We start from the raw sequence: 56,839 nt of genomic DNA on the forward strand, positions 1-56,839 counted from the left end.
TCCGATGCCAGAGGTCTGGCATCGGATTTTCTAGGAAGCCCGGCTTTGACTCAAATGCTTAAGTGAACAGCATTACGCGAAGTGCGGGCTTTTTTTCGCCTGGAGAAAAGAATGCGCGCCTCACCCAAGGCCAGTGGGACGCCCTGATGAGTTTCACCTGCAACCTGGGCGCGGCAAACCTTGGGTCGTCCAATCTGATGCGTCGACCGGTTGGGTCGACAGCCTAGCGTTTCAAGTTGAGCGGATGTCACTGCCACCTGATGCAAATGGCACGCTATGACAGTGCATCCGTTTTTGGACGAGACGTTAAATGATGAAGTCCCGGTTCGCCGCTGGAACGTTGTACTGAAGCGTCAGACGGTCGTCCCATCCATTGCCAGCCCGGAAAACTCCTGCATTGCATCCAGCAACGCCTCTCGGAAATACGCCTTCGACGCCCGATCGCAGAGGATGTGCAAGCTTGCCTGCTGCGCCGTACTTGAGTTGATCACGATCACGTTGATCCGCGCCGCTGAGGTTTGCGCCACCGTACCCGGGCCGAACGCCTGCGGGCTCAAGTCGACGCCGCAGAGTTTGGCCATCACCTCGCTCAGGTGTTCGCCCGTCAGTTGAAAGCAGGCGTGGCTGTCCTGACGCGGCAGCAGATAGTTGGCCTGGTGGTCCAGTTCCCACCGGGCTTCTTCGTCGGCGATGCGTTGGCCCTGATCTTCGGGACTGCCCAGCAGTAGGTACTCGGTCTGGGACAGGCGCGCTACCTGGCTGCCATCGGCTTGAATCACCGCGCGGTTGGGCGCATCTGGCAGGACGAAGCGGCGGCTGCGCAGGTACTCGGCACTGTGGGCGCCGCGGAAACCGACCCGGGGCAGGTCGGTCAAGTCGGCCAGGCGGCACCCCGGCAACGGTGTCAGGGCTTGCCGGGTGATGCTGTGTTGTTCTCTCAGACTGGTCATGACTCAAAGCTCCTGGCGTTGGTTGTCGGGATCGAAGAAGGGTAACTGCACCACCTCGGCCTGGACCACGATGCCACCCTCGACGCGGATTGGAATGCGCTGCCCCGGCGTGCTTTGGTCGATGCCGGCGTAAGCCAGGCCGATGATCTTGCCCAGGCTTGCGGAATATTCGCAGGAGGTGACGTTGCCGCTGATCTCCGGGCCGTTAAGCACCAGATGGCCTTCCAGCGGTTGCAGGCTGTCTTTGGGCAGGCTGAAACCCACCAGTTTGCGTTTCAGTGGTTGGGCTTCGAGGATATCCACCGAGCGCCGGCCGACGAAAAATGGCTTGTTGCGACTGACTGCCCAGCCCATGTCGATTTCTGCCGGATGGGTCATGCCATCGGTGTCCTGGCTGATGATCACATGGCCTTTTTCCAGGCGCAGCAGACGTTGGGTTTCGACGCCGAAGGGACGTATATCGTGTGCTTTCCCGGCCTCGATCAGCGCGTCCCAGAGTTTCAGCCCGTGGCGCGCGGGTACATGGATTTCATAACCCAGTTCACCGACGAACCCGACCCGCAATAACCTGGCCTTGATGCCGGCAACCGTACCCAGGCGGACGCCCAGATAAGGGAACGCTTCAGCGCTCAGATCCAGATCGGTACAGACTTTCTCCAGCACCCGGCGTGAATCCGGACCGGCAACATTGACCGCGCAAATGGCCGCGGTGACGTTGGCGACGTCCACGTCCAGGCGCCATTGTGCGTTCCACTTGAGCATTTGCTGATAGATACGGTCGACGCCGCTGGTGGTGGCGGTGACGTAGAAATGGTTCTCGGCGAAACGAGCGCACACACCGTCATCGATCACGACCCCATGTTCATTGGTCATCAGCGCATAGCGCGAGCGGCCGACCGGCTGCTTGAGGAAGGCAAAGGTGTACATGCGGTTGAGCAGTTCGGCGGCATCCGGGCCTCGCACGTCGAGACCGCCCAGCGTCGACACATCGATAATCCCGACCTTGTTGCGCACATGCAGTGCTTCGGCCTGCATACAGGCGTCGCGATCCCTGGCAGTGCCATAGTAGGCCGGCCGCTGCCAGATCCCGGCGGGCATCATCTTCGCCCCGGCTTGTACATGCCGGGCATGCATCGGTGTTTGCCGGTACGGATCGAACGCTCGACCGGCCACGTGCGCCAGCTTTTCCGCCACAAACGGTGGGCGTGCCGTGGTAACTCCGGTTTCGCTGATGTTGCGCTGCGTTGCCCAGGCGACCAACCGCGCGGTTGGCAGCGCCGAGTGACGTCCCTGGGAGGGGCCCATGCCCACGGTGGAGTAACGCTTGACCAGTTGCACATCGCGATAGCCAATCCGGGTGGCATTGACGATGTCCGCCACTTGCAGGTCCTCGTCGAAGTCGACGAAGTCCTTGCCCTTGGGGTGGGGGAAGATCGGCCAGTTGAAGTTGACCCGAACCTCGCTGCCCAATGGTGCGCGTTGTGCGCTGACTGCCAGCCCTAGCGCGAGCGCGGCATCAGCGCCGGCATTCATGCCATCGGCGATCACGTTGTCGAGGCTGTGACGACCATTGACCGAGCCTGCGACCGCGAGGTTTTGCGGCAGGCCACTGAGGGTGAATTCGGCGCGCTGATCGTCGTAGGCGAGTTTGCCGCCCGCCTGACAGAGCAATTGATAGACCGGCATGTAACCGGCGGACATGCACAGCAAGTCGCAATCCAGGCGTTGTCCGCTTTCTGCGACCTGACCCTGGGCGGTGATCTTGCGCACCACGACGCCGTTGATATGACGCATGCCTTTCTCGTGCAGCGCTTCATACACGGTGCTGTTGCGCTGGCAAGGGATCTTGCGCTGAGCCAGTGCCTGCAGCATGGACTCATCGCCGGGACCATGACGCAAGTCCACCACGGCGGCGACTTCCACGCCCTGATCGTACAGATCCAGAGCGGCGAGGTAACCGTCATCATTACCCGTCAGCACCACCGCGCGTTTGCCCGGCTTGACCGCATACAACTTCATCAAGCGTTGCGCAGCGCTGGTCAGCATCACACCCGGCAAATCGTTGTTGCGAAACACCACCGGTTGGTCGAACGCGCCGCTGCACACCAGGCATTGGCGGGCACGCACCTTGTACATGCGCTTGCCCTGGATGACCGGCAGGTAGTTGTCGGTGAACCAGGCATTGCAGGTCGCGTCGGTCAGGATCCGGATATTGGCGTGTTGCTCCACCGCAGACAGCAGCTCGCGGCGCAGGTCTGTGGCTCTTTTGCCTTCGATATCGAAACGGGCATAGTTCAACGACCCTCCGAGAATCGGTTGTTGTTCAATGAGCAACACCTTCGCCCCGGCATTGGCCGCTGTCAGCGCCGCATGCAACCCGGCTGGCCCGGCACCGATCACGGCAATGTCGGTGAACAGGTAAGCCTTGTCGTAATACTCGGGCTGGAACTTCAGGTCGAGTACACCGAGGCCGGCCTTTTTGCGAATGATCGGCTCCCAGACTTTCCACATGCCCTTGGGCTTGTAGAAGGAGCGATAGTAAAAGCCCACCGGCATGAATTTGGAAAACTTGCCCAGGTAGGCGTCACGGTCGTTGTCCAGCGAGCCGTTGACGTTCTGCGCCGTGACCTGCAAACCGGCCGACAGCGCGTATGCATCGGCCAGCACATTTGGCTCCTGGGGCAATTGCACCAGGCTGTTGGCGTCTTGTCCGGCCATGGTCAGCGGGCCGCGCGGGCGGTGGTATTTGAACGAGCGCGAGATCAGGAAGCGACCATTGGCCAACAGGGCGCTGGCGATGCTGTCACCTTGCAGGCCTTGATAGCGATGACCGTCGAAACTGAAATCCAGCGGCTGATCACGGTCGATCAGCAGGCCCATCGGGGCGGGTAGGCGGTTCATCCTGCGATCTCCTTGGCGGCGCTGAAGTCGACGCGGGCGGTGAAAAGTTCTTTGGGGTCGAAGGTGCGAAGGATTTCATCGCTGACGGTGTGGCGCTCCGCCAGAAACCAGTAGCTCGACGGCGTATGCATCCACCACTCGCGTACCACTCCGGCGAGGTTGTCGGTGTTGAACACGTAGTCCGCCCATTCGGCATCGGTGCAGCGGACGGGATCGGGCATGGGCTTGAACTCGCCGCCATAAGTGAATTCGCTGATGTTGCGAGGCCCGTTGAGCGGGCAATTGATGATTTTCATGGTCCGCTCTCCGTCAGTGGCTGGCCGCCGTAGCGCCCATTTCGTTGACTTGCTGGAAGGTCGAAAAGCGCTCGAGGCCGAAAGGCTTGATCAGATCCGGCACCTTGCCGCCGCTGGCCACCAGTTCTGCCATGGTCTTGCCGCAGATCGGTGTAGCCTTGAAACCCCAGGTGCCCCAACCGGCGTCTAGGTAGTAATTTTTCACCGGCGAAAGCCCCATGATCGGGCTGTAATCCGGGGTCATGTCGGTGATCCCGGCCCATTGGCGCATCAGCTTGGCGTTGGCCAGAAACGGGAACATTTCGATGGCGTGCGCCAGCAGGCTCTCCTTCAGATCAAGCGTGGAGCGGGTGTTGAACAGCGGATAAGGATCGGAGCCGCCGCCGAACACCACCTCGCCACGGCTGGTCTGCTGCACGTAGCAATGCAGCGCCGAAGAGCTCACCAGCGGATCAAGGAACGGTTTGAATGGCTGAGTGACCATCGCTTGCAGCGGAAAGGTCTGGATCGGCGAACGAATCCCGGCCTTGGCCATCAGCAGCGAACTGTGCCCGGCGATGGCCTGCACGGCGCAGCCGCACTTGATGGTGCCTCGATTGGTCTTGACCGCCGTGATCGCGCCGTTCTCGATGATCAGGTCCTGAACTTCGGTGAGTTGATGGATCTCCACGCCGCGTTTGGCCGCCTGCTTGGCGTAACCCCAGGCGACGGCGTCGTGTCGCGCGGTGGCGCCGTCGATGTGCCAGAGGCCCGCGATGACCGGCAGGTGACCAGGGTCGAGGTTGAGGCTGGGCACCAGTTCGCGAATCTGCTGGCGGTCGATCATTTCGCTGCGGCCACCGAAGTGCTTGTTGACCTCGGCCCGCTGACGGAACGAACGCACGGTGGCATCGGTGTGGGCCAGGGTCAGTTGGCCACGCTCGGAGTACATGATGTTGAAATCGAATTCGTTGGACAGGGACTGGAACATCCGCACCGACTCGGCGTAGAAACGCACGCCTTCGCTGGTCAGGTAGTTGGAGCGGATCACCGCCGTGTTACGTGCGGTATTGCCACCGCCCAGATAGGACTTCTCCAAGACCGCGATATTGGTAATGCCGTGGTACTTGGACAGGTAATAGGCGGTGGCCAGGCCGTGGCCGCCGGCACCGATGATCACCACGTCATAGCTGGGCTTGAGTTCCCGGGGCGGCGGTAGATCGACTTCCACCGGGTACTCCGAACTCAGCCCGTACTTCAATAGATTGAACGGCATAGGGCCTCCGATTGGCTGCGTTGCGCCTGATGTTGCATCCGGGCTGCGGTTACGGTGTTTTTCATCAAAAAGGCAATAGTCATCGGGCCGACGCCACCGGGAACCGGGGTGATCGCCGCGACGTGGGGCAGGGCGCTGTCGAAATCGACGTCGCCCACCAGACGGCTGCGGCCCTGGTCGTCGATGCGGTTGATGCCGACATCAATGACCACGGCGCCGGGTTTCAGCCAGCTGGCGTCGATCAGTTTCGGCCGCCCTGCGGCGGCGATGACGATGTCGGCCTGACGGCACAAGGCCTGTGGGTCCGGGCTGCGCGAATGCAGCACGGTCACTGAGCAATCGGCCTTGAGCAGCAGGGCGGCCATGGGTTTGCCGACAATATTCGAGCGGCCGATCACCACGGCGTGTTTACCGCGCAGATCGCCGCAGGTTTGCTCCAGCAGGTACAGGCAGCCGCTGGGTGTGCAGGGGGCGAGCACCGTGCGGCCCTGGCTGAGGCCACCGACGTTTTCACTGTGAAAACCATCGACGTCCTTGGCCGGGGCGATGGCCTCCAGGGCGCGCAATTCATCGATGTGAGCCGGCAACGGCAATTGCAGCAAAATGCCGTTGATCGAACGGTCGGCATTCAGCGTGGCAATCAGGTTCAGCAGTTGTTCGGTGCTGGTGTCGCTGGACAGTCGATGCTCCACGGAGCGAATGCCCACCTCTTCGGCGCGCAGGATTTTGTTGCGCACGTAAACCTGGCTGGCCGGGTCGCTGCCCACCAGAATCACCGCCAGGGCCGGTTGAATGTCTCGCTCGCGCAGGCCGTCCACGTCCTGGCGGACCTGAAGCAGAACGCGGGCGGCGGCGGCTTTGCCGTCAATCAGTCTGGGCGTGTTCATCGAAAGATCACCGTTCTGTCCTGGTTGAGGAAAACCCGGTGTTCCAGGTGGTACTTGACCGCCTTGGACAGGGCCACGGTTTCGGTGTCACGACCGGTGGCGACCAGGTCGTCCGGCAGATAGACGTGATCGACGCGCTGCACTTCCTGTTCAATGATTGGCCCTTCGTCGAGGTCGCTGGTGACGTAGTGCGCCGTAGCGCCGATCAGCTTCACCCCGCGCTGGTAGGCCTGGTGATAAGGCTTGGCACCTTTGAACCCCGGCAGGAACGAGTGATGGATGTTGATCGCCCGGCCCGAGAGTTGCTTGCACAGGTCATCGGAAAGGATCTGCATGTAGCGCGCCAACACCACCAGTTCGGTGCCGGTGTCGTCGACAACTTTCATCAGCTCGGCCTCCTGACGGGCCTTGGTGTCTTTGGTCACCGGCAGATAGATGAAGCGGATGCCCTCGCGCTCGGCCATGGGCCGCAGGTCCAGGTGGTTGGAGACGATGGCGGTGATGGTCATGTCCATCTCTCCCTTGTGGTAGCGGTAGAGCAGGTCGGTCAGGCAGTGGTCGAACTTGCTGACCATCAGCAGTACACGCATCGGTTCGCGGGTGTCGTGCAGTTCCCAGGTCATGTCGAATGCCTTGGCGACGTCGCTGAAGCCTTCCTTGATCTGCTGGATATCACCCAAGTGGCCGTCGTTGAAACGGAACACGGCGCGCATGAAAAAACGGCCGCTGAAGTCGTCGTCGAATTGCGCCATCTCCCCGATGTAGCAACCGTTGTCTGCCAGGTAGGTGGTGACGGCCGCGACGATACCGGACACTGCGGGACAGGTGATCTTGATGATGAAATGGTTTTTTTCGTGTTGCATGACACGTCCTCGGGAAGATGGCGGCAGCTCATCGCATAGCGAAAAAAACAGGGCAAACAGCGATCTCGTCCATGAGTGAGTTTTCTTATGGGGAATAAAATATTCCTGAAGTTGGCTTTATAGGGGAATGCCCGCGCCGCGTCCAGAATTTTTGTGAAAGTTTTTTAACTGGCAGGAAAACGCCTGAGGCCGACACAGGTCGGCCTCAGGGTTGGAATCGAAGGGGAGTGGGGCGGGGATTATTCTTTGTCGTTGCCGTAATTCATGATCGACAGCAGGCGGATCGGCACTTGCACCAGTTGTTCCGGGCCATGGGGGATTTCCCCTTCGAAAGTCAGGCTGTCACCAGCTTCCATGCGGTACAGCTGATTGCCATGGCGATAGATCAGTTCGCCTTCGAGCAGGTGGAGAAACTCGGTGCCCGGATGGGAGAAGGTCGGAAACTCCTCGCTGGCGTCGTCCATGCTCACCATGTAGGCCTCGAAACTCTTCTTCGGCCCGCGCGTGTGATTGAGCAGATGGTAGGTATGGCCTTTCTCGGTTCCGCGGCGAACCACTTCCATCCCTTGATCGGCCTTGACCAACTGCGCGCTGCCGTCTTGCTGGTCGTATTCACTGAACAGCTTCGACAGCGGCAGGCCGAGCACATCGCACAGGCGGCTCAGGGTATCGAGGCTGGTGGAGACCTGGGCGTTTTCAATTTTGCTCAACATGCCCTGGCTGATGTCGGCAATTTTCGCCACGTCGGACAATTTCAGGTCCTGCGCCTGGCGCTGGCGTTTGATTTGCAAACCCAGGTATTGCTCAAGCTTGAGGCGCGGGGCAGTTTCGGTCGGCATAGTCTTTAGATCCTGCACACTTTCTGTTCAGTAATATTAGTTTCGCACTGAGAAAGTGCAAATCACGGCGTTCCTTTCCATCCCGGTGGGCGATATTCCCGCCGGGAAAAGAATATTCCCATATATACAGCACAAAAGCGCTGGTTACGGCACTTCGGCTTTTCATTCGCGATTCTGGCAAGGGCCTTGCATTCCTGTTGGGAAACTTACTTTCTTTTCAGGAATATCAAAGGAAAGTGACACCCATCCCCAATGATTTGCCCTTTTTCGCCAGGAGTGACGAGCAATGTTGCCAGCAGAAACCCAGCGCATCATCGACAAGCACGGGATCAAGTATGTGCTTGCGCAGTTTGTCGATATCCATGGTTCGGCCAAAACCAAATCGGTGCCGATCTGTGGACTCAAGGCCGTGGCCGAGGACGGCGCAGGTTTTGCCGGATTCGCCATCAGTGGCATGGGCATGGAACCCCACGGCCCGGACTTCATGGCCCGTGGCGATTTGTCCACGCTGATGCCTGTGCCCTGGCAACCGGGTTATGGCCGGATCGTGTGCATCGGTCATGTCGACGGCAAGCCGCATCCTTATGACAGCCGTTACGTGCTGCAGCAGCAGGTTCGTCGCCTGGAAGACAAGGGCTGGACGCTCAACACCGGCCTGGAGCCCGAGTTCAACCTGATGCGCCGTGACGAGCAGGGCAAACTGCAGCTGGTCGATGCCAGCGACAACCTGGACAAGCCTTGCTACGACTACAAAGGCCTGTCGCGCTCCCGGGTGTTCCTCGAACGCCTGACCGAGGCGTTGCAGGCGGTGGATTTCGAGGTCTATCAAATCGACCACGAAGACGCCAATGGCCAGTTCGAGATCAATTACACCTACAGCGACGCCATGACCTCGGCGGATCGATTCACGTTCTTTCGCATGGCCGCCGGCGAGATCGCCAATGACCTGGGCATGATCTGCTCGTTCATGCCCAAGCCTGACCCGAAACGCGCCGGCAACGGCATGCACTTTCACCTGTCGATCAGCAGCGCCGAGAACAAGAACCTGTTCTTTGATGCCAGCGACCCGAGCGGCATGGGGCTGTCGAAAATGGCCTATCACTTCGCCGCCGGCCTGCTTGCCCATGGTCCGGCGCTCTGCGCTTTCGCCGCACCGACGGTCAACTCCTACAAGCGTCTGGTGGTGGGCCACTCGTTGTCCGGCGCGACCTGGGCGCCAGCCTTTATAGCGTTCGGCGCCAACAACCGTTCGGCGATGGTGCGGGTGCCCTACGGTCGCCTGGAATTTCGCCTGCCGGACGCCGGTTGCAATCCTTATCTGGTCAGCGCGGCGATTATCGCCGCGGGCCTCGACGGTATCGACCGCCAGCTGGAAATCGACCACGTCTGCAATGAAAACCTCTACAGCCTGAGCCTTGAGCAGATCGCTGCGAAGGGCATCAAGACCCTGCCGCAATCGCTCAAGGAAGCCTGCGACGCGCTGGAAGCCGACCCGCTGTTTGCCGAAGTGATGGGGCCGCAGATCGTTGGCGAATTCATCAAGCTCAAGCGCATGGAGTGGGTGGAATACAGCCGCCACGTTTCCGACTGGGAAGTGCAGCGCTACACCGAATTTTTCTAGGCGCCAGCCGGCGCGCCCAACCGAACCATCTCGCAGCTTGAAACTTGCGGCTGCCGAACGTAGTGAGGACTGTTGTCATGTGTGGAATCGTAGGCCTTTACCTGAAAAACCCGCAGCTGGAATCCCGGCTCGGCCAGCTCTTCGAACCGATGCTGCAGGCCATGACCGATCGTGGCCCGGACAGTGCAGGCTTCGCCATTTATGGCGATGAAGTGGCCGATGGCTGGGTCAAGCTGACCTTGCAGGCGACCACCGAAGCCTTCGACTGGAAAACCCTGATGGGCGCGCTCGAAGGCCGTCTGGGCTGTTCGCTGGACTGGTTTCAGAACGCCAGCGCCGCCGTATTGAAGATCCATTCGGAAGAAGCGCCAGTCCGTCTGGCCCTTGCCGAACTGGCCCCGAGCGTTCGCATCATGAGCGCCGGGCAGAGCATCGAAATCCTCAAGGGCATGGGCTTGCCCCAGGAAATTTCCCAACGCTTCGGCCTGGCCAGCATGAAGGGCAGCCACATCATCGGCCACACCCGCATGGCCACCGAAAGCGCGGTGACCATGGAAGGCAGCCATCCGTTTTCCACCGGCGCCGACCTGTGCCTGGTGCACAACGGTTCGCTGTCCAATCACTTTCGCCTGCGCCAGGAACTCAAGCGCGAAGGCATCCATTTCGAAACCGACAACGACACGGAAGTGGCCGCCGGCTACCTGACCTGGCGCCTGCAACAAGGCGACTCGCTCAAAGAAGCGCTGGATCATTCGCTGGAGGACCTGGACGGCTTCTTCACGTTCGCCATTGGCACCCGCAATGGCTTTGCGGTGATCCGCGACCCGATTGCCTGCAAACCGGCGATTCTCGCCGAGACCGACGATTACGTCGCCATGGCCTCCGAATATCAGGCGCTGTCGAGCCTGCCGGGTATCGAACACGCCAGGATCTGGGAGCCGGCACCGGCCACCCTGTACATCTGGGAACGCGAGTCAGCTTAAGGAGCGCACACATGAAAACCATCGATCTTTCCACTGCCACCGTGCGTGACCTCAATCAGGCGCTGCATGACCAGGCCAACAACGTCGAAGACCGCGAGTGGGTGGTGACTCATTCCAACGGCAAGCACAACCTTGCAGTTGGGGTGAACCAGGCCGTGTCCATCGATATCCAGGGGCACGCCGGCTACTACTGCGCGGGCATGAACCAGAAAGCGTGCATCACCGTGCATGGCAATGCCGGTGTCGGCGTCGCGGAAAACATGATGTCGGGCATGGTGCGGATCAAGGGCAGTGCGTCCCAGGCCGCAGGCGCCACCGCCCATGGCGGGTTATTGGTGATCGAAGGCGATGCCGGTGCCCGTTGTGGAATTTCCATGAAAGGCATCGACATTGTGGTCGGCGGCAGCATCGGTCACATGAGCTGCTTCATGGGCCAGGCCGGACGCCTGGTGGTGTGTGGCGATGCCGGCGATGCCCTGGGCGATTCGCTGTACGAAACCCACATCTATGTGCGGGGTACCGTCGCTTCCCTGGGCTCGGACTGCATCGAAAAAGAGATGCGCGCCGAACACCTGGAAGAACTGCAAGTTTTGCTCAACCGCGCCGGTTTCGAGCACAAACCGTCTGAGTTCAAGCGCTACGGCTCGGCCCGTCAGTTGTACAACTTCAAAGTCGATAACGCGTCCGCGTACTGATCCACGCGAGGAGAACAGATATGAGCGACAAGACCACTCCAGTGCTGCGCGAGTCAGCTACCTTCGACCGCCTGACCATCCAGGAAATCCAGCGCGCTGCGGAAACCGGCATCTACGACATTCGCGGCGGCGGCACCAAGCGCAAATTGCCGCACTTCGACGACTTGCTGCTGCTCGGCGCCAGCGTGTCGCGCTACCCGCTCGAAGGCTATCGGGAGAAGTGTGGCACTGATGTGATCCTCGGCAACCGGTTCGCCAAGAAGCCGATTCACCTGAAGATTCCGGTGACCATCGCCGGCATGAGCTTCGGTGCTTTGTCGGCCAATGCCAAGGAGGCCTTGGGCCGTGGCGCGACCATCGCGGGCACCAGCACCACCACCGGTGACGGCGGCATGACCCCGGAAGAACGCGGCCAGTCGCAGCATTTGGTCTATCAGTATTTGCCATCGCGCTATGGCATGAACCCGGACGATCTGCGCAAGGCCGACGCCATTGAAATCGTCCTGGGGCAGGGCGCCAAACCCGGTGGCGGCGGTATGTTGCTGGGGATGAAAGTCACCGAGCGCGTGGCCGGCATGCGCACGTTGCCGATCGGTGTCGACCAGCGCAGCGCCTGCCGTCACCCGGACTGGACCGGGCCGGATGACCTGGCGATCAAAATTGCCGAGATCCGGGAAATCACCGATTGGGAAAAACCGATCTACGTGAAAATCGGCGCGAGCCGGCCGTACTACGACGTCAAGTTGGCGGTAAAAGCCGGGGCTGACGTGATCGTGCTCGACGGCATGCAAGGCGGCACTGCAGCAACTCAGGAAGTGTTCATCGAACACGTCGGGATCCCGATTTTGTCGGCCATTCCGCAAGCGGTACAGGCTTTGCAAGAGATGGGCATGCATCGCAAGGTTCAGTTGATCGTTTCCGGAGGGATTCGCAACGGTGCCGACGTCGCCAAGGCGATGGCGCTCGGTGCGGATGCAGTGGCCATCGGGACGGCGGCGCTGATTGCCTTGGGCGATAACCATCCACGCCTGGACGAGGAACTGAAGAAAATCGGCTCGGCCGCCGGTTTCTACGATGACTGGCAGAACGGCCGCGACCCGGCCGGTATCACCACGCAGGACCCGGAACTGTCCAAGCGCCTGGACCCGGTGGAAGGTGGTCGCCGTCTGGCCAACTACCTGCGCGTCATGGTGCTGGAGGCACAGACCATGGCCCGGGCCTGCGGCAAGTCGCACCTGCACAACCTCGATCCCGAGGATCTGGTGGCATTGACGGTGGAGTCGGCGGCCATGGCGCGGGTGCCGCTGGCGGGAACCAACTGGGTTCCGGGCGCTGGGTACTGAGACGAAACCTGTGGGAGCGAGCCTGCTCGCGATAGCGGTGTATCAGTCAGCTAAAAGGCTGCTGAACCAACCCCATCGCGAGCAGGCTCGCTCCCACAAGTCCTGTTCATGGCACTTATATTCGAGAGGCCGAAAAGGCCCGTGTCTCATTCTTAATTGCTCGCTGCCAGACACTTTCCATTCTTTTGCAGGAGCTTTGAACATGATCAATCGTCTTCTCGGCAAAACCCTTCTCGGCGTACTGGCGGCCGGCGCACTCGCGCCGCTCGCCCAGGCGGCCGATGCACCCACCTTGAACACCGGCAGCACCGCCTGGATGGTGACCGCCACGGTGCTGGTGCTGTTCATGTGTCTGCCGGGCCTCGCATTGTTTTATGGCGGTCTGGTGCGGGCGAAAAACATGCTCTCGCTGTTTACCCAGTGCTTCGGCATCGCCGGCCTGGTCGGCGTGCTGTGGGTGATCTATGGCTACAGCATGGTGGTCGACAGTACCGGCATGGTTGAGGGGCAGGTGACGTTCAACAGTTTTGTCGGTGGCTTGAGCCGGGCCTTTCTGGCCGGCATGACCCCGGATAGCCTGGTCGGTGATATCCCGGAAGGCGTGTTTGTCACCTTCCAGATGACCTTCGCGATCATTACCCCGGCGCTGATTGCCGGTGCATTCGCCGAGCGCATGAAGTTCTCGGCAGCGCTGTGGTTCATGGCGCTGTGGTTCACCCTGGTTTATGCGCCCGTCGCCCACATGGTCTGGGGTGGTTCGGGCGCCTTGATGCATAACTGGGGCGTTCTTGATTTTGCCGGCGGCACTGCGGTGCATATCAATGCCGGCGTCGCTGCCTTGGCCGCGTGCCTGATTCTCGGCAAGCGCAAGGGCTACCAGAATGCGCCGATGCCGGCCCACAACCTGAGCCTGACCATGACCGGTGCGGCGATGCTCTGGGTGGGCTGGTTCGGCTTCAATATCGGTTCCGGCGGCGGTCTCAATGGCACTTCGGGCATTGTCATGCTCAACACCCAACTGGGTGCCTGCGCGGGGATTCTCGGCTGGATGTTCACGGAGTGGTTCAAGGTCGGCAAGCCGAGTGCTTTGGGCCTGGCCAGCGGTGCCTTGGCCGGTTTGGTCGGCATTACCCCGGCCTGTGCGTATGTGGGCGTAGGCGGCGCGTTGGCCATCGGTCTGCTGTGCGGGGTGTTCTGCTACCTGAGCGTCACTGTGCTGAAACGCCGCTTCGGTTATGACGACAGCCTCGACGTGTTTGGCTTGCACGGCATCGGCGGCATGATTGGCGCGGTATTGACCGGCGTGTTCTGCGTGCCGTCCCTGGGCGGGTTGGTGGAAGGCGTGAGCATGGGCGCTCAGGTCGTGGCGCAGATCAAGGGCGTGTTGCTGACGACGGTGTACTGCTTCGCCATCAGCTGGATCATTCTCAAGGTGATCAACGCCGTCATCGGCTTGCGTGCCGATGAATCGGTGGAGGACATGGGGCTGGATCTGGCTGAACACAACGAGAGTGCCTACAACCACTGATCGTTGCTATTGAATGACACGGCCCACCTTCGAGTGGGCCGTTTTCGTGGTGCTCAGTTCAACGCTGCATCACTGATCGACTTTCGCTAGCGCGCTTGGGCGGCACGCTGCAATTGACTGGCGATCAGGGTGTTCTTCAGCAGATACGCAATGGTCATCGGCCCCACGCCTCCCGGAACCGGCGTGATCGCACTGGCAACAGTGCGTGCACTGGCGTAGTCGACATCGCCCACCAAATGATTGCCGCGTTCGTCGGTGATGCGATTGATGCCGACATCGATCACCACCGCTCCGGGTTTGAGCCAGCTGGCATCGATCAGCCGTGGCCGACCCACCGCTGCAACGACGATGTCCGCCAGTCGACACAGCGCCGGGGCATCGACGCTGCGCGAGTGGACCACGCTGACCGAGCAGTTGGCCTGCAACAGCAAGGTCGCCATGGGTTTGCCGACAATGTTCGAGCGGCCGATGACTACCGCGTGCATGCCGCTCAAGTCACCGCAGGTTTCGTGCAGCAGGCGCATGCAGCCGCTGGGTGTGCAGGGGGTCAGTACTTCGATGCCTTGCACCAGGCCGCCGACGTTTTCCCGATGGAAGCCGTCCACGTCCTTGATCGGATCAATGGCATGAATCACCGCTCCTTCGTCGATATGGACCGGCAATGGCAGCTGCACCAGGATGCCGTTCACCGTGGCATCGGCATTCAGTTGCGCAATCAGTTCCAGTACTTGCGCCTGGCTGGCGGTTTCCGGCAGACGGTATTCAAGAGAGCGGATCCCTACGTCCTTGGCCCGCAGCAGTTTGTTGCGCACGTAGACCTCGCTGGCCGGGTCTTCACCGACCAGCAGCACGGCCAGGGCGGGGTAAATCTGCTGTCCGGCCAGGATCAGAACCTCTTCTCGAACTTCGTCGAGAACCTGGGCAGAGATGGCTTTGCCGTCGATAACGCGGGCAAGAGCGGGGGTGGTGCTGAGCAAAATAGTCACCGTCGTCTTGATTGATAGGGGGGGGCGAAATGATCATCGAGGCGTCGTTGCGCCCCGATGATCCATCAGAGACCTGCAGGCAAGGGCGCTCAGGCTACCAGTTGATGGCAACCGTACACCACCAGTACACCGGCGATCAGCGTGGCATAAGGCAACCAGCCAGCGCGTTTTTGACCGGCATCGGCCTGAATGTACAGGTCGCTGAGCATTGCTTCCGGGAAGCGCCCTTTGTCCTGCACGTAGTGCCGGTAGCAGAACACCGGAAGAATCAACAGCGCCAGCAACAGGCCGGTCACCAGGGTTCCGGCGCCCCAGATATCGGCTCCCAGCCCCATGCACGCCAGGTTGACGAAGCTCAGGACGCCACCCGCGGCCAAGAGCACGGTCGGGGCCTTGTACGGGCGTATCCAGTCGGGACGGTCCAGGCGATGGATCCAGCCGGCATTGAGGTTGAGGAAGTTGAAGATGATGTAGCTGACGTTGGACGCGGCCAGAACGAACACGTAATCGGACATCAGCAACAGCAGCAGGTTGAACGACAAGTCGGTCCACATCGCTGCGGTAGGCGCGCCGTGTTCGTTGGTGCGGCCCAGGTATTTCGGCAGCCAGCCATCGACCGACGCCTGATACAGGGTGCGCGAGGAGCCGGACATCGAGGTCATGATTGCCAGCAGCGTGGCCAGGACCAACATGATCAGCACGATATTGGCCACCAGCTTGCCGCCACCGATGCTGTCCGCCATGACCTGCCCGACGCCCATGCCGCTGTAGATCGCGGGTGACAGCAGACCGCTGTAGACCGCCGGTGTGACCACCGCGCCGCTGGCATCGAGCACCGCCGGGGTCACCAACTGCCCAAGACCGAGGCTGCCCTGGAATGCCAGGGGCACCAGGGTGAACACCAGAATGCACAGCAGGCCGGCGTAGAAGATCGCCTTGAAGGTGTCACGCTTGGGGTCCTTGAATTCCCGGGTGTAGCACACGGCGGTTTCGAAGCCGTAAGTGGACCATGCGGCCATGAACAGGCCGCCGGCCATTAACGACCAACCGGACATGTCCCAAGGCCCGTCGATCACTTGTCCGGCCGCGTCATGGGCCAGCGGGTACAGGGGCAGGAAGTTGGCCTGGGCCGCGTCCCCGGTGAACAACGGCACCACACCCACCAACAACAGAGGTATCAGCGAGGTCACCCCAAGCACCAGCGTCAGGCGTGCCGAGCGCAAGATGCCGCCATGCTGCACGGCGAACACGGTCAGTAGAATCAACAGGCCGATGGCGAATGTCGCGTTGATCCGCAGCGACAGGCCGCTCTTGACCCAACCCAGGTCAAGCAGAGTCAGTTGCCAGGTATTGATCAGCGCATCAGCGGGGAACAAGGCGGTGAGGATGTAACCGGCTGCCAGCCCCGAGCCAATGGACAAAACCGGGGACCAGGCCAGCCAGTTGCACCACACCGAGACCGGTGCGATCAGTTTGCTGTAACGCACCCAGGCCACCGCGCCGTAGACGGAGGCACCGCCGGACTTGTGCGGGAACAGTCCGGCGATTTCGGCATAGGTGAAGGCCTGGATGAAGCCGAACAGGATCGACACGATCCAGACGATCCAGGCCGGTTTGCCGACCGTGGCGGCGATCGCGCCGATAGAGAACAGCACCAGGGCGGGCACGCCACTGGCAACCCAGAACGCCCCGCGCCAATCGATCTTGCGCTGCAGGTTGCCCACTGAATCGGCGGCCTGCGGTACGGCCTCGAACGTAGTCGCTTCCATCTTCGTATTCCCATGTCTGAAAAAAAGCAGGACCCTGTAGGAGCGAGCCTGCTCGCGATGGACAACCAGGCACCGCGAACAGTCAGGCAACCCGCGTTATCGTTGACGTTCATCGCGAGCAGGCTCGCTCCTACAGGTGTGTATGGGCAGTCAAAAGGTTGATCAACTGCGCACCCGGCTCTTGTCCGGGTCGTAGAAAATCGCGGCGGTGACCGTGGCGCTGATGCGCTTCTGCAGGCCATCGATTTTGCCGATCTCCAACGCTGTGCCGACATCGGCGCAGGCCACGTCGACCCGGCACAGCGCGAGGTTGCTGCCCAGCAGCGGTGAGCGGCAGGCACTGGTGACGACGCCGACCTGGGCCCGGCCGCGGTACACCGGGTCGCCGTGGTGGGCGCCTTCGTTACCGCTCAGTTGCAGGCCCACCAGTTTGTGAGCGGGATGGGCACTGCGCCGTAACAGGGCGTCGCGACCGATGAAGTCATCGGTTTTGCTTTTTAACGGCACACTAAAACCGATGCCCGCTTCAAAGGGGTCGGTCTGGTCGCTGAACTCGTAGCCGGCAAAAATCAGCCCGGCTTCGATGCGCAGCATGTCCAGGGCCTCCAGACCCAGTGGCACCAGGCCCAAGGGCTGGCCCAGAGCCCAGATCCGGTCCCAGACCCGTTCGGCATCCTCGGGCTGGCACCAGACTTCGTAGCCCAGTTCGCCGGTGTAGCCGGTGCGCGAGACCATCAGCGGGCAACCGTCGTAACCGTCCAGGCGGCCTACAAGAAAACGGAACCAGCCCAGTGTCTCCAGACTCGGCTGGTTGGGCGCGGTCCAGACCATCTGTTTGAGCAACTCGCGGCTCATCGGGCCTTGCACCGCCAGGTTATGGATCTGCTCGCTGGCGGATTTGATCCAGACCTTCATGCCGAGTTTTTGCGCCTGCTCGCGCAGCCACACCCCGGCGTAGTCTTCGCCGCAGATCCAGCGGAAATTGTCCGGGCCCAGGCGCAGCAGGGTACCGTCGTCGAGCATACCGCCGTGTTCGTGGCACATCGCCGAGTACACCACTTGACCCACCGCCAGACGCCGCACGTCGCGGGTCAGGCAGTACTGCAACAAGGCTTCGGCGTCGGGGCCGATGATTTCGAATTTGCGCAGGGCGGTCAGGTCCATCACCGCCACTCGCTCGCGGCAACCGAGGTATTCCTCGATCGCGCCATAGCCGTCATAGCGCAGCGGCAGCCACCAGTTGCGGTAGTCGGTGAAGCTGCCGGTCAAGGCGCTGGTGCGTGAGTGGAACGCGGACTCACGGGTCAGAATCGGGTCGGCATCAGCCGTGGGTCGAGTGCTCATGGCGATGGAAAAACGCTCCTTTTCGCTGTAGAGGCGGACATGGATATCGGTGGGGTTCCAGCCATTGGCCGGGTCGATGTCATCCGGGCACGAAGTACTGCCGCACACCAAGTCGGTCATGGCGCGCAGCAGCACGTAGTCGCCGGGACGCGACCAGGGTTCGTCCAGGGTCATCTGCTGGTGTGCGTCGATCCCGGTATTGAAGAAAAAATTGATCGCCGGCCAGCCATTGCGGGCCTTGACCCCATGGGACGCGAGCACGCGGCTGAGGTTGTCGCTGCAGTTGTCGTGCCCGAAGTAGCCATGGCTCTCGTAATAGCGCGCGGCACAGGCCAGGGCGAAGGAGTCGTGGCGGCCGACGGTGTCGCGCACCACCTCCAGCATCGGTTGCATCTGCCGGTCGAAAAACTTTGAGAACAATCCCGGTGCCGGGTAGGCGCTGCCGTTCAGGGTGCGGGTCACGGTCTGGTCCAGGTCCAGTTCCAGACCGCGATCCAGTGCCCGTCGATCCAGAGCGACGAAGTCCGAGCACTGGCGACCGGCGACATCCAGCACCTGCACATACTGACCTTTGCCAACGGTGTAACTGTGGGCGGTGCCGGCGCCGAGGGTGAACTCGTCGAGCAACTCGCCCAAGGGATCGGGCAACGCGGGAAGCAGCAGCGGCGAGGGGTTGGCCCGAGTCACCAGCAGCCGCAGCTCGCTGGGCCGGTATTGCCGGTCAACGGCGGTCGGTCCGTCGGGGGCCGCGACGATCACCAGTAGCTCATCGCTGGCGACGAAGCGGCGGCTGAAGTCGGCAGGGCTGTCCTCGTCCCAGAGTGAGGCGGCGCTGGGCAGCTGTTGGGGATCCATCGCGCGCCGGATCAGGGCCTGGCCAATGCGCCGCGACTGCAAGGTCGGTTTGGCGAGCTGCGCGCTGATGAAACCGCAGTCCGTCGAACCGCTCAGTGCCCAGGCCGCCAGGGCGCTGCGACCGAGCCTATCCACGGCCAGCAATTGGCAAGGTTGCCGGCCTTCGAGGTCGATCACTTGCAGGCTGTCGCCAGGCTGCAACGCGACAAGGGTCAGGCCGCCGGCGGCCACCCGATAACGCTCCAGGGCCGGGGCCCGGGCAAAGAGTCCGGGTTCCCGCGGGCGGGAAACACGAGGTGCGTTCATGGTGAGGCTCCCGGGTCAACCGATCGATTTGACGGACATCGGCGGTTCAGCGAGGTACGCCGCCATGGAGTCGTCAAGGGCATGCAGCCAGGGCGTGTGGTGGGGGGGCGATTGGGTGCCGGTCATCAGCGATCGGTAGGACTTGTCGCGGTAACCCATGATGTCGTGGGCCTTGTCGTGCTTCCAGTGCATGAAGGTGTCGTTGACCGCGGCGATATCGAAGTTCGGGTAGTCGGTGGCGTCCACCAGGTGCTGGATATAGGCCCCCTGGTATTCGAACATCTGCTGGTTGGTTTCAAGCTGCTGTTCACGGGCATGCCATTGCTGGCTATCGGCGGCTCGTTGTGCCTGGTCGGGCAGGGCGATGCGTTGCAGGATCACGTCGCGGGCGTACCAGGCCTGGGCGTCGAACATGTTGAACGAGTACCACTGGTCCTGCATGCCGAGGTAGATCAGTTGCGGGTTGGGCTCCCAGAAAATGCCTTTGTAGAGGTTCATCGGCCATAGCCGATTGTCGGTCTTGAGGCGCAGTTCATCCGGCAGGAACGGGAAGTGATGTTGGTAGCCGGTGCAGAGGATCACCGCATCGATGTGCTTGTGGGTGCCGTCGATAAAGTACGCGCGGTTTTTTTCCAGGCGCTGCAACAGCGGTTTTTCTTCCCAGTTGGCGGGCCAGTCATAGCCCATGGGCGCGGTGCGATAGCAGCTGGTGATGCTGCGGGCGCCGTACTTGTAGCACTGTGAACCGATGTCTTCGGCGGAATAGCTGCTGCCGATGATCAACAGATCCTTGCCCTTGAACTCCAGCGCCTCGCGGAAATCATGGGCGTGCAGGATGCGCCCGCCGAACTGCTCGAATCCGGGGAAGTACGGCACCTTCGGCGTCGAAAAGTGCCCGCAGGCGTTGATCACATAATCGAACTGTTCCGAGGTCCGGGTATCGCTGCCGTGGTCGTGGGCAACCACCGTGAAGCGGCGAGTCGCTTCGTCAAAGGTGACCTGGCGCACCACATTGTTGAAACGGATGTAGTCGCGAACCCCGGCTTTTTCGACGCGGCCCTTGATGTAGTCCCACAGCACTTCCCGTGGTGGATAGGAGCCGATGGGGCGGCCAAAATGTTCTTCGAAGGTGTAGTCGGCGAACTCCAGGCATTCCTTCGGGCCGTTCGACCACAGGTAGCGGTACATGCTGCCATGCACCGGTTCGCCGTTCTCGTCCAGGCCGGTGCGCCAGGTGTAATTCCACATGCCCCCCCAGTCTTGCTGTTTTTCATAGCAGACCAGTTCCGGGATGGGCGTTCCCTGGTCCCTGGCCGATTGAAATGCCCGCAGTTGAGCCATGCCGCAAGGGCCGGCGCCGATGATTGCAACGCGTGTGGTCATGGTCGTATCTCCTGGCTGTTGATCGGAAAAAGGGCTCGCTCAGCGAAAAATCACCGTCTTGTCCTGGTTGATGAACACCCGGTGTTCCAGGTGGTATTTCAGGGCTTTGGAAAGCGCTACGGTTTCGGTATCGCGGCCGATGGCAACCAGCGAGTCGGGCAGGTGGGTATGGTCGACCCGCTGGATTTCCTGCTCGATGATTGGCCCTTCGTCGAGGTCGCTGGTGACGTAGTGGGCAGTGGCGCCGATCAGCTTCACGCCACGGTCGTAGGCCTGGTGATAGGGTTTGGCACCCTTGAAACCGGGCAGGAACGAGTGATGGATGTTGATAGCCCGGCCGGACAGCTGCTGGCACAGGCCGTCGGACAGAATCTGCATGTAGCGGGCGAGCACCACCAGATCGGTCTGAGTGTCCTCGACGATGCGCATCAACTCGGCTTCCTGGCTGGCCTTGCTGTCCTTGGTGATTGGCAGGTAGATGAAGCGAATGCCTTCGCGTTCGGCCATGGCTCGCAGGTCCAGGTGGTTGGAGACCACGGCGGTGATGTGCATGTCCATCTCGCCTTTGCGGTGGCGGTACAGCAGGTCAGTCAGGCAGTGGTCGAACTTGCTGACCATCAGCAGCACCCGGGTCGGCTGACTGCTGCAGAACAGCTGCCATTGCATGTCGAAGCCGCAGGCCAGGTCGCCCAGATCCTCGCGCAGGGCACCGATATCGCCCTTCACGCCGGTGTTGAAGCGGAACACCGCGCGCATGAAAAATTGCCCGGTGAACTCGTCGTCGAATTGCGCCAGCTCGCTGATGTAGCACTGCTGTCCGGCCAGGCAGGTGGTGATCGCGGCAACGATGCCGGACGCTGCCGGGCAATTGATCTTGAGAATGTAATGTTCGTTGGTAGTGTCCATCGAGAGTCCCCTGGAGACAGTGGTTGGAGGCTCAGCCCTTGGCTGTGCGCTTGGTTTTTTCCGGGTCGTCGAAGGGCAGGGCGTGGGTCACGGCGGCGCTTTCCTGGCTGCCGCGCACCTGCAGGGCAATGCCTGGAATCGAGCAGGCGACGCTCATGCGGGCGATGGCCATGGAGCGTTTGCTCAGGCGTGAGTACATGCCGCAGGTGATCACCCCGACTTGCTGGTTGCCTTGCCACAGGGTGTCGCCGGCTTCAGCGGGACGGACGCCTTCGAGCAACACGCCGGTGATCTTGAAGCGCTCCTGGCCGCGCAACCGGAAGTGCTCGTCGGCGCCACGGAATTCGCGCTTGTCCGGGGAGACGGTGAAATCCAGGCCCATTTCCCACAGCGTGTCGCCCGCCTTCTGATCGGCGAAGGGGTACATCTGCGAGTTGTCGTAGGGGAAAAACATCAGCGAGCTTTCCACCCGCAACCAGTCCAGGGCGGTAAAGGCGCAAGGGATGATGCCCAGGCCCGCGCCCTGTTCGAGGATCGTGTCCCACAGCGCCGGGGCATCGGCGGCCTTGCAGAAAATCTCGTAGCCGCGTTCGCCGGTATAGCCGGTGCGGGAGATCATCACCGGGCGATCGAACAGGCGGGTTTGCAGGTGATGGAAGTAAGGCAGTTGACGGATCCCGGGGACGTGCTCGGCGAGAAAGTCCACCGCCAGCGGCCCTTGCAGCGACAGATCGTGCAGGTCGTCATCGAACAGCACCGCCACTTGCCGGCCCTGGGATGAGCGCACCAGCATTTCGTGGCCGTTGCCGGCACCGTGCACCACCATGAACGCGTTGGGGCCGGTGCGGTAGACGATGCAGTCATCGACGAACTTGCCGTCCTCGTCGAGCATCGAGGCGTACACCGACTTGCCGGGGTAGAGCTTGGCGATGTCGCGGGTGGTGGCCCATTGCAGCAGGCTCTCGGCGTGGGGGCCGACGTAATGGACTTTTTTCAGCCCGGACACATCCATCAGTCCGGCCCGGGTGCGAATCGCCTGATGGTGATCGGCCAGGTCGCTGTCGTAGGTCCAGGCAGTGCCCATGCCGTTCCAGTCTTCGAGGTTCGAGCCGAGAGCGCGGTGCCGTTCGGCCAGTGCAGAAATACGCCATGAATGCGTCATGTGAAGATCCTTGTCGGTGAAAGTGGGTCAGGGTTCAGGCCGGGTCGAAGCGGCTCAACCACTCGACCAGGGTCTGTCGGTAGCGGCTCATGCCCTTGTAGTCGGCGATCGGCTCGGGCAGGTCGCGCAGCACACGGTGCAGGCGGCAGCCCCAGCCGGGCTGGGTGACCAGCTCCTGCAGGCTGATCAGGTAGGTGCGGATGCTGAACATCACCGCGTTGCTGCGCGGCAGACGGGCCATCACTTGCAGCTCCACGCGCAGATGCACCTGTTGCCCGACGTTCTCGGCGGTGATGCGGCCGCGGTCGGCGCCCCATTCATGGAACGTCTCGGGGGAGGAGTCCAGGCGCGGGTTGATGGTCAGCGTCCAGTTCAGACGCCGCACCGGCTGCCCCGTTTGCAGGTTGAGCAGGTATTTCAGCGCGCGGTCGAAGATGCCCATCTGGTGGGCCATGGGCACTGGCGAATGCCACTGTTTGAAACTCATGCCGGCGTCGAAGGCCAGGGACCAGTCGGCCGGGCTGGTGACCAGGCCGGCGTCCATGTACAGATCGCCGTCGCGTTGATCGAGCAGGGCGAAATCCCCCTGCACCTGTCGGCCGATGAACTCCAGCGGCTCGCAGGGCAGGCTGGTGGCATCACCGAACACAAAGTGCTGATCGATGTTCAGCAGCGTGTTGCGCCAATGCCAGTGGTCACCTTCACGTTCCAGGGAGAACCACTGCGGATAATCCGCGGCCAGGTGCTCCATGAGCATCTGCAGCGCATCCCAGGCCGCCACTTGCATGTGCGGCAGCACCAGGTAGCGGCGCGGATCCTTGTCCAGCACCAGGGCGCGTTCGGCCATTTCCGAGCGGTAGTGTTCGTCGATGTCGAACCCGTGCTGGTAAACCGAGCCGGGATCCCGGGAGGTCGCCGGTTCGATGTTCACCGAATACAGGTAGCTGTCCTCGGTGAAGGGAAAAGGAAAACGCCGGATGGCGGCGGGGCTGTTGCGAAAGCTGAAATCGTCTCGATAGCTCTGCACGGGGCTTGATTGAATGGTCATGGTCGACTCCTAAAGATCCAGCGAAACGCAAGGGCTGCCGCGGGAGACGCAGGGCATGAGAAAGTCAGCCTGCTCGGCGGGGCTCAGGAAACTGTCGCGGTGTTCGATGTCGCCGCCCACGTGACGGGTCATGCACTGGCCGCAGACCCCGCCGCGGCACAGGTTGGGGATCTGCAGCCCGGCGGATTCCAGGGCTTCGAGCAGGCTTTGTTCGGCGCCGACCCGCAGGCGCCGACCGCTGCGCAGCAGTTCCAGGTCGAAGGGTTGGCCTGGTTGTGGGGCATTGAAGGCTTCCCAGTGCACCCGGCCGGGCGGCCAGCCAAGTGCCTTGGCCTGTTGCCGAACCGCGTCGAGCAACGGTTGCGGGCCGCAGGTGTAAAGGTGGCTGCCCAGCGGTCGATCACGCAGGATCCGGCGCAGGTCCGGGCGGCTGGCGTAGGTGTGCAGGCGCGACCCCAACCGCTGTTGCAACGCCTCGACATAGGCATCGCTCAGGCCCGGACGACAGAGGTAGTGCAATTCGAAGTCGGCCTTGCGTTGTTCCAGGGCCGCGATGTAGGCCATGAACGGCGTGATGCCGATGCCGCCGGCGATCAGGATGTGCAGGCTGGCGGTCGAGTGCAGGGCGAACAGATTGGCCGGTGGCGAAATCTGCAGCGTGTCCCCGACCCGGACCTGCCGATGCAGGTACTGCGAGCCGCCGCGGGAGGTCTCCTGCAGGCGTACGGCGATGCGGTAATGCTGGTTGTCCGCCGGGTCGCTGGTGAGTGAATAGGCATTGCGCAGCTTGCCCTCGGCCAGTGGCAGGTGAACCTGTACATGACTGCCGGGGGAGAACGCCGGCAGGGGCCCGGAGCACGCTTGCAGGGTGAATTCGCGCACCACTGGGGTCAGCATTCTCGCCGCGCTGACCCGAACTTCGATTACGGCGCTCATGACCGGACTCCGGCATAAGGCTGGTCGGGGTTGGTGCAAACGCCGAGGTACGCCCCCAGGCGGCGGGAAAAGTGCTCCCGGACTTCCAGCCTTACATCGCAACCGATGCAGATCAGCAGCGACTCCGCCCCGGTGGCCTGGGTCAGGCCGCAGTGCACGCAATACACCAGGCGCGCACCGGCAATCGTGCGGGTGATGTCGATCTCGTCATTTTCCAGTCCGGCGCTGCGGGCCTCGCCGTGGATGCGCCAGATAAAGGCCTCGTCGCCCATGATGTAGAGATGGCTGCCGACCGTGGCGCTGACCAGCACCTGTTGCAGGCGGCGGGAAAAGTCGGCGTTCTCGCCATTCAGCACCAAGGGCTGTTCCAGTTCCCCGACAACGGACGAGCAGGCGGCCGCCGATTGCATGACCACGATGTGTCGGGTGACGCTTGAACGAGGCAGCGGCGGGCGATAGCGCGGGAGGCTGTGAAGTCGGTCCGGGGCGGCGCTGTGTCTATCCGTCATGTGGGCTTTCCTGGCTGTTCCGCGCCTGTCGAAGGGCGAGAAAGGTGGCGTTGGATCGGGAATTTGTTTCCTGGTGGGGAAGATACTTTCCTATGGGGAAAATCTTCTCAATCCGGAAAAAGGGCTATGCCTTTGGAGATAAGCCTTGCGCAACACCAGTTCGGGGCATGGAAGTTGCTCGTCTTCGCTCAGGGCTGAGTAACCGGACGGGGAGTTATCAATGGTGCGAACACGACCGCAGTGGTGGCCGCTCTGGCTGGGGCGTATTCGCCCCGAACAGGCACGCAGCGTGCGCAAACTGCTGGCCGGATTGCCCTTGTGCCAGGTGCACGCTGACGGTGCCTTGTCGGGTTTTCTGGATCGTTTCGAAGCATTGTTGCCGACCTGCAAACTGAATCTGATCCTGGGCGGCGAAGACCTGGGGCCGGCACGGCGCGGATTGCTCGAGGGCTGTCAGGACGTTGCGCGTTGCCCTTGGCGTGACTCGGCACTGCCTGATGGGGCTCAGGCCTGTGGCCCTTGCCGGCAACGGGGCGTACATCGCCTGCTGTGTGCCTTGCCGCACAGGGACGATTCGAGCAAAGGGGTGTTGTTGCTCGATACCCCACAACCGGTCCATGCAAGCTGGCGCCAGCTGCTGGAAGAGGCGGCGCAGGCGGTCGGCGTCACCGTGCGCTTGCGCTGCTACACCCGTGAACAACAGCGCAAACAGGCTACGTCCCGGCACGGCGCCCTGGCCCGTGAGCTGCACGACTCGGTGGCTCAGCAGTTGGGTTACCTGTCGTATCAGGCGCGTTGGCTGCAGTCGAAGTTGGGCGAGCCTGCGCAGGCCTTCGCCGCGTTGCAGGAACTGTGCGGCGGCTTGAGTCAGCTGCAGCGCCAGGTGCGCGAGCTGATCACCAGCGCTCGTCTGACCATGGATGGGCGTTCGCTGCGCCAGGCATTGGCCGACTCTGTCGCCGAGTTTTCGCGGCGCTGCATCATCGTTTTCGAACTGGACAATCGCCTGACCGATGACGCTTTGAGCCCGGAAACCGAATTGCAGATTCTGCAGATCATTCGCGAGGCACTGGCCAACGCGGTGCGCCATTCCCATGCGCGGCATGTGCGCATCGAGTTGCGGCAAAACCAGGACGGCGATGTCTCGGTGACGGTGGAGGACGACGGCATCGGCCTGAGCCCTGCATCGGGGGAGGACAACCATTTCGGCCTGGCGATTATCCGCGAACGCGCCGCGAGCATCGGCGCCCGGCTGAGCATTGAGGCGATCCGCCCGCACGGGGTTCGCGTACACCTCGGCCTTTGCCATCACCAAGACCTGCCACAGGGGAGTTTCGATGGACTGCACGACCTTATTACTGATCGATGATCACCCGCTGTTTCGCAAGGGCCTGGCGCAGTTGTTCGGCGCCAGTGACGACTTCGAGGTGGTGGGGCAGGCCGCCAGCGGCCGCGAAGGCATCAACCTGGCGGTGAGCCTGGCACCGCAGCAGGTCTTGCTGGATCTGCACATGCCTGGCTTGAGCGGTTTGCAGGTGCTCGATGAACTGCGTCAATTGCGCCTCGACTGCCAGGTGGTGGTGCTCACTGCGTCGATGGATCGCGCCGAGCTGTTGACCGCCCTGCGCCTGGGGGCCAGCGGTTACGTGCTCAAGGAAACCGAGCCCGATGCCTTGCTGGCCTACATGCGCAATTGCCACAAGGGCGCGATTGTCCTGGATTCGACCCTGATTGCCCTGTTGGCCGATCAGGACGAATCGTTGCACCGCCCCGCGCAGGATGCCGATCCTCTGGACACCGGCAACCTTACTGAACGCGAGGGCCAGACCCTGGCCCTGATTGTCGCCGGCATGAGCAACAAACAGATCGGTCGGGAGCTGGGGATCAGCGATGGCACGGTCAAGATCTATGTGCGCAATCTGTTGCAGAAGCTCGGCCAGCACTCGCGTCTGGAGCTGGCGGCGTGGGTACACAACGGCGCGTCGGTGAGACACGAGGAGCGGCATTAGATGATGGAACGGCCAGAGGCATTTGTGCAGGCACCGTCCTTGCACCTGATGGATCGCTTTCCGGCGGCGTTGCTCGAACTGCGCGATAACGGGCAGATCGCCCACTTCAACCTGGCGTGGGTCGAGCTGATGGACAGGCCGGGTCCGGAGCGCAACCTCATCGATTATGTGCACCATGAGGACCGTTCGTTGTGGCGTCAGGCCTTGCATGAACTGCGTCGGCGCCCCGAGACTTCCTTCAGCCAGCGGTTGCGCTTTGTTCACCCCTCGGGGGAGCTGCGTTGGTTTGACGTCAGCCTCAAGCGCGAGACTCAGGGTTTTTATCTTGTGGCTGGGGACATTACCGCGCACAAACGCCGCGAGATTGCCTTGCAGGCCAGTCAGCGCAGCAGCATGAGTTTGCTGGACAGCATGCCGGGGCTGATCTATCGCGGCCGCAACAATCGCGATTGGACCATGGAATTCGTCAGTGCCGGTTGCTTGCAACTGACCGGGTATCCACCGGAGCGGCTGGTGGACAACCATGAGTTCACCTACAACAGCCTGATCCTGGCGCAGGATGCCGATTACGTCTGGCGTGAGGTGCAATATGCCCTGTCGCGGCAGGAGCCATTCGAACTCAACTACCGGATTCGTTGCGCCGATCGGTCGATCAAGCACGTCTGGGAAAAGGGCGTGGGGATCTATGCCGACACGCGTGAAGTGCTGGGAATCGAGGGGGCGATTTTCGAGCGTAATACCGACCAGGAACCGGGGCGTTGAACGCAGGTTTGCGGTGTGGCCCTCGGCGTTTGGGCGACGCTGTTTCGGAGTAACATGTGGCCCAACGCAAATTGCCAGAGGGAACGGTATGTCTTCGATCATCAAGCCGATTGGTGCTGCTGACACCAATCAGGCAGCTGCAGCGTTGTGTGAGTTGTGGCCGAAATACTCTCCGGCGGAGATTACCTCCAGGATCGACGAGATGCTTCGCCCCAATGGCTACAACCTGATCGGCTTGTGGGAAGAAGGCCAGGCGTCGGCCGTTTGCGTATTGGGCTACAGGATTCAATATTCACTGTGGCTGGGGAAGTCGCTCTACATCGTGGACATTGCAACCCTGCCTCAAAGTCGCGGCAAGGGTTACGCCTCGCGATTGGTGGCTTGGGCTGAAGAGGAGGCTGCGCGTCAGGGGTGCGCGGCAGTGCATCTTGACTCCGGGGTTGGTATGGATAGAGCGGCTGCTCATCGTCTCTACATGCAACGCCATTACCAGATCGCCTGCCATCACTTCCTGAAGCGCCTGGATTGATGCGCAGGATGACAGATGACTTGAGGGCGCAGGGTCAGGATCGTCTGGCTGAGGCATGGCGTTCCTCCATAGAGGGTGAAACCATAGTCCAGGAGGCGGGTGCATGAGCGGATCGCAGGCAAAGAAAAGCCCGGCACGAAGTCGGGCTTTTCTGTTTGGGGTCAAATCCTTTTGTATGCTCAATCTGCGCTCAATTCTGTGAGCGTTTCGTGAAAAGCAAGTTGCCGAAATGAAAAAAGCCCGACACTTGGTCGGGCTCTTTGTAGATGGGCCAAATCCCTTTGGCTGCCTGCATTGTGCGGGGCCGGTGTGACGAAGGCGTGACAGGGCGGATGTGAAAAGCCCGGTGCCGGAACGCGGTGCCGGAACGGGCTTTTTGATGACGGGGTCGGGTTGGTTATCGATTAAAGCGCTCGACCAATGAGTGCTGGGTGGACGCAGTTCTGGTCAGTTCTTTGCTCAGGCCCGCCGATTGGTGTGCTTGTTCCGAGGTTTGATCGGCCAGGTGGGCGATGGTTGTGATATTGCGGCTGATTTCCTCGGCAACGGCGGTTTGCTCTTCAGTGGCGCCGGCAATCTGCGTGGTCATCTCGGTGATGTGAGCAACCGCTTCACTGATACCCACCAAGGCCTTGTCTGCCTCAAGCACCCAAGTCACGCCTTCTTCGGCCTGACGCTGACCACGCTCCATGGATTGCACAGCGTTATTGGACGACGCCTGGAGCTTGGTAATCAGGTCATGGATCTGGGTGGTGGATTGCGAGGTGCGCTGTGCCAGCTGACGGACTTCATCGGCCACTACTGCGAATCCCCGGCCCATGTCGCCGGCACGTGCCGCCTCGATGGCGGCATTGAGTGCCAACAGGTTGGTCTGATCGGCGATGCCTTTGATCACGTCAACGACGGTCCCGATTTCGTTGCTGTCCTTGGCCAATTGCGCAACCGTCAGCCCGGTTTCACCGACGACTGTGGAGAGGCGTTCGATGGCCTCGCGGGTGTCTCGGGCCACATCGCGGCCGCGACCCGTGAGCAAATTGGCTTGTTGGGTGGCATCCGCCGTGCGCTGGACGTGGCTGGCGACTTCCTGGGTGGTCGCTGCCATCTGGTTAACGGCCGCAGACACCTGCTCGGTTTCGACGCGCTGGCGATCAAGGCCGTTTGAGCTGTCAGTGGCCAGCAGATCAGATTGTCCAGCCAGCGCACTGAGTTGCTCGGCGGTGTCCTGCAGGCGCGTCAGGCAAGTCTTCAGTCGCGCGGCCTGACTGACGAAGGCCGTCTCCAGACGGGCTTGTGGTCCGCGCGCATTGCTGTACATCTGAGCGATCAGAGAGTCGGAGGTCGAGGGCTCGGCCATCTGTAACAGGCGCAGAGTTCCCCGAGTCTGCCAGCGCGAAGAGAGCAAACCGATCGGCACGGCAATGCCTGTGGCCACGGCTATTGCCACGGGGGCGCTGAAGAACAAACCGCTCAAGGAGCCCACCAAACCCATGGCGACATAGGGCAGACAGTCCAATAGAGCGGGCAGCCAGCTGTCCTGCCGAGGGATGGCCGGCTTTCCCTGACTGATGCGCTTATAGAGGGATTCAGCACGGCGGACCTGATCAGCCGTCGGCTTGACCCTGACCGATTCAAAGCCGACGACCTGGCTGCCTTCAAATATTGGAGTGACGTATGCGTTGACCCAGTAGTGATCGCCATTTCTGGAGCGATTTTTGACGATACCCATCCACGGGCGGCCTTGTTTGAGGGCACCCCACATGTGGGCAAATACGGCAGGGGGGACGTCAGGATGACGGACGATATTTTGCGGGGCACCAATCAGATCGGCTTTATCAAAACCACTGACTTCTACGAAAGCGTCATTGCAATACGTAATGACGCCTCGAACATCTGTTGTCGAAATAAGCTTCTGTTGAGGTGCGAGTGAAATCTCGCGCTGTGTTACAGGCTGATTATTTCTCATTCCGACTGCTCCTTGGTTCCTTTGAGAGGCCATCGACTAGTACGTGAACAAGATTAGTGTCTTTTTCTAAAAATATTTTTTATAAAAACGAGTTGCATTCGTATTGTCGGGCTGTTTTGGATCTGTATTGCTTGTTTGGATAGGCTATTGATTTTAATTGGGAAAATTCGTATGTGACCCAAAAAAACGCGACGTTTTTAACGTGTACGCGTTTATCTTGGCTAGCGGCTTGTCACTTCGGCAGGGCGGGCAGTCAGTACGTGCGGGTTCACTCCCTCAGCCTTTCTTCAGCCTGGTGTTTTCGCAGGAGTGGTCGGCCCATTAATGGCTTTGATTTCGTTGAAAATTTGGCGAATTGCGGCCAGAAAGTGCAACTGGATAGTCATACCTGAAAGAAGCCCGGCCACTGCGTCGGGTTTTTTATGGGGGCTCCATTCCCTGACTATTCTCAATTGACCGGAAATGGCAGAGTGAATTTACCTATGAAGCGGAATTGGAATTACATCAAGGCACTTCTTGAGCAAGTCGAACAGGCAAATAGAAAGGGAATTCTTCAAGAGCATGCTCTGAACGTAGCGCTTGGTCACGACACTCATGACCAGGCCAAAAAGGAGCAGGCCACCCATGCACTCCAGCTCATCGTCAAGGAAGCATTCGTGGAGAGCACCGTGGACGCCTCAGGCGTCGAGACTTTGATCTCGCTCACATGGCGAGGCCATGACCTGCTGGATGATATGAGAGCGAACGTCGCCAAGTACGAGTTCAAGCACTTTCATTAAGTCTTCGCTTGCCAAGCCCCGCCATCAAGCGGGGTTTTTTGTGCCTGCGATTTCCCAAATCCCTCTAAGCTTCTGGTTGACCCACTCATCAATGGCGCGCGCGCATTGCGGGTGGAAGGCCCTCAATTGGAGGCGGTTATCCAGCCACGCATTCAGTTCGTAAAGTGCCACACGCACCGCGCGAGGGTAGTCCTCCAGAGCGGCAAGCAAGCGCTGCCGGGCGCTTTCAGTTGGCTCAATATCTCTGGTCTGAATGTATTGAGTGATGAAGCGCTCGATGCAGCAGAACTCTGATGATGACAGATGGATCATGCTGAGATTTGTTGAGCGTGTGCCGTTAGCTGGAGCGAACATCCATGATTCCTTGCTTGTGCATGCGGAGACTTAAAGCTCGTTATTCGGGGTGTTTGTAGTGGGGTGGAGGAAAAGGCGGGGCGGATGATACTTATTTCCATGCGTCGTGTACGTTTATCAACACGCCATCATCGACGAACGGCGTAAGACTTTAGTCTTGTCATTCAAGGTGAGTTGCCGCAGTTAACGAACAGGTATTGGCTGCGGTTTTCCATCGGCTTCTGCCCAACCGGGAAGGCCTGGCACCGCGCAATGAAGCGGATGAATGTCACCGGTTCTCCCTACCCAAAGTCGGACGGCTGGCGTTTTATGGCCTGGCCGACTATCTGGGTGAGGTCGTCGAAAAAGCGGATGGCTTGACGGTGAGCGCCGCGATTGACCACGGTGCGGAACGGTGCCCGAACATCATGCTCGGGCACACCACTGACTGACGTGTTGTCGAGTGCCGGGTAAAGGTCCTTGATAAAAGGGCGTTGCAGTTCGGCATTGCCATCCCGACAGCCAAGCCTTGACCAGAGGACGGTGGCAGGCGGTGTCGGTGTCCAATGGCCTGTTCAATAACGTGCTGCTCCCGCAGGTCAGGTCGCTGCCGGCAACGTGCTTACTTCAAACTCTTGAGATAAGCGATGAGGTGCTGACGACTCTGCGCATCGGGCTGCCCCGGGAACATCATCATGTTGCCCGGCAGCAAGCTGGCAGGGTTTGTCAGCCACTTGTCCAGGTTGGCGTCATTCCACTGCAGCTTGGCGCCTTGCAGGGCGGCGGAATAGGTAAAAGCCGGTGCCTGGGCGCTGGCGCGATTGAACACGCCGTGCAGGCTCGGCCCCATCAGGTTCTTACCCGCTTCGGGGCTGTGACAGAAACCGCATTGAGTACTGAAAAGGGCCTGGCCCTGAGCGACGTCGCCCTGGGCTTGCGTCAAAGGGGTTGCCAGCAGCAGGGCGCTGGCAACGAGCAGTTGTACGTGGGTCATTTCGTTTCCTACAAATAGCAAAGCCCCGCCAAGACAGGCCTGGCGGGGCCTCAAGAGCAATCAGAATGAATTGGCGAGGTCGATGCCCGACTTGCCTGGTGCCAGAATGTTGTTCGGGTCCAGCGCACGTTTGATGGCATGTTCAAGTTTGCGTTTGACAGGGCCGTAGCTCTGCGCAACCCGATCCTGGAATGCTGTGTTGACGCGGTATACGGCGTAGCCTTCCTTCTCGAATACATCGAGCAGTTCGGCAAAGCAGGCGTTAGCGCGTTTGGTCTCTTCCGGGTTGGAGCGGTCATACAACACGTCGATGACGTGGTGCATGTCGCGCCAGCCGACGATGAACTCGCCGACATAGTCCAGACCGTGCTTGTTGAGGGTCTTCTTGGCCAGCGCCTGCTGTTTGTCGCACTCGCTGCCTCGGGCCTGGCTCACCGGCGCGAACCACATCGAGCCGCCGCCGCCACGCCAGTTGTACAGGCCAAATTCCTGCAGGTTAGGTACCCCGGACATCAACTGGGCGCGGTACTTGAACGGCTGGGTGTCGCCGGCCTCTTCCTGGGTGACGATTCGCCCCTTGCCCAGTTGCTTCAGGGCTCCAGTGACGATTTTCCAGTTGACGTCGACCTGCTCCTGGGTGCCGTACAGCGCCGCATAGACGTTCCAGGCGCCGAGATTCTTGTCTTTCTGAATTTGCTTGAGGATCGCGTCAGAGGTCGCGCCCGGCTCGGTGGTGTAGTCGGAGCGGCGGGTGTTGCAGGTGGATGCCTCCCAGAGTACGCCTGCAATGACGACCGAGTTCGGAATGACTTGGGCGATACGCAGTGGGCGGATGAATTCGACGATTTCGGCGATGTCCGATTCGTTCTCGAACTTGATCTCGAACGGTTTGAATACCGGCGGTTTCGGCATCAGCCAGAAACCCATTTTCGTGCAGATACCGTAGTTGGCTTGGGTGAACATTCCGTCCAGCGTCGGGCCATAGCCCCACTTGAATACCTGCCAGGCATTGTCACCTTTCACTCCGCCCATGCCGGTTCGGTAAACATCGCCGTTAGCCAGCACCACTTCCATGCCGCACTGCATCAGAAAGTGTTCGCCATAGGGTGTGTAACCCACGCCACGATCCATGGTGTTGCCCAGCGGGCCGGCGATAGCCGAGGGTGCAGAGAACGACAGCATCAACGGCAGTTGGTGTTCCTGGATGTAGTCGTACAGCTGCTGATAGGTCACCCCCGGCTCTACCAGGGCGGTACACAGTTCCGGGTCGATGTGGAGGATTTTGTTCATTTTCTTCAGGTCAAGTATGACCTGACCTCGCTGGCCTGGCGCAGCCGAGCCGTAACCGAAGTTACGACCCGTGGAGATGGTCCACACCGGGATTTTGTGTTCGTTGCAGATCTTCACCACGCCTTGCACCTGTTCGACGGTGGTGGCGGTGACAGCGGCAGACGGCGTGTGCTCGGCATTGTCCACGGCGATCATGATCTTGCTGTACGGGATCAGTTGATCATCTTTGGTCAGGACGTTTTCATCGCCCAGCAATTTGCGAAACTTGGCCATTGCTTGCTCGAAGTTTGCGCTGTTGACGCCGCGCGGGAGCAGGGGCTTGTTGTTTTTCTCAGTCATTTGGTTAGCTCCTTCAAGCCTCGATCGAAAACGAAACGAAATTGCCGGTCAGCGGCGATGGGCGGCTGGCGACCAGTGGCGCTTGGCCTGTGTTGGCGGTGCCCAGGGCGGCGAGGGTGTAGCCCAGCGTGGCTGCCCATTGCTCGGAACCGGCGTTGTTGCGTGCGGCCGCGGACACTTGCAGCGGCGCCTGTTGGCCATGCAGGCGGTATTCGCTGAGGCTGAAGCCTGTGCCGCAGGCGTTCAAATTCAGGCCCAGCTGCGGGGCGCAGCCGCTGGCGGCCTCGGCGCTGAGCAGGTGGTGCTGCGAGGCATTGGTCGTGGCGCGGTGCTGGCCGATCCACTGCACGCGAGCACCAGCGCTGCGCGCCAGGTCAATGATCAGTGCGGCACTGGCATCGTCGACCAGGCCGATGATGCGTTGTGGTTGACCACTGCGCAGGCGTTTATCCAGGCCGAGCATGAAGCTCAGACCGAGGTCGGTACGCTGTACCTTGACTTGCCCGCCTGCCGGACTGGCGCTAATCCCCTGAAGGAAGGCCGACTCGGCGACTTCGCCGCTGACCAGGGCCAGGGTCGGCAGAACCGGATGGGCCTGACTGCCCAATACACTGTTGGCCATGGTCAGACCCGAGCTGCTCATGGCCACACCGGCCAGGCCGCTCAAGGCCATGCCCTTGAGCAGTACACGACGTTCTATGTTCATGCCTGACTCCTCAAGGTTTGGCCGCGGGGGCGGAGGTTTTGGAAATGTATTCGGCCACTTGTTGCAGCGAGTTGTCGTCGATGAACGAGGCGGGGAAGGCCGGCATGGCACGGAAGCCGTGGCGTACGATCGCAGTGATGTACTGCGGTGGCAGTTGGCGGCCGGTGATTTGCGGGCCGACCTTGTTTTCGTGGCAGTGGCCACACACCTTGGCATAGACGTTTTCGCCGCCTTTCCAGACGCCGTCGCCATCGGCCGCTGCATTACCAGCCAGCAGGATAAACGGCAGGGTGAAGCAGGCAGCAAGGGTCCGTTTCACAGCAGGGCTGTTGAGGAGTGAGGGCATTTCGTACTCCATATTCTTATTGGTAGGTTGGTTCATGGAAGGCCGGATTCGGGTCAGAACGGATACGGTCTTGGGGCGTGTTGCAGGGTGATCCAGTGGTCGGTGGTGAACTCGTCAATGGCCCAGTCGCCGTTGAAGCGGCCAAGGCCGGAATTCTTTTCACCGCCGAAAGGTGCATTGGGTTCGTCGTTGACCGGGATGTCGTTGACGTGGGTCATGCCGGCGTGAATGCGTTGGGCGAATTGCACGCCGCGTTCCAGGCTGGAGGTGAACACGGCGCTCGACAGTCCATATTCACTGCGATTGGCCAGTTCCAGGGCATGCTCGGAATCGCGGGCGGATTGAATCCCGACCAGAGGGCCGAAGATTTCTTCACGGGCGATCTCCATGTCGGCAGTGACCTGGCCGAACACGTGAGGCGGCAAGACGTTGCCCTGGGCTTCCCCGCCAACCAGCAACGTGGCGCCTTCGGCCTTGGCGGTGGCGATCTTCTCCTGGAGGCCAGCCAGTTGCTTGCTGTTGATCACGGGGCCGATCACGGTCTCGGCTTTGCTCGGGTCGCCGTAAGGCAGGGCTTTGACGCGTTCGACAAAGCGCTGGGTGAAGGTTTCCAGCAGCGGCTGCTCAACGATGATGCGGTTGATCGCCATGCAGATCTGGCCCTGGTGAAGGAACTTGCCGACCACAGCGGCGTTAACGGCTTGTTCGATGTCGGCATCGGCCAGGACCACGAACGGGCTGTTGCCTCCCAGCTCGAGGGCGACATGCTTGAGGTGCTCGCCGCCGCTGGCGATTCGGCCGATATTGCGGCCGACCTGGGTCGAGCCGGTGAAGGAAATGAACGCCGGTACCGGGTGCTCGACGAAGGCGTCGCCGATTTCCGCGCCGGAACCGACCACCACGCTGAGTACGCCTGCTGGCAGGCCGGCTTCCTCGAAGATGCGCGCGAGCAGCAGGCCGCCGGTGACGGGGGTGTCACTGGCCGGTTTGACCACCACGGCATTACCCAACGCCAGGGCGGGTGCCAGGGAACGGGCGGTCAGGTGCAGGGGGAAGTTCCACGGGCTGATCACACCGATCACGCCCAGCGGCGTACGGTAAACGCGGCTTTCCTTGCCCGGGATGTTGGACGCAATGATGCGGCCATGCACGCGGCTTGGCAGGCTCGCCGACTCCAGGGTGATGGCGCGTGCAGCGCCCCATTCGATTTGCGCCTTGATGCGCGTGCTGCCGGACTCGCGGATGATCCAGTCGATGATTTCTTCACGACGCTCGTCGAAGATCTTCACCGCGTTGAGCAGCACCTGGCCACGCTCGGCCGGCCCCTTGGCAGCCCAATGGGCCTGGGTCTCGCGTGCCTTGCGGTAGGCCTCGTCGAGGTCCTCGCGATTGGCCAGTGTGATCTGCAACAAGCTTTTCTGGGTGAAGGGGTCGAATACGTCCAGCGGACGACCGGCGCTGCCGGCGCGCCATTGTCCGGCGAGGGGCTGCAGTTCAAGGTTTTGATAGGCAAGACGAGTAATGGTCATGGAGTTTTCTCTCTTATTGGTGCGAAAGGGCATCGATCAGGGGCGCCGCCGATGATCGAAGACTTTTTGCGGTTTATCGTTGCAGGAACCCGGGGATGCTCCGGCTCAGCCCTGGGGCTGGAGCGAGCAGGCGGCCTGGCTCATCACCTGCGGATAACAACTATCGTGCCAAGCCTCGATGCGATGACTAATGCTCAATAAAATCAAGTAGTTAGTTGAATTTGTGGTGGCCGTGGAAAGTTCGTGGGTCGACGTTATAGGCGCCAGCGCGGAATTTTATGAAGAGGATGCTGCAGGCCGCTGAAAGCTCAACGCCCGGTGTTTTTCGGTTTTTATCTGTGCGGTTATCGGACAAATGTGGGGTCGCATGGCAAGTGGTCAGTCATTGACGGATTGACCGTACGGGTTGTCCGGGCATACTTGAAACTTTACTTCCCTGCCGCCTGTTGACCCTATGACTCCTAATAACAATAGCCGTCCTGCCGATGAGGAATTCCTCAAGCAGATGCTCGGCAAACAAAAGCGCTATATCGTTGACCGGGCCAGCCAGTTTGGTGCCAGCGGTCTGCCTTCGGCAGAGCAATTGGCTGAAACGGTGGCTTTCGCACCCCAGGAAGGAAGCATCTGGTTATGTGGCCAGCGGGTGATGCTGCTGCAGGGCTCTGCCTTCGGCGCCATTCGCCGCGAACTGATCGATGCGCTGGGCTTCGACAAGGCACGCGGCCTGTTGACCCGCATTGGTTGGCAGGCTGGAGCACGCGACGCCGCCCAGGTCAGCGAACAATGGCCGGAAGGTGATCACGCCAGTCTGTACAGCGCCGGCCCGCGACTGCACATGCTCGAAGGCATGGTCAATGTCGAGGTGGTGCGCTTCGAGATCGACTCGGGTATCGGTCACTTCTATTCCGAATTTCTCTGGCACAACTCGCTCGAAGACGACGAACACATTGCCGCCTACGGCCTGGGGGGCGAACCGGCCTGCTGGATGGAGATCGGTTATGCGAGTGGTTATGCGTCGTCACTGCTCGGTCGCCTGGTGGTGTTTCGCGAGCTGGAATGCCGTTCGATGGGGCATAAAGCCTGTCGCATCGTCGGCAAGCCGGCCGAACAGTGGGACGATATCGACGTTGACCTGGCGTATCTGGATCCGGGCGACTTTCTCAGTCGCAGCACTTACACCTCGGGCGTTGAGACCACCGTTGCCAAACTGGAAGAGCCTGGAGACGGCAAACCGTTGGTGGGTATTTCGGCTGCGTTTGTCGCGGCAAGCCAATTGCTGCAACGTGTCGCGCCGACGCAGGCGACGGTGTTGTTGATCGGGGAGTCGGGCGTCGGAAAAGAGCTATTCGCCCGAACGCTGTACCAATCGAGTTCCCGGCAGCATATGCCGCTTGTGGCGCTCAACTGCGCGGCCTTGCCGGAGAATCTGGTGGAGGCCGAATTGTTCGGTGTCGAGCGGGGGGGCTTCACTGGCGCCGAGCGTTCGCGGCCCGGGCGTTTCGAGCGAGCCCATGGCGGGACGTTGTTCCTCGACGAAATTGCGACCTTGAGCCTCAGTGCGCAGAGCAAGATTTTGCGAGCCCTGCAGGAAGGTGAGATCGAGCGGGTCGGTGGTACGGCGCCGATCCGCGTGGATGTACGGATTATCGCGGCGACTAACCTGGATCTGCGTCGCGAGGTTGAGGCCGGGCGTTTTCGTGAAGACCTGTTCTACCGACTGAATGTTTTTCCCATTCATCTGCCACCGTTGCGGGAACGTCGCGAAGATATCCCGTTGCTGATGAGTTATTTTCTGCGCCATTTCAGCTTGCGCCATGGGCGTAAGCTGGCGGGGTTCAGCACGCGGCTGGTCAACGCGCTGCTCACTTATCGGTTTCCCGGCAATATTCGTGAGCTGCAGAACCTGATCGAACGCGGTGTGATTGCCGCCGGTGACGGTGAGGTGATCGACATGGTGCATCTGGCCGAGGCTGGAGCGCCGTTGATGGCGACGGCCATCGGCCTGACCCCTCAAGGGCGCTTGTCTGCCGTTCAGCATGAGGCGGCGGATGAAGTGCCGACAGCCGCGCAATCAACGGAAGAAGAGGGTGGCGCAGACGCACTTCGCGAGCCCGTTCTGGAGAGTTTGCAGGCCTTCGTTTCCGGACGCCAACGGGTGTTGAATATGTCCCTGGAAGAAATCGAGCTGCGCCTGGTACGCCTGGCGCTCGAGCGCTCGGGGGGGAACATCACCGCGGCGGCACAAATGCTCGGCATGAGTCGCGCGCAGGTCAGTTATCGCCTCAAGGGGAGCTAGGGCCGAAACCGGCAAGCGGGCAATGCAACGCCCCATGATCTGATGGTCATGGGGCGTTGTCATGGGTGGCGTCGGGGTAGGCTCAGAGCGGGATCGTGAATTTCAGCCAATAGGTCTGGCCATCGGCACGGTTGCGTACACCGGATTCATCTTGCCATTTGGCGCTGAGAAACCAGCCATCCTTGCTGGCGTACTGGATGGCCGGGCCGACGGAGAAGGAGCTGCCGCGGTTGCCGTCAGCGGCATCGACAGCGGCTGCGGCGGCGCAATGAGCGGCGCTGCACTGGTCATCGCTCACTTGTTTGTAGGCGTGGCCACCGATGCCCAGTACCCAGCCATTGCCCAGGCCCCAGCCAAGGGTGTAGTCGGCATGAAGCTCGCGGCCGGATTGGTAGTGGGTGTCCTGGTTTTCGAAGTTGTAATCGTACATCAGGCGCACATCGGCGTTGAAACCCGCGGGGTCCATGTAGGTCATGGCATATACCGCTTGTACGGTGTAGTAGTTAGTGCCGAGGTTGACCAGGTCGTTCTTGTCATACTCGCCGCCGGTCGGCACCACGAAGTCGACACCCATGGCGGTGTGGAACTTGTCGCTGTGGTGGAACCCGATCACCGGACCCAGGTGAGCGTCGCCCAGGCCGCGCTTGTGGTCGTGCGGGCCGTTCTTGATGTTCAGCCGTATGTCATTGAGCGGTAGCAGTGCGTGGAAGCCGAGGTCGCCACCAAGTACTTTCTGGTCGGTGACCCAGACAAACCGTGGCACGAGCGTCGTGACGCGCAGGTCGATGTCGGCCGCTTTGTCGCCCGCGTTATCGCGCAAGGTGTCGGCCATATAGTTGCCGACGAACAGCTGCCCGTAGGTACCCGGTGGCGGCAGAACCCCCATGCCGTAGATTTCGATACCCATTGGCCAGGAGGAGACACCGCCTTCGGTAGCCTGAACCAGTGATGTGCTGCCGGCCAGGAGCAGGCCAGCGCCGAAGGCAAGGGAAGTGCAGTGAGTGAGTGTTTGACGCATGAGAAGTCCAGCCTTTTTATTGTTGTGAACGATGCGGGATATGAATTCCCGCAAGGTCGCTTCTCAACTATCGTGCCAACTCCAATTATTAATTATTGTGTTTAAAATCAATGATTTACGAATTAATTGATGCGATTGAAATCTCTTCTTCTGACGCGGTCGGCGGTTTTTGTTAAGAGAATTCGGCTGGCCGCGGAAAGTTCGAATGTTCAGGTATCGCTGTCGCCATGCCTGGCCGCATGGCGGAAGGCATTCGGAGTCTGGCCACTGAGGCGGCGAAAAAAGCGCGAGAAGTAGGTGGGGTCGCTGAAGCCGAGATGATCGGACAGATGGCTGATACTCATGTTGGTATAAATCAAGCTTCGTTTGGCTTCCAGCATCACACGCTGGTGAATCATTTGCAGCGCCGTTTGCCCTGTCAGTTCCCGGCACAAGGTATTGAGGTGCACATTGGAGAGCCCGATGCGATGAGCAAAGGTATCGACGCAAAGGTGCTCGCGGTAATGCTGCTCTATCAACCTGATGAAATGGCCAAGCATGTGCTGATTGCGCTCGCCAAGGTTGCGTGGTGAGGTCTTCATTTGTCGTTGTCGACTGATCCAGACCATCAGTACGCTGACCAACGAGTGCAGTTGCAGGTCACGGGACGGCGCGCTGTTCAGGTATTCGTGGTGGAGTGCGGTGAACAGGGGCGTCAGATAGCGGCGCTCGCGTCCGACCGGGTAACAACCCGTTGAGGCTAAAACAGTCAGGGGGGCGCCCATTTGTTCCTCCAGCCGGGCGACCAGTGGAGCACTCAGGGTCAGGACGTAGCCTTCGATGTTTTCTGAGAAATGAAAGCCATGCACCGTCATGGGCGGGACGACCTGAATGGCCGCTTCCAGCACATCACTGCGCTTGCCCTCGATCTCGACCACGGCCTGTCCGCGCTGGACATATAGCAGCTGAAACAGGTCGGCATGGCGGTGTGGCTTGATCTCCCAATGATGCAGGCTGCTACGTTTGGGAATGGACTCACAGTGCAGCAAGTCAGACGTTGGCCACGTCTGGCTTTCGCCGTACAGCTTAAATACGGGGATGTTGGGGAGACCTGTTTTCATTGTTCAACCGACCTGCCGGGAGTTAATGCGAGGAGGTAGTTCGTTAATCGATAATCGAACAGAATTACTAAAAGTGCAATTTCTCGTGGGGTTTATCCCCTGTTTTTCGAAAATTTGTCAGTAAAAATGCAAGGGAAGAATAAATCTAAAACATCCGGCCGCCGTTTCTCATCGGCTGGAGTGCCTACGAGAAGTCAAAATAATGAAAACGCAGATCGCTATCATCGGTGCGGGTCCTTCCGGTCTTCTGTTGGGCCAATTGCTGCACAAGGCCGGTATCGACAATGTCATTATCGAACGCCAAACGCCTGAGTACATCCTCAACCGTATTCGTGCCGGGGTGCTGGAGCAAGGCACTGTCGACATGCTGCGCGAAGCCGGTGTCCACGAACGCATGGATGCCGAAGGCCTGGTCCACGACGGCGTTGAGTTGCTGGTTTCCGGCAAGCGCGTACGTGTTGACCTGAAGGGGCTGACGGGCGGCAAGACGGTCATGGTCTATGGCCAGACCGAGGTGACCCGGGATTTGATGGACGCTCGCACCGCCAGTGGCGCTCCAGTCATCTACTCAGCGGCGAATGTGCGACCGCACGAAATGAAGGGCGAAAGTCCCTACGTCACCTACGAAAAGGATGGCCAGACTCATCGGATCGATTGCGACTACATTGCCGGTTGCGACGGATTCCACGGGGTTGCCCGACAGAGCATTCCCGCAGAGGTGCTCACCCACTACGAGCGCGTGTATCCATTCGGCTGGCTGGGACTGCTATCCGACACCCCACCGGTCAACCACGAGTTGATCTATGCCCACCACGACCGTGGCTTCGTGTTGTGCAGTCAGCGCTCGCTGACCCGCAGCCGTTACTACCTGCAAGTACCGCTGACCGACAAGGTCGAGGAGTGGTCCGACGAACGCTTCTGGGATGAGCTCAAGGCACGTCTGCCACAGGACGTGGCGCAAAAGCTGGTGACCGGTCCATCGCTGGAAAAGAGCATCGCGCCGTTGCGCAGCTACGTCGTCGAGCCGATGCAGTACGGCAAGTTGTTCCTGCTCGGCGACGCCGCCCATATCGTTCCGCCAACCGGTGCCAAGGGCCTGAATCTGGCCGCCTCGGACGTGTGCTACCTGTATCGCATCCTGGTTAAGGTCTACAAGGAAGGACGTACGGACTTGTTGGAGAAATACTCCGAATTGGCACTGCGCCGTGTCTGGAAGGGGGAGCGTTTCAGCTGGTTCATGACCAACCTGCTGCACGACTTCGGCGATCACAAGGACGCGTGGGACCAGAAGATGCAGCAAGCCGACCGTGAATATTATTTCAACTCACACGCCGGTCTGGTCAACATCGCAGAGAACTACGTGGGCCTGCCCTACGAAGATATCGAGTAATCCGCTTCTACCGCGCCCACCGTCAAGCAGTGGGCGTTGAATGACAAATAAGGAGGTGGAAATGGGCCTGTTCGACTGGAAACACTGGCTGGTGCTCTTGCTCGTAGTGGCGGTGCTGTTCGGTGGTAAACGCCTGAAGAGCCTGGGATCCGACTTGGGCGAGACGATCAAGGGTTTTCGCCGCTCGGTGAGCAGCGACGACGAGGCGCAGCCTCAGGTTGCAACGCCAGCGCGGGTGCAGAGCGATACTGCACAAACTCCGCTGACACAAAGCGAACAGGCACCATTGGGCCGTTAATCGCTTCTCGATTTGCACCCTTCGTTTACCGAGGACCGAGTTCATGTTGTTTAAGAGTTCGATGCGCACACAGGTGCTGGCGTCGATAGGGGCCAGCCTGTTGTTGGTCATGCTATCGGTGCCGCTCTGTGTGTACTTTTTCACTAGCGTCCTGTCTGAACCGACATGGTTCACGGGAGCCCTGGCACTTCTCGCCGTTGGTGTGCTGGCGTGGTTGCTGGCTCTGAGGTTGTTCAACCGTGTGTTATTCGCGCCACTGGGTCATTTGCTCGAATGCATTGAGCAGTTGGATAGAAGCCATGGCGCTGAACGGGCAAACAATGCCCGGATAGACCAGGCGGGTAGCCTGCAATGGGCCATGGATACTTTGCGTGATGTGCGCCTGGAGACTTCCATGCGCCTGGAACAGAGTACCCGCCAGCTGGATGCGGCCAGTGGCGAGCTGAATTCGATCGCAATCGAGTTGGGTCAAGGCATACAAGACCAGAGTCTGCGCCTGGATCAGGTCGCTACTGCAATGGAAGAAATGGCCAGCACCGCGCAAGAAGTTGCAAGCCATGCCACGCGAGCTGCACGCGCCGCCGATGATGCCGAAAACGCGACCCAGCAGGGCGAAAAAGCAATGGTAGGCATGGTCAACGGCATCAACGACATCCGCGATGAAATCACCAACACGGCTAAAGTCATCCATCGCCTGGCAGATGACAGTGGACGAATCGGTGAGGTGCTTGCGGTCATCCACAGCATTGCAGAACAGACCAATCTGCTTGCGCTGAACGCCGCCATTGAAGCTGCCCGGGCCGGCGAGCAGGGTCGAGGCTTTGCCGTCGTGGCCGATGAAGTACGCAACCTGGCACAACGTACTGCCCAGTCCACGGCTGAAATCAACACCATCATCGCCACCGTGCAAAAGGGCGCAGAAAGTGCGGTACAAGCCATCGAGAGTGGGAAGCGCAGCATCGAGAGCGGCATTGATCAGGTCCAGCTCGCCGGCAAGATTCTGGGCGGCGTAACCGACGCGGTGCAGACCATCTGCGACATGAACCAGCAGATCGCCGTTGCGGCCGAAGAGCAGACGCTGGTCACCGAAGATATTTCACGCAACCTCAGCGAATTGGTGGTGATTTCTGCGAGCAATCAGGAAAACGTGCGACGCACCGAGAGTGCGGGTAAAAGTCTGCACCTGGTGGTCGGCGTACTCACCGAGCTGGAAAAATGAATACCTGTGCTGCGCAGCCTGACACCCGCCATCCGAAGGCGTCGACCAACCGCGGGTTTCAGGTCCGATACCCTGATTGAGGCGTACCGTGGGTGAGCCCTTGCGCAGCGTTCCCCCCCGGTTTTCCCCAGCTGCCGTCGAGGTCCGTGACACTTGAGCCAGGCGCGACGCGTTGGTGGCCTTCGTTCGATTCATTGTTCTGAATCCCGGGACGCTTCCAGCAGCGCAGGTTGAAGCGCTGCAGGGCGCTGGTTACAGCGGTGAGCAGGTCGCGCATATCGCCTTGGCGATTTCGGTCATTACCTTCACCAACGTATTCAATCGCATCAACGACACCGTTCTGGATTTCCCCAAGCCTCAGTAATGATCGAGCGAAACATCGCTACCCAACGGATCCGCGCCATGAGTGCAATTCATCATCTTCCTCCGGCAGAGCCGAGTATCTCTGGGGGCTGAAAGATGCACCGTCCGATAAGCAAGTCGATCAGGCTGTCGACGTCGCAGTCCATGCCTTCCTAAATGGTTATGCAGGTCAACGGCCTTGAGGAGTTTAGTATTCCCTGCCAAGTGCAGAGGACTCGCGGAAAAGCCTGGGCGAGACACCGTAAGCAGACTTGAATGTCTTGCTGAAATGTGAGCTGCTATTGAAGCCCCAGCCATAGGCGATGTCTGTAATCGAACGGGATGCGCTGCCCGGATTCCGAAGATCCTCGGCGCATCGCGAAAGTCTGCGTTGCCAGATGTACTCGTTGAGACTACTACCGTTTTCGCCTTCGAAGACCCGGTGCAGTGTGCGAACAGAGCATTGCACTGCTTGTGCGATCCGCTCGATGGTCAGTTCGCGCTCCCCTAGATTTTGCTCAATAAAGGATTTGATCCGATGCTTTTTGAAGTAGCGGAAGTCATGCTCAAGCTTCGTTTCTTGTTTCTGATTTTCCAGTGTGTTGTTCAGGAGAGAAATGATGCTCTGGCCCACCAGGTTGGAGGTTGTATCGTTTAGCAACGTATATTGGGAATACGCATCAGTTATCATGTGCTGGAGCATGCGTCCAAGGCCATTGCGGTTGTTCAGTCGTAAATCACTCGTCTCGCGTACCGGCCAGTCAAGCCCATGGCAAAGCAGCATGAGATATTCGCATCCCTTCATGCTGGTGACGTTGAATGGACGTCCACAGTCGAGTAGCAGGATTTCTCCGGGGGCCAATGCACAGCTTTTTCCATGTTGTTCGAAGTGACTGACTTCACTCATTTGCAGGATGAGTAGCCATGGGGTGTCGGAGGGAGCGAGTGCTTTGCTTAAGCTTCGAGAGAATCGGTGGGGACTGCACACCATTCGGCAGAAATGAAGATTGCCCAAGGCACCATACTCCAGCCTTCCATTGAAAGGCCGTTCATTGAGGGGCTCGAAACTGGTGGTCTCCAAGCGTCGGACATAGTCAGGCGTCTTGCCTAAATGGTCACTCATGAACTCGCGCCATTTAATCAGACGGTCCGTGTGGACGAATTGATCAGTGCAGACAGTGGCAAGCGCGCTCATTTCTTTCTCTCTCTTGTAATGTCGTTCGGAGCAGGGCTCCGAACGATGTCGTTCAGGAACCACCTTTTCAGAAGGGGTAGTTATGCCCTCCTGCTTGCCAGGTAACCCAATGGGCACGTGTGAACTCTTCCAGGGCGTAGTGGCCATTGAATCGGCCGAGGCCCGAGTTCTTTTCCCCGCCGAATGGAGCGTTTGGCTGATCGTCCACGGTGATGTCGTTGATATGCGTCATCCCGGCAACAATCTTGCGAGAGAAGGCAAAGCCGCGGGCCATGTCCTTGGTGAAGACGGCGCTGGACAGTCCATAGTCTCCAGCATTGGCAAGTGCTAGCGCATGTTGTTCGTCATTGGCTACAACCAGAGGAAGCAGCGGGCCGAATGTCTCTTCAAGCGCCAGCTCCTGATCCGCAGGTACCTCGCCGAAGACATGAGGCGGCAAGACGAGACCAGATGGTTGCCCCCCTGCCAATAGCTTTAGACCTGCGTTATGGGCGTTGTCGACCTTGCGGAGCAGACCATCTAGTTGAGTCTGGTTGATCACCGGGCCGATCACGGTGTCCGCCAGGTTCGGGTCCCCAACCTTGAGCTTTTCAGCCCGCTCGGCAACCAGCGCAGCGAAATCCGGATAGACCTTTCGGTCGACGATCACCCGGTTGACACTCATGCAGATCTGGCCTTGATGGAGGAATCTGCCAACGACTGCCGCGTGTGCAGCGATTTCGATATCGGCGTCGTCCAGGACTACCATCGGACTGTTGCCGCCCAGCTCAAGCGCAACGCGCTTGATGTATTGGCCTCCTGTGGCAATACGACCTACGTTGCGACCCACATCGGTCGAGCCGGTGAAGGAGATGAAGCCAGGCACCTTGTGCTCGACGAAGGCATCTCCAATTTCCGAGCCGGCACCCACTACGACGTTGAGCACTCCAGCGGGGAAGCCAGCCTCTTCGAAGAGGTGCGCGATGAGCAGGCCACCAGTGACGGCTGTGTCGCTGGCTGGTTTCAGAACAACAGTGTTGCCCAGGGCTACGGCGGGAATCACCGAACGCATACTGAGGTAGAGCGGAAAATTCCAAGGACTAATGACGCCCACCACACCTAACGGTTCCCGGAAGACGAAGCTCTGTTCACCGGTTTTGTGACTGGTCAGGATTCGTCCCTCTACCTGGAAAGGCATGCTTGCGCATTCGCGTACCAGGTTGAGTGAGGCGTTGCATTCGAAGCTGGCTTTGATGCGCGTACTGCCAGACTCCTTGATAAGCCAGGAGGTAATTTCCTCCGTACGACGTTCGATTACCCGTGCCAGGTTATTCAGAAGTTCGGTTTTCTGGGCCGGAGTTGTGGCTGCCCAGTCCGACTGGGCACGCTGTGCGGCAGCATAAGCATCGTTGAGGTCGTTTATCGAGGCCATGGACATGGCCAACAGCTGCTCGCCAGTAAAGGGGTTACGGTCGTCGAGCTTGCGCGTTGATCTGCCGAAGATCCAGGCTCCATTGATGTATTGGCGGCCGGAAATTGAATAGGGGGCAGTTTGTAGGGGCATCATTTTTTCTCCGATTTTGCGGATACAGATCAGCCGAACTGAATGAATCGCGGTCAACTGCGAATCCAGGCGCGACCCCATGAGTTGAGTGTGTACTCGCTCTGCGGCCAATTGCCGGGTGCCTGGTCTGCCGTAGTCATCTCCAGTTCAGCGGAGAACTCCAACCGGTTCCGGTCTGCATCGACCACCATGAAGAACAGGTTGTTACCGGGGCCATGACGACCGGGACCAAAGAAAATACTGATCCGCTCTTTGGCGAAGCGATCTCCCCAGTCGCGAATATCATTCCACTCGTTGGTTTCGTAGCAGTGGTGATCCCACTCGTTCTTTGATCCGCGGAAGAATGCGAGTGAGTGGTGCTCGTCGTCGGAGCGCAGGAAACACACCATGAGCTTTCCTGTTTCCTGATCCATCACGTTGTCGGAGATGGTGAAGCCAACGGTGTTCACGTAGAAGTCGACCATATCCTCCAGCTCGGTAGTCTGGAAGACTACGTGCTGAAGCCTACCGGGCATTCCAGGGAGATCGGCGCGATGATGGTTATTGGCGACGCCGAAGATCGTCTCGCGACCCTGTGGATCTCGAATGCTGAAGGATCCTTGCTCAAGGATGGGAGAGGTGATCTCTTGGACGGAGCAGCCTCTTTCTTCCAACTGATGACGCAATTCGGCCTGTTGCGCTTTGCTCCCCAACTGAAACGCGGCGGCGAGGAGGCCGTGCTTATCCGCAGGACTGATTTGCACGACACGGTTGGGCCCTCTCAGTACTGCACTTCCATCTGTAAAGCGCTCGCATTGCATGTCCATCATGCGTTGATAGAAATCGATTTGCTTTTGAGGCTCCTTGCTCCCCATATGCAGGTACATCAGGCGAGCAGGGGTGGTTGTTTGCAGAGTGTTCATGGTGGACCTCCGTCCAGTGCGTTATCGGAGTGCCTCGGCAGCCATGGTGAAGCCGGTCAGCGGAATGGAATGCTTGGTTTGGAAGAGGGATTCCAGTGCTTGCACGACGTGCTCTTCGTCGTGACAGTCGAAGATCGCAGCGATGTACCTGTCTGGACGGAGCAGCAGGATTGCCTGCGATTCGAAGAAGGCCGATGGCAGTGTGCTTTGCTTGTCCTTCAATGTCCGCATGCTTGAACAAGTTGTCTCGATAGCCACCTGCTCGCCTGCGGGCTCGATCAGGATTCGTTTCGCATTGAGAGTGTTCCAGAGCGGATGTCGGAGTTTGCCGAGATCGTTACTGTCGGATCTGCCACATTGGATAAGGGAGAAGCCATCGCCCATCAGGTGGTCGAGTTTGATTGAACAGTCCGATTCATCGAATAACGTGGGCTGAGGAAACATCTCTCCGGTTTTGTAGGGGCTGGCGATGCGACTCGGGATCACCAAACCTTTGGTAAAGCGGGGTTTGGGTTTGAAGCGCATTTGCAGGAAGTAATCCCGTAACGGCGGAACCATACCTATGGCTCTGAAGAGTCCACTGATCAGCTTTGCCCTGAAAGCGCTCGCTGGGGCCATGACAACGCCGAGATTGAGCGCGAGCTGGATCAGCGCCCAGGCATGGTCTCTGCGTTCGCTCTCGTAGGTGTCGAGAATGCCTGGGGCCAGGATTCCTTTCATGACCTGGACAAGCTTCCAGCCAAGGTTCTGGGCATCGCGGATGCCGCTGTTCATGCCTTGGCCAGCATAGGGTGGGGTCAGGTGGGCTGCATCGCCCGCCAGGAACACGCGACCTACCTTCCAGCGTTCCGCTACACGTGCGTGGAATGTATACACCGTCTTGCGAACGATAGAGGTGGGTTTGTTGCCACGGAATGGGCGCAACAATTCTTGCAGCCTTCCTTCCGAAAGGACCTCCTCGTCAGTTTCATCAGCACGAAGCATCAGTTCGAAGCGACGCGTGTGGTGCGGACCGGGAACGTCGACAACCGGGCGACGGGCATCGCAGTAGACTCGGGTCTGCCAGAAGGAGTCGTCGTCCTTGTCGGTATCGACGACCAGCCAGCGAGATTGAAAGCTGGACCCGACCATTGCCACGCCGAGCTGCTTGCGCACGGGGCTGCGGCCACCATCGCATGCGATCAGGTAGCTTGCAGTAATTTCGATTTCTTCGCCTTTGTCATTCTTGACGAGAGCGACGACGCGCTCGGCATCTTGCTGGAAACTCAGTAACTCATGGTTGAAACAGGCTTTGAGTGATGGGAAGCGCTCCAGTCCCTGGCGCAGGGTCGCTTCGAAGAGCGGTTGGCGAAAGGCATTGCGCTTGGGAAAACCGTAGAGCATTGATGTGGGTTCAACCTTGCCGAAGCAATGTCCACCAGGGCGGTTGAAGTAGTGGACTCCATATCCGGTCACGACATCCTTGAGAACATCCTGCTCCAGCCCGATCGCCTGCATTGTGCGCAAGGACTCGTCATCGATGGAGACGGCGCGGGGCTCGGCAACGGTACTGGCCTTGCGGTCTAGCAGGATGGTGTTGATACCGGACTGGCCAAGCAGGTTCGCGAGGGTGAGACCGGTCGGTCCGGCGCCCACTACGAGGACTCCAGACTGCAATTTAAGGGTTGTCATTGTTGCTCCCTTCCAATAAGGGGCGGCTCAGCCGAGTTGATTAGGTCTCTGAGATAGAGCTGCCGCCAGCTGTGTAAGATTTTCAGCCAGGACAACAATCTGCTGCCCTTGCTGCTCATCCAGAGTTATGTCCCGTTCCTGAATAGGACGAACACAGGAGATACTTCCCACGACCTTTCCGTCTCCGTCGAAGATCGGGGCGGCCAAACCAAAGACCCCGACATCGACCTCTTCGGCACTGATCACGAAGCCTTTTCGGCGGATTCGCTGAAGCGAGCGCCGGAAATCGTCCCAGGTCTGGCCCAGGTTGCTATGCCGTATCAGCTCCGGGTTCTCAAGAAACAGTTGGCTGTGCTGACGAGTACCCAGATTGGCGAGAATGGCCTTGGAAGTTGCCCCCATGAACAATGGACGAGGCGTACCACGGGCGTAGCTCACTTCATCGGTGAGCGCGCCACTCTGATGGATGCAGACGACCTGATTCTTGAACAAACGGCATACCAGCCAGACCTGATGCTCACTCCACCGAGGAAGCTGCGGTTCAAGCTGTTTCGCGGCGCGCACGAGTGGATCGCTCACGCGTAGCTGACGATCCCAGGTGATGATCCGCGCGCCGAGGGTGTAACGGCCGGCTTCTACCTGGAATAGCAAGTCGGCATCGGCCAGTTCACGGACGTATCGATAGACCGTCGAACGGGTGTAGCCGAGAACCGCGCCCATATCATCGACCGCCCAGATCGGGGCTTCTTCGGTGAAGATATCGAGCACGCGCAACATACGCTCAAGGCTCGACGCCTTGACGCTGTCGGGTAATACCTTCTTCAGTGGCGGGTTTGGCTTCGTTTGTTTAGACAGGCCGTCCATTTGTTATTTCTCGTCGGCAATGATGTTGCGCAGAATACCAATAGAAGAGATTTCTACTTCGACGATATCGCCTGGTTTCATCCAGACAGGGGGTTCGCGGAATGCGCCCACGCCACCTGTGGTGCCTGTGACAATCACATCGCCGGGAGCCAACTCAGTGAAGGTGGTGCAGTACTCGATGAGTTTGCGCACCTCGAAAATCATGTCGGACGTGTTGGTGTGCTGCATCACCTCACCGTTCAGGCGGGTGGTTAGCTCTAGGTCTTGAGGATTCTCAATTTCGTCACTGGTTACCAGCCAAGGACCGAAGCTGCCGGTCTGTGGGAAGTTCTTGCCCGGCACGAACTGAATAGTGTGCTTCTGCCAATCACGGACACTGCCGTCGTTGTAGCAGGAGTAGCCGGCAACATAGTCGAGTGCGTCCGCTTGGTCGACATGACGTGCCGTTTTACCAATCACCACAGCCAGCTCGCCTTCGAAATCCAGTTTGTGCGAGGCCGCTGGACGAAGAATGGGTTGCATGTGAGCTGTCTGGCTGTCAGCGAAACGAGTAAAAATCATTGGATAAGTTGGCATGTCGCGACCGGTTTCGCGAACGTGAGTTGCGTAGTTGATGCCAATACAAAGGATTTTGCCGGGGTTGCTGATTACCGGCAGGAAAGTGACGTCGGCGATGTCGATGCGAGGCAGCCCGTTCAGATCGATTTCACGAAGTTCGAGCAGTCGGTTGCGTTCGATGGCCTCCTTGACGTCATTACCAATGATGGCCTTCATCGAGTCCAGGTCGATAATCTGATTGCCTTCCACAATCCCGTATGAGTGTCGGCCTTGGTGCATGAAGCTGGTGATTTTCATGAAGTATCCCCTTTCTTGGGTTATTGGCTACGGAGGAGTCGGTCGTTGGTTTGTGCAGCTTCCCGCACTTGGTCCAGAAGAATGATCAGGGTCGCGCCGAGAGCGACGGCGCCGGGCAGTAATGCCGCTATGAAAATTTGATGGAGCGACCAGCCCAGGCTCAGTATCAATCCACCGAAAATGGGGCCGAGAATTGAGCCGATGCGACCGACACCTAACGCCCAGCCAATACCGGTGGAACGGATGGATGCTGGGTAGATCTCCGCAGCCACTGCATTCAGTCCGGCTTGGCATCCTTGAACGATGATGCCTAGTACAAACATGACGGTCAGGAAAATGTCCATGTCCAGTGGCAGCGTGCTGAGGGCGAGCACCAAGGCCAGGTAACAACAGAATTCGGTGACCAGAACCTGCGTGGCGCCGTAGCGATTCATTACGTGGCCTTGGCAGATAGAACCGATGACGCCGCCAAGACTGAACAGGATGATCGCCTGGATACCTGCGGAAAGTGGCGCGTTTGCAGTAGCAAGCACTGTCGGAATCCAGCTCATTATCGAGTACAGGATTAGCAGGTTCATGGTGTACGGCAGCCACAGCAAGATCGTTCGGCGCCACATTCCATCGCAGAAGAGCCGCTTCACGGGCGTACGTTCGGATTTGTCTCGATGTGTTGTGATGATTTCTTCGGGAAGAGGCCCGACACTCGGGAAGAGCTGACGGACGATGCGTTCCAGAGCTGTGCGGTTTTTAGTCGAGCGGGCGAGATACTCCATCGACTCAGGCAGGCGAATGCTAATGATCAGTGCGACAGCGAGAGGAAGCAGTCCACCGATGATGAAGATTGCTCGCCAATCCCAAAGCACAAGTACTTGCTGAACTGTCAGTCCCGCCAGCATGGCACCGAGTGGCATACCGCAGAAAACCAGTGTCACGGCCGAGCGAGAGAAGCGTCGAGGCATGTACTCGGAAGTCAGGGCAACCAGGTTGGGAATCGCCCCTCCCAAGCCAAGTCCGGTCAGGAAACGCGCTAGCAGCAACTCGTTGAAGTTGCCCACGGCGGCAGTCATGAGAGAGAACGCACCAAAGGTGAGTATCGACGCGAGTAACACCTTTTTACGACCGACGCCGTCTGCCAGTGGCGCCAAGAGTAGAGCCCCGACCATCAAACCAAATAGGGCAGAGGCGAAGACAGGACCGAAGGTGGCGGGCGCGACTTCAAGGGAATGGGCCATGGGGCTGACCAGAAAGCCGACTACTTGAGTGTCGAAGCCGTCGAGTATTGCAACCAACAGACAAAGCGCGAGCACTTCGTACTGTTTAGCACCCATTTGGCGATTGTTGACCACGTCGCCAAGGACGCTGGAGGTGGTTTCGTTATGCACGGCGCAGGCCTCTTGTTTTTGTGTTTGTGCATGAGGAGTCGCATATGAATTCGCGATGGGTTAAATCTAATTCAAGGCAAAAATCCTGTAAAGCGGGATTTATGAAAAATCCCAATATATAAAATATTTGCTCTGTTTTCTGCGCCAGCCCACTCTTGAGCAGGGCGGTAGCTGAGGTAAGTTGCGAACCAGAGGGGGGGAAATGAGGAGCGGCGACCGTCAAGACTTACTGCCGGTGGGCGGCCGGCAGCAGAAGGACGACTTAGAGTGGGTAGGGACCGCATTCAGCGTATGTCCCTGAAAGCCATTTACCGGTCCCTTGTACCAACGAATCTCAGTGGAATCGCCCCTGCGAGGCAGTACTGCGAACAGCTGTGGAAGGTCAGGTTGCCACTGTAAATGCTGTCCGCCACGCTTCATTCGCTCCACATCCACTGTGAGCGGGATAATGGGAAAAACGACGTGGTTTCGGGCCCGTTGCAGCTATGGGTACGGGGCGGGCCCGAATGCGGAGCATCGCGTTCAGGCGGCGTGCGTGGCTAGTTCATTGTTGCCCACAGGCGCGCGTTGACGAAATCGCGCCACGACAATACAAGCGATCACCAAGGCCAGGATGTAGGTCGCGGCCGCCAGCCATCCGACAGCCCTGAAGTTGCCCTCGCCAACCACCAGCGCTGCGCCGAAGGGACCAGCACCCTGGCCGACGAAGATAGCGGCATTGCCCAGACCAGCGAGGCGACCCGACGGGTCCAGTTCGGCGCTCATGGACAGTAGGTAAGGCAGACTGAAAAACCACACCAGGTGAATCAATCCGGCAGTTACAGCGAATGCCAGCGGACTATCGCCGTAAACCATGATCAGTGTGGCCGCGACTGCGGTACCGAAGCCTATTAGCTGGGGCGCAAGCAGGCCTATCCGACGCTTGATGACGCCGGCCAGGCCCGCTCCGATTGCGCCGCCAAGGATGCTGGCACCCAGGATGGCGCCGATCTGCTCGGGATCCAGTCCGATGTTTTTGCCGATACGCTCTTGGTACACCCACAAGGCGGAATGTCCGAAGAACAGCAGCGCAAAGAGCGAGATCAGCAGGAGCGCCGTAAGCGTCAGTGGTGGTGCAGACTTGCTTGATTGAGCGGCTTTTTCATCGAAATGGGCCGGGATTTGGCGATATCCGATCAGAGCGATGATGCTTGCCACGCCCAGTACGAGGAAAGAGCCCGACACACCAGCCGTCTTGAGGATAAACGGTGTGGACGAAACGAGTAGCATGCCCCAGAGGAGGTTGCCTATGTTGATCATAGCGAAGGTGGCATCCTTCGAGGTGCGCAGCGCAGCGGTGGCATACACAACCGCCATGATCGCGCCACCACTCAGGCCGCAAATCAGGCGGCAGCCGGTCAGGGACAGCCAGCTGTTTGCTTGAGTGCTAGCCAGATTGCCCAGGACCAGCGCTATCAGAGCCACCAGCGCGAACTTGCGCCTGTTGACCATTGGCATCAGCATGGCGCTGATCCCGCAGGCCACAGCCATTGCCGTCAGCTCGGCGGCGAATATAGTGCCGATTGCGTTCAATGGAATGCCCAATTGATCGACAAAAGCACCGCCGAGCAGTGGCTGGATCTGGAGTGTCCCCAGCGAGATAACCATCATTACGCAGATTGCCAGAAGTGTTTTTTTGCTATCGACAGTTTTGAGTGCATTCATGATTAAGTTGCCTGATAGGGGTTAGAGCGTATGCGCAAAACGCATCTGGAAGGAGATATCGTTCTTGGCGCGGTTCTCGACATCGGTTTCGTGATAAATGTTTACCCAGAACCCTTGACCCTCACTGATCCGCCAGAACAGACCAGGGCCCATGCCAAGCACTTTCTCTTGCGAATCTTCCAGTCTGCGGCCATTCACCTCGTCATCTTCCAACTGCTTAAAGTAGTAACCGTTCAGGCCAACCGATACGTTCGGAATAACTTCATAGGACGCCGTGAAATTGGCCCATGCAGCTTCGCCAGTTTGAGTGTCACGGACCGGCTGCCCTTCGAAGACCAACGGAGAGCTGCTTGCCGGGTCGTCGTTCTTGAAGTTGTACAGATAGTGCAGTCGCCAACTCATCTCCCAGCGAGGCGCGGGCATCCAGGTAGCGGCCCAGTAGGGGTTGACCGAATAGAAGTTGGAACTCTGATTGAGATCCTTGTGCTGATCGTATTTTCCGGTGGGCAGGATGAAGTCCAGAGCGAATCGTTGGACGAAAACGGGACGATTGTGGCTGTCTACGATTGGATCGAACTGGACCTGAGGGCCGGTGACGATGTCACCCATTCCGGTGCCATTGTCCTTCAACTCTGCCCCTGTATCGCCGAAGTCGCCCTTCAGTGACACGATAGGCACGATTAGGCTCCAGCCTGGATGGGCGCCGGCACCGATGGTTTGCGCAGAGTAGTAGCTGAGCTGGTTCAACAGGGTGATTACGTTCAACTTGGGGTCGTTGAACGCCTTGTTCTCATGGCCGTCCTTGTCCCGGAATGAGCTGGCGCTGTCGGTCTTCAGGTAGACAAGGTGGCTGAGCCCCGGCGGGCCCGCAAAGCCGTCATAGAAACTGGTTCCACCCAAGTTGATACCCGCAGGTTGGGAGACAGAGGGTGGAGGGCCATCCGCAGCGTAAGCAGCATTCACGTCGGCGAAGACGATTAATCCCAGAGTGCTGGCAAGCAAGGTTTTCATGTGTGCTGGCTCTATTGTTGGATTTGTGAGCTGAAGAGCTGTTCGCTCTGTGCACCTGAATCTAGGGGCGATGATGACTGTGGTCTTGCGCGTATCGGCCACTCTTGTCTGGGAGTGCCATTGTTTGGGCGTATGAGGCCGACAGGGCGCTTATCGAACGAGGGATAAGGCCTGTCGGATACTCTGGCGCTCTTGAGCAACTTTTGGCGGGTGAGGGGAAGTCACGCACTCGGCTCAAAACTAGATTGGCGGCACGGCCTTTCGGCCGCGTACAAAAACAAAAAAATGAGAGCCGACAATGAAATCTCTTACACAGCGTGCCTGGTTATCACTGGGTGTGATGATCGCTGCTTCCACTGCTAATGCCGCAGAAGCTCCGCCACCTTCCGTCAGTCAGCCATCCGGAATCAACCTCGGGGTAACCAGTTTCTTCGACGGGTTTGCCGGGCCGCCCGGCTGGACTCATCTTGTATACCTGCGACAAAGTCGGGCGACGTCGATTCGTAATAATCAGGGTAAGGATGTGGCTGTCTTTGACGATCCCAGTATCGACGCCACGGTCCTGCTGAATCAGATCAGCTACATCTCGCCATCAACGATCGGTATGGGCGCTCACCTTGGCTGGAATGCGATTATTCCGCTGACGACGGTCGATGCCTCCTTCGGTGCTGCCGGTCCTGCGCTGGCTGACAACGCGACGGGTCTGGGTGATCTCACTACCGGCCCGCAGATTCAGTTCGATCCTGTCTTCAACGCGCAGGGGAGACCTGTCTTCTCCCAGCGTTTTGCATTTGACGTCATCGTTCCCGTGGGCAAGTACGACTCTCACAAAGACATCAACCAGGGTGCAAACCATTTCTCACTGAACCCATACTGGGCCGCGACCTGGCTCCCCTCTCCGGGGTTCGAGGTGAGCTGGCGTCTTCAGTATCTGTACAACTTCAAGAACGACGACCCTGCCAGTAGCACGCCTCAGTTCTTCAACGGTGAGTCCTTGCGAGACGTCCAGGCCGGCCAGGCTGCCTGGGCCAACTTCACCACCTCGTACGAAGTCGCTCCAGGGCTGCATCTGGGACTGAATGGCTATTACTTCAAGCAGATGACC

51 protein-coding genes and 1 pseudogene (1 of these 52 cut by a window edge) are annotated in these 56,839 nt (G+C 59.5%); 17 read left to right on the top strand and 35 right to left on the bottom strand.

The genetic code is table 11. The features are described from left to right. Positions 1–353: 353 nt before the first annotated feature. The 7 genes from JQF37_RS09340 to JQF37_RS09370 form a co-directional block, all read right to left on the bottom strand. On the bottom strand, positions 354–950 hold the full coding sequence (locus JQF37_RS09340) for a sarcosine oxidase (RefSeq protein ID WP_130207755.1): 597 nt from the start codon (positions 948–950) through the stop codon (positions 354–356). A 3-nt stretch (positions 951–953) separates the two neighbouring features. Next, complete coding sequence (locus JQF37_RS09345) at positions 954–3,851, bottom strand: 2Fe-2S iron-sulfur cluster-binding protein (RefSeq protein WP_130207757.1); 2,898 nt, start codon at positions 3,849–3,851, stop codon at positions 954–956. Next, the gene (locus JQF37_RS09350) at positions 3,848–4,147 is read right to left on the bottom strand and encodes a sarcosine oxidase subunit delta (protein ID WP_047530859.1); all 300 of its coding nucleotides are present in this window, start codon (positions 4,145–4,147) and stop codon (positions 3,848–3,850) included. The genes JQF37_RS09345 and JQF37_RS09350 overlap by 4 nt, the downstream gene beginning before the upstream one ends. 13 nt (positions 4,148–4,160) lie before the next feature. After that, entirely contained in the window at positions 4,161–5,402 is a 1,242-nt protein-coding gene (locus JQF37_RS09355; protein ID WP_130207759.1) for an FAD-dependent oxidoreductase, read from the bottom strand. Beyond that, positions 5,384–6,289: a bifunctional methylenetetrahydrofolate dehydrogenase/methenyltetrahydrofolate cyclohydrolase FolD gene (folD, locus tag JQF37_RS09360; RefSeq protein WP_130207761.1), complete on the bottom strand. Its 906-nt coding sequence runs from the start codon at positions 6,287–6,289 to the stop codon at positions 5,384–5,386. Before folD (JQF37_RS09360) ends, JQF37_RS09355 begins: the two co-directional genes overlap by 19 nt. Beyond that, the gene (gene purU, locus JQF37_RS09365; RefSeq protein ID WP_047530853.1) at positions 6,286–7,152 is read right to left on the bottom strand and encodes a formyltetrahydrofolate deformylase; all 867 of its coding nucleotides are present in this window, start codon (positions 7,150–7,152) and stop codon (positions 6,286–6,288) included. The genes folD (JQF37_RS09360) and purU (JQF37_RS09365) overlap by 4 nt, the downstream gene beginning before the upstream one ends. A gap of 239 nt (positions 7,153–7,391) precedes the next feature. Then, positions 7,392–7,991, bottom strand: a complete 600-nt coding sequence (locus JQF37_RS09370; protein WP_008003699.1) for a helix-turn-helix domain-containing protein — start codon at positions 7,989–7,991, stop codon at positions 7,392–7,394. A 286-nt stretch (positions 7,992–8,277) separates the two neighbouring features. On the opposite strand from JQF37_RS09370, the gene glnT reads away from it, so the two are divergent. From glnT to JQF37_RS09395, 5 genes are all read left to right on the top strand, one after another. After that, entirely contained in the window at positions 8,278–9,612 is a 1,335-nt protein-coding gene (gene glnT, locus JQF37_RS09375; RefSeq protein ID WP_090463297.1) for a type III glutamate--ammonia ligase, read from the top strand. Positions 9,613–9,689: 77 nt separating this feature from the next. Continuing rightward, positions 9,690–10,595, top strand: a complete 906-nt coding sequence (locus JQF37_RS09380) for a glutamine amidotransferase family protein (protein ID WP_103405583.1) — start codon at positions 9,690–9,692, stop codon at positions 10,593–10,595. Between the two features lie 11 nt (positions 10,596–10,606). Continuing rightward, on the top strand, positions 10,607–11,290 hold the full coding sequence (locus JQF37_RS09385; protein WP_103405582.1) for a protein glxC: 684 nt from the start codon (positions 10,607–10,609) through the stop codon (positions 11,288–11,290). A 20-nt stretch (positions 11,291–11,310) separates the two neighbouring features. After that, positions 11,311–12,633, top strand: coding sequence for an FMN-binding glutamate synthase family protein (locus tag JQF37_RS09390; protein WP_130207763.1), 1,323 nt, complete (start codon positions 11,311–11,313; stop codon positions 12,631–12,633). A gap of 202 nt (positions 12,634–12,835) precedes the next feature. Then, positions 12,836–14,161: an ammonium transporter gene (locus JQF37_RS09395; RefSeq protein WP_047530841.1), complete on the top strand. Its 1,326-nt coding sequence runs from the start codon at positions 12,836–12,838 to the stop codon at positions 14,159–14,161. 86 nt (positions 14,162–14,247) lie between these two features. On the opposite strand, the gene folD (JQF37_RS09400) is transcribed toward JQF37_RS09395, so the two are convergent. The 9 genes from folD (JQF37_RS09400) to JQF37_RS09440 all read right to left on the bottom strand — a co-directional run bounded on the left by folD (JQF37_RS09400) (position 14,248) and on the right by JQF37_RS09440 (position 25,365). Next, positions 14,248–15,138, bottom strand: a complete 891-nt coding sequence (folD, locus tag JQF37_RS09400) for a bifunctional methylenetetrahydrofolate dehydrogenase/methenyltetrahydrofolate cyclohydrolase FolD (RefSeq protein ID WP_189340418.1) — start codon at positions 15,136–15,138, stop codon at positions 14,248–14,250. A 98-nt stretch (positions 15,139–15,236) separates the two neighbouring features. Beyond that, a complete protein-coding gene (locus JQF37_RS09405) occupies positions 15,237–16,916 on the bottom strand; it encodes an APC family permease (protein ID WP_130207767.1) in 1,680 nt (559 codons plus the stop codon). Positions 16,917–17,078: 162 nt separating this feature from the next. Further along, positions 17,079–19,421: an aminomethyltransferase family protein gene (locus JQF37_RS09410; protein ID WP_204149621.1), complete on the bottom strand. Its 2,343-nt coding sequence runs from the start codon at positions 19,419–19,421 to the stop codon at positions 17,079–17,081. Positions 19,422–19,436: 15 nt separating this feature from the next. Beyond that, positions 19,437–20,804 carry an NAD(P)/FAD-dependent oxidoreductase gene (locus JQF37_RS09415; protein WP_130207771.1) on the bottom strand — a complete coding sequence of 456 codons (1,368 nt, stop codon included), beginning with the start codon at positions 20,802–20,804 and terminating at the stop codon, positions 19,437–19,439. Positions 20,805–20,843: 39 nt separating this feature from the next. Beyond that, positions 20,844–21,710: a formyltetrahydrofolate deformylase gene (gene purU, locus JQF37_RS09420; RefSeq protein ID WP_130207773.1), complete on the bottom strand. Its 867-nt coding sequence runs from the start codon at positions 21,708–21,710 to the stop codon at positions 20,844–20,846. Positions 21,711–21,741: 31 nt separating this feature from the next. Further along, positions 21,742–22,872, bottom strand: a complete 1,131-nt coding sequence (locus tag JQF37_RS09425) for an aminomethyltransferase family protein (RefSeq protein WP_130207775.1) — start codon at positions 22,870–22,872, stop codon at positions 21,742–21,744. 34 nt (positions 22,873–22,906) lie between these two features. Further along, positions 22,907–23,920, bottom strand: coding sequence for a DUF3445 domain-containing protein (locus JQF37_RS09430; RefSeq protein WP_130207777.1), 1,014 nt, complete (start codon positions 23,918–23,920; stop codon positions 22,907–22,909). Positions 23,921–23,929: 9 nt separating this feature from the next. Continuing rightward, on the bottom strand, positions 23,930–24,856 hold the full coding sequence (locus tag JQF37_RS09435; RefSeq protein WP_130207779.1) for a PDR/VanB family oxidoreductase: 927 nt from the start codon (positions 24,854–24,856) through the stop codon (positions 23,930–23,932). After that, positions 24,853–25,365 carry a dimethylamine monooxygenase subunit DmmA family protein gene (locus JQF37_RS09440; RefSeq protein ID WP_130207781.1) on the bottom strand — a complete coding sequence of 171 codons (513 nt, stop codon included), beginning with the start codon at positions 25,363–25,365 and terminating at the stop codon, positions 24,853–24,855. The genes JQF37_RS09435 and JQF37_RS09440 overlap by 4 nt, the downstream gene beginning before the upstream one ends. Before the next feature lie 220 nt (positions 25,366–25,585). Here JQF37_RS09440 and JQF37_RS09445 point away from each other — a divergent pair, with 220 nt between their 5' ends. The 4 genes from JQF37_RS09445 to JQF37_RS09460 all read left to right on the top strand — a co-directional run bounded on the left by JQF37_RS09445 (position 25,586) and on the right by JQF37_RS09460 (position 28,665). Next, entirely contained in the window at positions 25,586–26,734 is a 1,149-nt protein-coding gene (locus JQF37_RS09445; protein WP_223272680.1) for an ATP-binding protein, read from the top strand. Further along, complete coding sequence (locus JQF37_RS09450; protein WP_047530823.1) at positions 26,703–27,374, top strand: response regulator; 672 nt, start codon at positions 26,703–26,705, stop codon at positions 27,372–27,374. Before JQF37_RS09445 ends, JQF37_RS09450 begins: the two co-directional genes overlap by 32 nt. Further along, on the top strand, positions 27,375–28,136 hold the full coding sequence (locus tag JQF37_RS09455; RefSeq protein WP_130207783.1) for a PAS domain-containing protein: 762 nt from the start codon (positions 27,375–27,377) through the stop codon (positions 28,134–28,136). 88 nt (positions 28,137–28,224) lie between these two features. Further along, on the top strand, positions 28,225–28,665 hold the full coding sequence (locus tag JQF37_RS09460; protein ID WP_130207785.1) for a GNAT family N-acetyltransferase: 441 nt from the start codon (positions 28,225–28,227) through the stop codon (positions 28,663–28,665). Positions 28,666–29,062: 397 nt separating this feature from the next. Here JQF37_RS09460 and JQF37_RS09465 read toward each other — a convergent pair whose 3' ends face one another. Next, positions 29,063–30,628: a PAS domain-containing methyl-accepting chemotaxis protein gene (locus JQF37_RS09465; protein ID WP_130207787.1), complete on the bottom strand. Its 1,566-nt coding sequence runs from the start codon at positions 30,626–30,628 to the stop codon at positions 29,063–29,065. Between the two features lie 470 nt (positions 30,629–31,098). Here JQF37_RS09465 and JQF37_RS09470 point away from each other — a divergent pair, with 470 nt between their 5' ends. Next, positions 31,099–31,407 (top strand): DUF2513 domain-containing protein, encoded by a 309-nt coding sequence (locus JQF37_RS09470; protein ID WP_189340411.1) that lies wholly within the window; start codon positions 31,099–31,101, stop codon positions 31,405–31,407. A gap of 24 nt (positions 31,408–31,431) precedes the next feature. Here JQF37_RS09470 and JQF37_RS09475 read toward each other — a convergent pair whose 3' ends face one another. Next, on the bottom strand, positions 31,432–31,761 hold the full coding sequence (locus JQF37_RS09475) for a hypothetical protein (RefSeq protein WP_130207791.1): 330 nt from the start codon (positions 31,759–31,761) through the stop codon (positions 31,432–31,434). A 197-nt stretch (positions 31,762–31,958) separates the two neighbouring features. Here JQF37_RS09475 and JQF37_RS09480 point away from each other — a divergent pair, with 197 nt between their 5' ends. Then, positions 31,959–32,192, top strand: coding sequence for a hypothetical protein (locus JQF37_RS09480; protein WP_189340412.1), 234 nt, complete (start codon positions 31,959–31,961; stop codon positions 32,190–32,192). Positions 32,193–32,362: 170 nt separating this feature from the next. Here JQF37_RS09480 and JQF37_RS09485 read toward each other — a convergent pair whose 3' ends face one another. The 5 genes from JQF37_RS09485 to pchA are packed head-to-tail and all read right to left on the bottom strand — an operon-like array spanning position 32,363 to position 36,944. After that, entirely contained in the window at positions 32,363–32,734 is a 372-nt protein-coding gene (locus tag JQF37_RS09485; protein WP_130207793.1) for a c-type cytochrome, read from the bottom strand. Positions 32,735–32,794: 60 nt separating this feature from the next. After that, entirely contained in the window at positions 32,795–34,363 is a 1,569-nt protein-coding gene (locus JQF37_RS09490) for an FAD-binding oxidoreductase (protein ID WP_130207795.1), read from the bottom strand. 13 nt (positions 34,364–34,376) lie between these two features. Beyond that, positions 34,377–35,069 carry a hypothetical protein gene (locus tag JQF37_RS09495; protein WP_130207797.1) on the bottom strand — a complete coding sequence of 231 codons (693 nt, stop codon included), beginning with the start codon at positions 35,067–35,069 and terminating at the stop codon, positions 34,377–34,379. Between the two features lie 10 nt (positions 35,070–35,079). Further along, positions 35,080–35,415, bottom strand: a complete 336-nt coding sequence (locus tag JQF37_RS09500) for a cytochrome c (protein ID WP_130207799.1) — start codon at positions 35,413–35,415, stop codon at positions 35,080–35,082. Positions 35,416–35,468: 53 nt separating this feature from the next. Beyond that, positions 35,469–36,944, bottom strand: a complete 1,476-nt coding sequence (pchA, locus tag JQF37_RS09505) for a 4-hydroxybenzaldehyde dehydrogenase (protein ID WP_130207801.1) — start codon at positions 36,942–36,944, stop codon at positions 35,469–35,471. Between the two features lie 454 nt (positions 36,945–37,398). Here pchA and JQF37_RS09510 point away from each other — a divergent pair, with 454 nt between their 5' ends. Next, positions 37,399–39,240: a sigma-54-dependent Fis family transcriptional regulator gene (locus tag JQF37_RS09510; RefSeq protein ID WP_130207803.1), complete on the top strand. Its 1,842-nt coding sequence runs from the start codon at positions 37,399–37,401 to the stop codon at positions 39,238–39,240. Positions 39,241–39,322: 82 nt separating this feature from the next. Here the strand turns inward: JQF37_RS09510 and JQF37_RS09515 are convergent, their stop codons facing one another. Together JQF37_RS09515 and JQF37_RS09520 are read right to left on the bottom strand one after the other, a co-directional pair. Continuing rightward, on the bottom strand, positions 39,323–40,258 hold the full coding sequence (locus JQF37_RS09515; protein WP_130207805.1) for a transporter: 936 nt from the start codon (positions 40,256–40,258) through the stop codon (positions 39,323–39,325). Between the two features lie 209 nt (positions 40,259–40,467). Further along, complete coding sequence (locus JQF37_RS09520) at positions 40,468–41,358, bottom strand: helix-turn-helix domain-containing protein (protein ID WP_130207807.1); 891 nt, start codon at positions 41,356–41,358, stop codon at positions 40,468–40,470. A gap of 202 nt (positions 41,359–41,560) precedes the next feature. On the opposite strand from JQF37_RS09520, the gene pobA reads away from it, so the two are divergent. The 4 genes from pobA (at position 41,561) to JQF37_RS09540 (ending at position 44,629) form a co-directional block, all read left to right on the top strand. Further along, positions 41,561–42,748, top strand: a complete 1,188-nt coding sequence (gene pobA, locus JQF37_RS09525; protein ID WP_130207809.1) for a 4-hydroxybenzoate 3-monooxygenase — start codon at positions 41,561–41,563, stop codon at positions 42,746–42,748. 61 nt (positions 42,749–42,809) lie between these two features. Then, positions 42,810–43,046 (top strand): twin-arginine translocase TatA/TatE family subunit, encoded by a 237-nt coding sequence (gene tatA / locus JQF37_RS31805; RefSeq protein ID WP_130207811.1) that lies wholly within the window; start codon positions 42,810–42,812, stop codon positions 43,044–43,046. A 43-nt stretch (positions 43,047–43,089) separates the two neighbouring features. After that, complete coding sequence (locus JQF37_RS09535; protein ID WP_130207813.1) at positions 43,090–44,265, top strand: methyl-accepting chemotaxis protein; 1,176 nt, start codon at positions 43,090–43,092, stop codon at positions 44,263–44,265. A 175-nt stretch (positions 44,266–44,440) separates the two neighbouring features. After that, entirely contained in the window at positions 44,441–44,629 is a 189-nt protein-coding gene (locus tag JQF37_RS09540) for a hypothetical protein (RefSeq protein WP_130207815.1), read from the top strand. Between the two features lie 186 nt (positions 44,630–44,815). Here JQF37_RS09540 and JQF37_RS09545 read toward each other — a convergent pair whose 3' ends face one another. The 10 genes and pseudogenes from JQF37_RS09545 to JQF37_RS09590 all read right to left on the bottom strand — a co-directional run bounded on the left by JQF37_RS09545 (position 44,816) and on the right by JQF37_RS09590 (position 55,734). Further along, positions 44,816–45,802: a helix-turn-helix domain-containing protein gene (locus JQF37_RS09545; protein WP_130207817.1), complete on the bottom strand. Its 987-nt coding sequence runs from the start codon at positions 45,800–45,802 to the stop codon at positions 44,816–44,818. Between the two features lie 67 nt (positions 45,803–45,869). Beyond that, positions 45,870–47,345, bottom strand: coding sequence for an aldehyde dehydrogenase family protein (locus JQF37_RS09550; RefSeq protein ID WP_130207912.1), 1,476 nt, complete (start codon positions 47,343–47,345; stop codon positions 45,870–45,872). A gap of 53 nt (positions 47,346–47,398) precedes the next feature. Then, positions 47,399–48,247 (bottom strand): VOC family protein, encoded by an 849-nt coding sequence (locus tag JQF37_RS09555; RefSeq protein ID WP_130207819.1) that lies wholly within the window; start codon positions 48,245–48,247, stop codon positions 47,399–47,401. A 21-nt stretch (positions 48,248–48,268) separates the two neighbouring features. Next, positions 48,269–49,918, bottom strand: coding sequence for a bifunctional 3-(3-hydroxy-phenyl)propionate/3-hydroxycinnamic acid hydroxylase (locus JQF37_RS09560; protein WP_130207821.1), 1,650 nt, complete (start codon positions 49,916–49,918; stop codon positions 48,269–48,271). 27 nt (positions 49,919–49,945) lie between these two features. Then, the gene (locus tag JQF37_RS09565; protein ID WP_130207823.1) at positions 49,946–50,782 is read right to left on the bottom strand and encodes an IclR family transcriptional regulator C-terminal domain-containing protein; all 837 of its coding nucleotides are present in this window, start codon (positions 50,780–50,782) and stop codon (positions 49,946–49,948) included. Between the two features lie 3 nt (positions 50,783–50,785). After that, positions 50,786–51,637 carry a fumarylacetoacetate hydrolase family protein gene (locus tag JQF37_RS09570; protein ID WP_130207825.1) on the bottom strand — a complete coding sequence of 284 codons (852 nt, stop codon included), beginning with the start codon at positions 51,635–51,637 and terminating at the stop codon, positions 50,786–50,788. A gap of 20 nt (positions 51,638–51,657) precedes the next feature. Continuing rightward, a complete protein-coding gene (locus tag JQF37_RS09575) occupies positions 51,658–53,019 on the bottom strand; it encodes an MFS transporter (protein WP_223272681.1) in 1,362 nt (453 codons plus the stop codon). 279 nt (positions 53,020–53,298) lie between these two features. After that, positions 53,299–53,487 (bottom strand): annotated as a pseudogene (locus tag JQF37_RS09580) (carotenoid oxygenase family protein); the annotation flags it as partial. A gap of 54 nt (positions 53,488–53,541) precedes the next feature. Continuing rightward, on the bottom strand, positions 53,542–54,723 hold the full coding sequence (locus tag JQF37_RS09585; protein WP_130207827.1) for an MFS transporter: 1,182 nt from the start codon (positions 54,721–54,723) through the stop codon (positions 53,542–53,544). Between the two features lie 21 nt (positions 54,724–54,744). Continuing rightward, the gene (locus JQF37_RS09590; protein WP_130207829.1) at positions 54,745–55,734 is read right to left on the bottom strand and encodes a transporter; all 990 of its coding nucleotides are present in this window, start codon (positions 55,732–55,734) and stop codon (positions 54,745–54,747) included. Positions 55,735–56,032: 298 nt separating this feature from the next. Here JQF37_RS09590 and JQF37_RS09595 point away from each other — a divergent pair, with 298 nt between their 5' ends. Then, positions 56,033–56,839, top strand: partial view of a transporter gene (locus tag JQF37_RS09595; protein WP_130207831.1) — the 5' portion only. It continues 186 nt past the right edge of the window; 807 of the gene's 993 nt are visible here — the first part of the coding sequence; it begins with the start codon at positions 56,033–56,035; its stop codon lies beyond the right edge, outside the window.

The organism is Pseudomonas sp. MIL9 (assembly GCF_016887925.1).
In the GTDB taxonomy this organism is placed as follows: Bacteria; Pseudomonadota; Gammaproteobacteria; order Pseudomonadales; family Pseudomonadaceae; genus Aquipseudomonas; species Aquipseudomonas mohnii.

What these genes read in the sequence shown, in the direction of transcription:
- JQF37_RS09465 (WP_130207787.1), bottom strand. Translation starts at nt 30,628, where the DNA reads ATGAGAAATAATCAGCCTGTAACACAGCGCGAGATTTCACTCGCACCT.
- JQF37_RS09555 (WP_130207819.1), bottom strand. Translation starts at nt 48,247, where the DNA reads ATGAACACTCTGCAAACAACCACCCCTGCTCGCCTGATGTACCTGCAT.
- purU (WP_047530853.1), bottom strand. Translation starts at nt 7,152, where the DNA reads ATGCAACACGAAAAAAACCATTTCATCATCAAGATCACCTGTCCCGCA.
- JQF37_RS09350 (WP_047530859.1), bottom strand. Translation starts at nt 4,147, where the DNA reads ATGAAAATCATCAATTGCCCGCTCAACGGGCCTCGCAACATCAGCGAA.
- JQF37_RS09440 (WP_130207781.1), bottom strand. Translation starts at nt 25,365, where the DNA reads ATGACGGATAGACACAGCGCCGCCCCGGACCGACTTCACAGCCTCCCG.
- JQF37_RS09345 (WP_130207757.1), bottom strand. Translation starts at nt 3,851, where the DNA reads ATGAACCGCCTACCCGCCCCGATGGGCCTGCTGATCGACCGTGATCAG.
- JQF37_RS09340 (WP_130207755.1), bottom strand. Translation starts at nt 950, where the DNA reads ATGACCAGTCTGAGAGAACAACACAGCATCACCCGGCAAGCCCTGACA.
- JQF37_RS09570 (WP_130207825.1), bottom strand. Translation starts at nt 51,637, where the DNA reads ATGAAAATCACCAGCTTCATGCACCAAGGCCGACACTCATACGGGATT.
- JQF37_RS09475 (WP_130207791.1), bottom strand. Translation starts at nt 31,761, where the DNA reads ATGTTCGCTCCAGCTAACGGCACACGCTCAACAAATCTCAGCATGATC.
- JQF37_RS09395 (WP_047530841.1), top strand. Translation starts at nt 12,836, where the DNA reads ATGATCAATCGTCTTCTCGGCAAAACCCTTCTCGGCGTACTGGCGGCC.
- JQF37_RS09415 (WP_130207771.1), bottom strand. Translation starts at nt 20,804, where the DNA reads ATGACCACACGCGTTGCAATCATCGGCGCCGGCCCTTGCGGCATGGCT.
- folD (WP_130207761.1), bottom strand. Translation starts at nt 6,289, where the DNA reads ATGAACACGCCCAGACTGATTGACGGCAAAGCCGCCGCCGCCCGCGTT.
- JQF37_RS09370 (WP_008003699.1), bottom strand. Translation starts at nt 7,991, where the DNA reads ATGCCGACCGAAACTGCCCCGCGCCTCAAGCTTGAGCAATACCTGGGT.
- JQF37_RS09520 (WP_130207807.1), bottom strand. Translation starts at nt 41,358, where the DNA reads ATGAAAACAGGTCTCCCCAACATCCCCGTATTTAAGCTGTACGGCGAA.
- JQF37_RS09430 (WP_130207777.1), bottom strand. Translation starts at nt 23,920, where the DNA reads ATGACCATTCAATCAAGCCCCGTGCAGAGCTATCGAGACGATTTCAGC.
- JQF37_RS09355 (WP_130207759.1), bottom strand. Translation starts at nt 5,402, where the DNA reads ATGCCGTTCAATCTATTGAAGTACGGGCTGAGTTCGGAGTACCCGGTG.
- tatA (WP_130207811.1), top strand. Translation starts at nt 42,810, where the DNA reads ATGGGCCTGTTCGACTGGAAACACTGGCTGGTGCTCTTGCTCGTAGTG.
- JQF37_RS09435 (WP_130207779.1), bottom strand. Translation starts at nt 24,856, where the DNA reads ATGAGCGCCGTAATCGAAGTTCGGGTCAGCGCGGCGAGAATGCTGACC.
- JQF37_RS09585 (WP_130207827.1), bottom strand. Translation starts at nt 54,723, where the DNA reads ATGAATGCACTCAAAACTGTCGATAGCAAAAAAACACTTCTGGCAATC.
- JQF37_RS09565 (WP_130207823.1), bottom strand. Translation starts at nt 50,782, where the DNA reads ATGGACGGCCTGTCTAAACAAACGAAGCCAAACCCGCCACTGAAGAAG.
- JQF37_RS09405 (WP_130207767.1), bottom strand. Translation starts at nt 16,916, where the DNA reads ATGGAAGCGACTACGTTCGAGGCCGTACCGCAGGCCGCCGATTCAGTG.
- purU (WP_130207773.1), bottom strand. Translation starts at nt 21,710, where the DNA reads ATGGACACTACCAACGAACATTACATTCTCAAGATCAATTGCCCGGCA.
- JQF37_RS09485 (WP_130207793.1), bottom strand. Translation starts at nt 32,734, where the DNA reads ATGACCCACGTACAACTGCTCGTTGCCAGCGCCCTGCTGCTGGCAACC.
- pobA (WP_130207809.1), top strand. Translation starts at nt 41,561, where the DNA reads ATGAAAACGCAGATCGCTATCATCGGTGCGGGTCCTTCCGGTCTTCTG.
- JQF37_RS09460 (WP_130207785.1), top strand. Translation starts at nt 28,225, where the DNA reads ATGTCTTCGATCATCAAGCCGATTGGTGCTGCTGACACCAATCAGGCA.
- JQF37_RS09425 (WP_130207775.1), bottom strand. Translation starts at nt 22,872, where the DNA reads ATGACGCATTCATGGCGTATTTCTGCACTGGCCGAACGGCACCGCGCT.
- JQF37_RS09560 (WP_130207821.1), bottom strand. Translation starts at nt 49,918, where the DNA reads ATGACAACCCTTAAATTGCAGTCTGGAGTCCTCGTAGTGGGCGCCGGA.
- JQF37_RS09450 (WP_047530823.1), top strand. Translation starts at nt 26,703, where the DNA reads ATGGACTGCACGACCTTATTACTGATCGATGATCACCCGCTGTTTCGC.
- JQF37_RS09510 (WP_130207803.1), top strand. Translation starts at nt 37,399, where the DNA reads ATGACTCCTAATAACAATAGCCGTCCTGCCGATGAGGAATTCCTCAAG.
- JQF37_RS09550 (WP_130207912.1), bottom strand. Translation starts at nt 47,345, where the DNA reads ATGCCCCTACAAACTGCCCCCTATTCAATTTCCGGCCGCCAATACATC.
- JQF37_RS09410 (WP_204149621.1), bottom strand. Translation starts at nt 19,421, where the DNA reads ATGAACGCACCTCGTGTTTCCCGCCCGCGGGAACCCGGACTCTTTGCC.
- JQF37_RS09545 (WP_130207817.1), bottom strand. Translation starts at nt 45,802, where the DNA reads ATGAGCGCGCTTGCCACTGTCTGCACTGATCAATTCGTCCACACGGAC.
- glnT (WP_090463297.1), top strand. Translation starts at nt 8,278, where the DNA reads ATGTTGCCAGCAGAAACCCAGCGCATCATCGACAAGCACGGGATCAAG.
- JQF37_RS09515 (WP_130207805.1), bottom strand. Translation starts at nt 40,258, where the DNA reads ATGCGTCAAACACTCACTCACTGCACTTCCCTTGCCTTCGGCGCTGGC.
- JQF37_RS09535 (WP_130207813.1), top strand. Translation starts at nt 43,090, where the DNA reads ATGTTGTTTAAGAGTTCGATGCGCACACAGGTGCTGGCGTCGATAGGG.
- JQF37_RS09500 (WP_130207799.1), bottom strand. Translation starts at nt 35,415, where the DNA reads ATGCCCTCACTCCTCAACAGCCCTGCTGTGAAACGGACCCTTGCTGCC.
- JQF37_RS09385 (WP_103405582.1), top strand. Translation starts at nt 10,607, where the DNA reads ATGAAAACCATCGATCTTTCCACTGCCACCGTGCGTGACCTCAATCAG.
- JQF37_RS09445 (WP_223272680.1), top strand. Translation starts at nt 25,586, where the DNA reads ATGGTGCGAACACGACCGCAGTGGTGGCCGCTCTGGCTGGGGCGTATT.
- JQF37_RS09590 (WP_130207829.1), bottom strand. Translation starts at nt 55,734, where the DNA reads ATGAAAACCTTGCTTGCCAGCACTCTGGGATTAATCGTCTTCGCCGAC.
- JQF37_RS09490 (WP_130207795.1), bottom strand. Translation starts at nt 34,363, where the DNA reads ATGACTGAGAAAAACAACAAGCCCCTGCTCCCGCGCGGCGTCAACAGC.
- pchA (WP_130207801.1), bottom strand. Translation starts at nt 36,944, where the DNA reads ATGACCATTACTCGTCTTGCCTATCAAAACCTTGAACTGCAGCCCCTC.
- JQF37_RS09390 (WP_130207763.1), top strand. Translation starts at nt 11,311, where the DNA reads ATGAGCGACAAGACCACTCCAGTGCTGCGCGAGTCAGCTACCTTCGAC.
- JQF37_RS09495 (WP_130207797.1), bottom strand. Translation starts at nt 35,069, where the DNA reads ATGAACATAGAACGTCGTGTACTGCTCAAGGGCATGGCCTTGAGCGGC.
- JQF37_RS09455 (WP_130207783.1), top strand. Translation starts at nt 27,375, where the DNA reads ATGATGGAACGGCCAGAGGCATTTGTGCAGGCACCGTCCTTGCACCTG.
- JQF37_RS09380 (WP_103405583.1), top strand. Translation starts at nt 9,690, where the DNA reads ATGTGTGGAATCGTAGGCCTTTACCTGAAAAACCCGCAGCTGGAATCC.